The 57671-nt window shown below is 44.7% G+C and carries 59 protein-coding genes, 1 riboswitch and 1 other annotated feature (1 of these 61 running past the window's edge); of the genes, 20 read left to right on the forward strand and 39 right to left on the reverse strand.

What is annotated here, in order from left to right:
• Positions 1-155: 155 nt before the first annotated feature.
• Together V6B33_RS19415 and trmB are read right to left on the reverse strand one after the other, a co-directional pair.
• Positions 156-1019 (reverse strand): YtnP family quorum-quenching lactonase, encoded by an 864-nt coding sequence (locus V6B33_RS19415; protein ID WP_334219331.1) that lies wholly within the window; start codon positions 1017-1019, stop codon positions 156-158.
• A gap of 470 nt (positions 1020-1489) precedes the next feature.
• Entirely contained in the window at positions 1490-2134 is a 645-nt protein-coding gene (gene trmB / locus V6B33_RS19420) for a tRNA (guanosine(46)-N7)-methyltransferase TrmB (RefSeq protein ID WP_334219332.1), read from the reverse strand.
• 322 nt (positions 2135-2456) lie between these two features.
• On the opposite strand from trmB, the gene V6B33_RS19425 reads away from it, so the two are divergent.
• Positions 2457-2735: a YtzH-like family protein gene (locus tag V6B33_RS19425; RefSeq protein ID WP_334219333.1), complete on the forward strand. Its 279-nt coding sequence runs from the start codon at positions 2457-2459 to the stop codon at positions 2733-2735.
• Here V6B33_RS19425 and V6B33_RS19430 read toward each other — a convergent pair whose 3' ends face one another.
• The 4 genes from V6B33_RS19430 to thpR all read right to left on the reverse strand — a co-directional run bounded on the left by V6B33_RS19430 (position 2736) and on the right by thpR (position 7609).
• Positions 2736-3509, reverse strand: a complete 774-nt coding sequence (locus V6B33_RS19430) for a phosphotransferase family protein (RefSeq protein ID WP_334219334.1) — start codon at positions 3507-3509, stop codon at positions 2736-2738.
• 208 nt (positions 3510-3717) lie between these two features.
• Positions 3718-5868 carry a type I pullulanase gene (gene pulA, locus V6B33_RS19435; RefSeq protein ID WP_334219335.1) on the reverse strand — a complete coding sequence of 717 codons (2151 nt, stop codon included), beginning with the start codon at positions 5866-5868 and terminating at the stop codon, positions 3718-3720.
• Between the two features lie 172 nt (positions 5869-6040).
• A complete protein-coding gene (locus V6B33_RS19440) occupies positions 6041-7018 on the reverse strand; it encodes an NERD domain-containing protein (RefSeq protein ID WP_334219336.1) in 978 nt (325 codons plus the stop codon).
• Positions 7019-7042: 24 nt separating this feature from the next.
• Entirely contained in the window at positions 7043-7609 is a 567-nt protein-coding gene (gene thpR, locus V6B33_RS19445) for an RNA 2',3'-cyclic phosphodiesterase (RefSeq protein ID WP_334219337.1), read from the reverse strand.
• A gap of 166 nt (positions 7610-7775) precedes the next feature.
• Between thpR and cysK the strand changes: the two genes are divergently transcribed.
• A complete protein-coding gene (cysK, locus tag V6B33_RS19450) occupies positions 7776-8705 on the forward strand; it encodes a cysteine synthase A (protein WP_334219338.1) in 930 nt (309 codons plus the stop codon).
• A gap of 50 nt (positions 8706-8755) precedes the next feature.
• On the opposite strand, the gene V6B33_RS19455 is transcribed toward cysK, so the two are convergent.
• Genes V6B33_RS19455 through pepV form a run of 3 tightly spaced genes read right to left on the reverse strand, consistent with a single transcriptional unit; the run spans position 8756 to position 11344 of the window.
• Positions 8756-9043 (reverse strand): hypothetical protein, encoded by a 288-nt coding sequence (locus V6B33_RS19455; protein WP_334219339.1) that lies wholly within the window; start codon positions 9041-9043, stop codon positions 8756-8758.
• Between the two features lie 13 nt (positions 9044-9056).
• Positions 9057-9923, reverse strand: a complete 867-nt coding sequence (dat, locus tag V6B33_RS19460; RefSeq protein ID WP_334219340.1) for a D-amino-acid transaminase — start codon at positions 9921-9923, stop codon at positions 9057-9059.
• A gap of 20 nt (positions 9924-9943) precedes the next feature.
• Positions 9944-11344 (reverse strand): dipeptidase PepV, encoded by a 1401-nt coding sequence (gene pepV, locus V6B33_RS19465; RefSeq protein ID WP_442915563.1) that lies wholly within the window; start codon positions 11342-11344, stop codon positions 9944-9946.
• A 373-nt stretch (positions 11345-11717) separates the two neighbouring features.
• Here pepV and V6B33_RS19470 point away from each other — a divergent pair, with 373 nt between their 5' ends.
• A complete protein-coding gene (locus V6B33_RS19470) occupies positions 11718-11939 on the forward strand; it encodes a DeoR family transcriptional regulator (protein WP_334219342.1) in 222 nt (73 codons plus the stop codon).
• 445 nt (positions 11940-12384) lie between these two features.
• Here the strand turns inward: V6B33_RS19470 and V6B33_RS19475 are convergent, their stop codons facing one another.
• Positions 12385-13101: a pseudouridine synthase gene (locus V6B33_RS19475; protein WP_334219343.1), complete on the reverse strand. Its 717-nt coding sequence runs from the start codon at positions 13099-13101 to the stop codon at positions 12385-12387.
• 125 nt (positions 13102-13226) lie between these two features.
• Here V6B33_RS19475 and V6B33_RS19480 point away from each other — a divergent pair, with 125 nt between their 5' ends.
• Positions 13227-13460, forward strand: a complete 234-nt coding sequence (locus V6B33_RS19480; protein WP_334219344.1) for a hypothetical protein — start codon at positions 13227-13229, stop codon at positions 13458-13460.
• A 45-nt stretch (positions 13461-13505) separates the two neighbouring features.
• On the opposite strand, the gene V6B33_RS19485 is transcribed toward V6B33_RS19480, so the two are convergent.
• On the reverse strand, positions 13506-15125 hold the full coding sequence (locus tag V6B33_RS19485; protein WP_334219345.1) for a putative polysaccharide biosynthesis protein: 1620 nt from the start codon (positions 15123-15125) through the stop codon (positions 13506-13508).
• A gap of 317 nt (positions 15126-15442) precedes the next feature.
• Here V6B33_RS19485 and V6B33_RS19490 point away from each other — a divergent pair, with 317 nt between their 5' ends.
• A complete protein-coding gene (locus tag V6B33_RS19490; RefSeq protein WP_442915571.1) occupies positions 15443-16654 on the forward strand; it encodes an NAD(P)/FAD-dependent oxidoreductase in 1212 nt (403 codons plus the stop codon).
• Positions 16655-16705: 51 nt separating this feature from the next.
• Here V6B33_RS19490 and V6B33_RS19495 read toward each other — a convergent pair whose 3' ends face one another.
• The 6 genes from V6B33_RS19495 to V6B33_RS19520 form a co-directional block, all read right to left on the reverse strand.
• Positions 16706-16888, reverse strand: a complete 183-nt coding sequence (locus tag V6B33_RS19495) for a sporulation protein Cse60 (protein ID WP_334219347.1) — start codon at positions 16886-16888, stop codon at positions 16706-16708.
• Between the two features lie 120 nt (positions 16889-17008).
• Complete coding sequence (locus V6B33_RS19500) at positions 17009-17323, reverse strand: rhodanese-like domain-containing protein (protein ID WP_334219348.1); 315 nt, start codon at positions 17321-17323, stop codon at positions 17009-17011.
• 309 nt (positions 17324-17632) lie between these two features.
• Positions 17633-20047, reverse strand: a complete 2415-nt coding sequence (gene leuS / locus V6B33_RS19505; protein WP_334219349.1) for a leucine--tRNA ligase — start codon at positions 20045-20047, stop codon at positions 17633-17635.
• 93 nt (positions 20048-20140) lie between these two features.
• Positions 20141-20363 (reverse strand) — a binding site (T-box leader).
• A gap of 514 nt (positions 20364-20877) precedes the next feature.
• Positions 20878-21654 (reverse strand): 3-hydroxybutyrate dehydrogenase, encoded by a 777-nt coding sequence (locus tag V6B33_RS19510; RefSeq protein ID WP_334219350.1) that lies wholly within the window; start codon positions 21652-21654, stop codon positions 20878-20880.
• A gap of 15 nt (positions 21655-21669) precedes the next feature.
• Entirely contained in the window at positions 21670-22992 is a 1323-nt protein-coding gene (locus tag V6B33_RS19515; protein WP_334219351.1) for a GntP family permease, read from the reverse strand.
• Between the two features lie 262 nt (positions 22993-23254).
• Positions 23255-24628, reverse strand: a complete 1374-nt coding sequence (locus V6B33_RS19520) for a sigma-54 interaction domain-containing protein (protein WP_334219352.1) — start codon at positions 24626-24628, stop codon at positions 23255-23257.
• Positions 24629-24797: 169 nt separating this feature from the next.
• Here V6B33_RS19520 and V6B33_RS19525 point away from each other — a divergent pair, with 169 nt between their 5' ends.
• A complete protein-coding gene (locus tag V6B33_RS19525; protein WP_334219353.1) occupies positions 24798-25319 on the forward strand; it encodes a cupin domain-containing protein in 522 nt (173 codons plus the stop codon).
• Between the two features lie 251 nt (positions 25320-25570).
• Here the strand turns inward: V6B33_RS19525 and V6B33_RS19530 are convergent, their stop codons facing one another.
• From V6B33_RS19530 to V6B33_RS19540, 3 genes are all read right to left on the reverse strand, one after another.
• The gene (locus tag V6B33_RS19530) at positions 25571-26770 is read right to left on the reverse strand and encodes an MDR family MFS transporter (RefSeq protein ID WP_334219354.1); all 1200 of its coding nucleotides are present in this window, start codon (positions 26768-26770) and stop codon (positions 25571-25573) included.
• A gap of 341 nt (positions 26771-27111) precedes the next feature.
• A complete protein-coding gene (locus V6B33_RS19535) occupies positions 27112-27276 on the reverse strand; it encodes a glycogen biosynthesis protein GlgD (protein ID WP_334219355.1) in 165 nt (54 codons plus the stop codon).
• Positions 27273-27566: a YtzC family protein gene (locus V6B33_RS19540; RefSeq protein ID WP_334219356.1), complete on the reverse strand. Its 294-nt coding sequence runs from the start codon at positions 27564-27566 to the stop codon at positions 27273-27275. The genes V6B33_RS19535 and V6B33_RS19540 overlap by 4 nt, the downstream gene beginning before the upstream one ends.
• A gap of 260 nt (positions 27567-27826) precedes the next feature.
• On the opposite strand from V6B33_RS19540, the gene V6B33_RS19545 reads away from it, so the two are divergent.
• Together V6B33_RS19545 and V6B33_RS19550 are read left to right on the forward strand one after the other, a co-directional pair.
• Complete coding sequence (locus tag V6B33_RS19545; RefSeq protein ID WP_334219357.1) at positions 27827-28792, forward strand: TIGR01212 family radical SAM protein; 966 nt, start codon at positions 27827-27829, stop codon at positions 28790-28792.
• Positions 28789-29361, forward strand: coding sequence for a class I SAM-dependent methyltransferase (locus tag V6B33_RS19550; RefSeq protein ID WP_334219358.1), 573 nt, complete (start codon positions 28789-28791; stop codon positions 29359-29361). Before V6B33_RS19545 ends, V6B33_RS19550 begins: the two co-directional genes overlap by 4 nt.
• A gap of 47 nt (positions 29362-29408) precedes the next feature.
• On the opposite strand, the gene V6B33_RS19555 is transcribed toward V6B33_RS19550, so the two are convergent.
• The 4 genes from V6B33_RS19555 to V6B33_RS19570 all read right to left on the reverse strand — a co-directional run bounded on the left by V6B33_RS19555 (position 29409) and on the right by V6B33_RS19570 (position 35048).
• Complete coding sequence (locus V6B33_RS19555) at positions 29409-30410, reverse strand: LLM class flavin-dependent oxidoreductase (protein ID WP_334219359.1); 1002 nt, start codon at positions 30408-30410, stop codon at positions 29409-29411.
• Between the two features lie 116 nt (positions 30411-30526).
• Positions 30527-32926 (reverse strand): immune inhibitor A domain-containing protein, encoded by a 2400-nt coding sequence (locus V6B33_RS19560; RefSeq protein ID WP_442915567.1) that lies wholly within the window; start codon positions 32924-32926, stop codon positions 30527-30529.
• Between the two features lie 239 nt (positions 32927-33165).
• Positions 33166-34230: a tetraprenyl-beta-curcumene synthase family protein gene (locus tag V6B33_RS19565; RefSeq protein ID WP_334219360.1), complete on the reverse strand. Its 1065-nt coding sequence runs from the start codon at positions 34228-34230 to the stop codon at positions 33166-33168.
• A gap of 14 nt (positions 34231-34244) precedes the next feature.
• On the reverse strand, positions 34245-35048 hold the full coding sequence (locus V6B33_RS19570) for an alpha/beta hydrolase (protein WP_334219361.1): 804 nt from the start codon (positions 35046-35048) through the stop codon (positions 34245-34247).
• 84 nt (positions 35049-35132) lie between these two features.
• On the opposite strand from V6B33_RS19570, the gene V6B33_RS19575 reads away from it, so the two are divergent.
• The gene (locus V6B33_RS19575; protein ID WP_334219362.1) at positions 35133-35648 is read left to right on the forward strand and encodes a gamma carbonic anhydrase; all 516 of its coding nucleotides are present in this window, start codon (positions 35133-35135) and stop codon (positions 35646-35648) included.
• 262 nt (positions 35649-35910) lie between these two features.
• On the opposite strand, the gene metK is transcribed toward V6B33_RS19575, so the two are convergent.
• Entirely contained in the window at positions 35911-37110 is a 1200-nt protein-coding gene (gene metK / locus V6B33_RS19580; RefSeq protein ID WP_334219363.1) for a methionine adenosyltransferase, read from the reverse strand.
• Positions 37111-37340: 230 nt separating this feature from the next.
• Positions 37341-37484: riboswitch (SAM riboswitch) on the reverse strand.
• A gap of 358 nt (positions 37485-37842) precedes the next feature.
• Between metK and pckA the strand changes: the two genes are divergently transcribed.
• Positions 37843-39432 (forward strand): phosphoenolpyruvate carboxykinase (ATP), encoded by a 1590-nt coding sequence (gene pckA / locus V6B33_RS19585; RefSeq protein ID WP_334219364.1) that lies wholly within the window; start codon positions 37843-37845, stop codon positions 39430-39432.
• A gap of 147 nt (positions 39433-39579) precedes the next feature.
• Here pckA and V6B33_RS19590 read toward each other — a convergent pair whose 3' ends face one another.
• Complete coding sequence (locus V6B33_RS19590; protein WP_334219365.1) at positions 39580-39729, reverse strand: lmo0937 family membrane protein; 150 nt, start codon at positions 39727-39729, stop codon at positions 39580-39582.
• 151 nt (positions 39730-39880) lie between these two features.
• Between V6B33_RS19590 and V6B33_RS19595 the strand changes: the two genes are divergently transcribed.
• Positions 39881-40669, forward strand: coding sequence for a GNAT family N-acetyltransferase (locus V6B33_RS19595; protein ID WP_334219366.1), 789 nt, complete (start codon positions 39881-39883; stop codon positions 40667-40669).
• A gap of 57 nt (positions 40670-40726) precedes the next feature.
• Here V6B33_RS19595 and V6B33_RS19600 read toward each other — a convergent pair whose 3' ends face one another.
• The 4 genes from V6B33_RS19600 to V6B33_RS19615 all read right to left on the reverse strand — a co-directional run bounded on the left by V6B33_RS19600 (position 40727) and on the right by V6B33_RS19615 (position 43015).
• Positions 40727-41290: a biotin transporter BioY gene (locus V6B33_RS19600; protein WP_334219367.1), complete on the reverse strand. Its 564-nt coding sequence runs from the start codon at positions 41288-41290 to the stop codon at positions 40727-40729.
• 54 nt (positions 41291-41344) lie between these two features.
• Positions 41345-41890: a CBO0543 family protein gene (locus V6B33_RS19605; RefSeq protein WP_334219368.1), complete on the reverse strand. Its 546-nt coding sequence runs from the start codon at positions 41888-41890 to the stop codon at positions 41345-41347.
• An 84-nt stretch (positions 41891-41974) separates the two neighbouring features.
• Positions 41975-42217, reverse strand: coding sequence for a DUF2584 domain-containing protein (locus V6B33_RS19610; RefSeq protein WP_334219396.1), 243 nt, complete (start codon positions 42215-42217; stop codon positions 41975-41977).
• 12 nt (positions 42218-42229) lie between these two features.
• A complete protein-coding gene (locus tag V6B33_RS19615; RefSeq protein WP_334219369.1) occupies positions 42230-43015 on the reverse strand; it encodes an alpha/beta hydrolase family protein in 786 nt (261 codons plus the stop codon).
• Between the two features lie 190 nt (positions 43016-43205).
• On the opposite strand from V6B33_RS19615, the gene V6B33_RS19620 reads away from it, so the two are divergent.
• The 3 genes from V6B33_RS19620 (at position 43206) to V6B33_RS19630 (ending at position 45976) form a co-directional block, all read left to right on the forward strand.
• The gene (locus V6B33_RS19620) at positions 43206-44207 is read left to right on the forward strand and encodes an ABC transporter substrate-binding protein (RefSeq protein WP_334219370.1); all 1002 of its coding nucleotides are present in this window, start codon (positions 43206-43208) and stop codon (positions 44205-44207) included.
• A 211-nt stretch (positions 44208-44418) separates the two neighbouring features.
• Positions 44419-45195 carry an ABC transporter ATP-binding protein gene (locus V6B33_RS19625; RefSeq protein ID WP_334219371.1) on the forward strand — a complete coding sequence of 259 codons (777 nt, stop codon included), beginning with the start codon at positions 44419-44421 and terminating at the stop codon, positions 45193-45195.
• Positions 45176-45976, forward strand: a complete 801-nt coding sequence (locus V6B33_RS19630) for an ABC transporter permease (protein WP_334219372.1) — start codon at positions 45176-45178, stop codon at positions 45974-45976. Before V6B33_RS19625 ends, V6B33_RS19630 begins: the two co-directional genes overlap by 20 nt.
• Here V6B33_RS19630 and ytkD read toward each other — a convergent pair.
• Entirely contained in the window at positions 45966-46430 is a 465-nt protein-coding gene (ytkD, locus tag V6B33_RS19635) for an RNA deprotection pyrophosphohydrolase (protein WP_334219373.1), read from the reverse strand. The two genes, V6B33_RS19630 and ytkD, sit on opposite strands and share 11 nt — an antisense overlap.
• A 78-nt stretch (positions 46431-46508) precedes the next feature.
• Entirely contained in the window at positions 46509-46835 is a 327-nt protein-coding gene (locus V6B33_RS19640; RefSeq protein WP_442915569.1) for a hydrolase, read from the reverse strand.
• 370 nt (positions 46836-47205) lie between these two features.
• Between V6B33_RS19640 and V6B33_RS19645 the strand changes: the two genes are divergently transcribed.
• A complete protein-coding gene (locus V6B33_RS19645; RefSeq protein ID WP_172253957.1) occupies positions 47206-47451 on the forward strand; it encodes a DUF6154 family protein in 246 nt (81 codons plus the stop codon).
• Between the two features lie 61 nt (positions 47452-47512).
• Here V6B33_RS19645 and V6B33_RS19650 read toward each other — a convergent pair whose 3' ends face one another.
• Positions 47513-47731, reverse strand: coding sequence for a polyribonucleotide nucleotidyltransferase (locus V6B33_RS19650; RefSeq protein WP_334219375.1), 219 nt, complete (start codon positions 47729-47731; stop codon positions 47513-47515).
• 147 nt (positions 47732-47878) lie between these two features.
• Here V6B33_RS19650 and ytzI point away from each other — a divergent pair, with 147 nt between their 5' ends.
• On the forward strand, positions 47879-48064 hold the full coding sequence (ytzI, locus tag V6B33_RS19655) for a YtzI protein (RefSeq protein ID WP_334219376.1): 186 nt from the start codon (positions 47879-47881) through the stop codon (positions 48062-48064).
• Between the two features lie 109 nt (positions 48065-48173).
• Here ytzI and V6B33_RS19660 read toward each other — a convergent pair whose 3' ends face one another.
• A complete protein-coding gene (locus V6B33_RS19660; protein WP_334219377.1) occupies positions 48174-48647 on the reverse strand; it encodes an S-ribosylhomocysteine lyase in 474 nt (157 codons plus the stop codon).
• Between the two features lie 226 nt (positions 48648-48873).
• Here V6B33_RS19660 and yidD point away from each other — a divergent pair, with 226 nt between their 5' ends.
• From yidD to V6B33_RS19680, 4 genes are all read left to right on the forward strand, one after another.
• Complete coding sequence (gene yidD, locus V6B33_RS19665; RefSeq protein ID WP_334219378.1) at positions 48874-49119, forward strand: membrane protein insertion efficiency factor YidD; 246 nt, start codon at positions 48874-48876, stop codon at positions 49117-49119.
• Between the two features lie 150 nt (positions 49120-49269).
• Positions 49270-50214: a metal ABC transporter solute-binding protein, Zn/Mn family gene (locus V6B33_RS19670; RefSeq protein ID WP_334219379.1), complete on the forward strand. Its 945-nt coding sequence runs from the start codon at positions 49270-49272 to the stop codon at positions 50212-50214.
• Between the two features lie 306 nt (positions 50215-50520).
• Positions 50521-51873 (forward strand): cytochrome ubiquinol oxidase subunit I, encoded by a 1353-nt coding sequence (locus V6B33_RS19675; protein WP_334219380.1) that lies wholly within the window; start codon positions 50521-50523, stop codon positions 51871-51873.
• A gap of 19 nt (positions 51874-51892) precedes the next feature.
• A complete protein-coding gene (locus V6B33_RS19680) occupies positions 51893-52921 on the forward strand; it encodes a cytochrome d ubiquinol oxidase subunit II (protein ID WP_334219381.1) in 1029 nt (342 codons plus the stop codon).
• A 132-nt stretch (positions 52922-53053) separates the two neighbouring features.
• On the opposite strand, the gene menC is transcribed toward V6B33_RS19680, so the two are convergent.
• The 5 genes from menC to menD all read right to left on the reverse strand — a co-directional run.
• Positions 53054-54160: an o-succinylbenzoate synthase gene (gene menC / locus V6B33_RS19685; RefSeq protein WP_334219382.1), complete on the reverse strand. Its 1107-nt coding sequence runs from the start codon at positions 54158-54160 to the stop codon at positions 53054-53056.
• Entirely contained in the window at positions 54150-55643 is a 1494-nt protein-coding gene (locus V6B33_RS19690; protein WP_334219383.1) for an o-succinylbenzoate--CoA ligase, read from the reverse strand. Before V6B33_RS19690 ends, menC begins: the two co-directional genes overlap by 11 nt.
• Before the next feature lie 84 nt (positions 55644-55727).
• A complete protein-coding gene (menB, locus tag V6B33_RS19695; RefSeq protein ID WP_334219384.1) occupies positions 55728-56546 on the reverse strand; it encodes a 1,4-dihydroxy-2-naphthoyl-CoA synthase in 819 nt (272 codons plus the stop codon).
• Between the two features lies 1 nt (position 56547).
• Complete coding sequence (menH, locus tag V6B33_RS19700; RefSeq protein ID WP_334219385.1) at positions 56548-57372, reverse strand: 2-succinyl-6-hydroxy-2,4-cyclohexadiene-1-carboxylate synthase; 825 nt, start codon at positions 57370-57372, stop codon at positions 56548-56550.
• Positions 57369-57671: the end of a 2-succinyl-5-enolpyruvyl-6-hydroxy-3-cyclohexene-1-carboxylic-acid synthase gene (gene menD / locus V6B33_RS19705; RefSeq protein WP_334219386.1), read on the reverse strand. It continues 1434 nt past the right edge of the window; the window shows 303 of its 1737 coding nt (coding positions 1435-1737); its start codon lies off the right edge, out of view; the stop codon is at positions 57369-57371. Before menD ends, menH begins: the two co-directional genes overlap by 4 nt.

Below are 57671 nucleotides of genomic sequence, written 5' to 3' on the forward strand. Positions count from 1 at the left end.
ATCGCGACGAGGAGGCTCACCGGCCGCCCGCGGAAAGCGGAGTCTTGCACGGAAATCAAAAGCGGTGTAAACAGCTACAAATAAAGTTTTAACCTGATATTATTCGTCTTTAGAATATAGTATTTTAGTTTTGTACCAGCTTTTTTTCATTCAGGTTACAGGTGCTTACCTTCTGAAGGCACCCTTCTAGGCACCTCTTCAATGATTTCCCCTTGCTTGTTCCACTTCAAGGCTCTGTAGACGGCATCGTGATAGAACAGGAACCAATATTCATTTTCTATCGCCTGATTGATCCACTTATCTTTCGCCTGGATGGACGTCATCGGATAATCGTCATAAGCAAGAACCCAGAGCGGGTTTTTATGAGCATGGGTCGGCATGATGTCCGCCATATGAATGAACGTTTCGCCTTCATGCTCAAGAACAATGATCGAGTGCCCATCGCTGTGACCGCCTGTATGAATCATCCGAAGTCCGGGGAGCACTTCCAATTCCTCGTCAAACGTCTGGACCTGATGACCGATGCTTTCCCAATTCTCTTTCCAGTATGTATTCCGGGAGCGGATATTCGGTTCTCTCATTTCGTCCCATTCAATTTTTGACGTGTAGATCGATGCATTCGGGAATACCGGTACGAGCTTTTCACCTTTATATTGGGTCAAGCCGCACGCATGATCGAAATGCATATGAGTCATCAGGATAATATCGATATCTGATGTGGTCATCCCGAGCTTCTCCAGAGAAGCTTCTATGGTGGATTCTTCGTGAACACCGTAATTTCGTTTCTGTTTTTCATTTAATTTGCCTTTTCCCATACCGGATTCGATTAAGACATTTTTCCCTTGATACTGAAAAAAGAGGGGATCAGTTCTCAATTCAATCTGATTCAGTTCATTGACTGCGTATTTTTTTGACCAAAGAGGTTTCGGAACCACTCCGAACATTGCTCCCCCATCCATGTGGGTGACGCCCCCATTCAGCCAATGGATCGTTAACTCTCCTACTTTCAATGATTCCATTCTCCTTGATTCCTCCTTTGTTCGTACATTTTAATTTTATCAGAATTTCGAGACAACTTATATAAATAAGCATGAGGTGCTGCTGAGAGTAGATTTGTTAACGATGTATCGAGGCAGTGATAACCCGGGGTTTATTACTAAATCAAGTTGCCGGTCACCGGTCAAAATCCAAAGAAAATTCGACAAGTGGCTCAATTAATAGTATTCTGGCGCAATTATTATGAATGCGGCACGATTATTTAAAAAGTAGATCAATTAATTGGAAACAGGCTCAATTATTGTTGAATGATCGAAGGAGGGAGGCATTTAAGCATGAAACTGACCATTCCCCCTTACTAAACATGAATGCAAAGTGTTATATTTTCAAAAACCATCCACTTTTTTCAAAAATCCAATATTTTTAATAACCCTTTCCTCACTACCCAACAAAAAAAGCATCCCAAAAAACTTATCGGGATGCTTTCCAATCACTATCCATTCTGAAACTGCGCTTCCACACGGTAGATCCGCTGACCCTTCGCTGAAAATTTTTCTTCGTATTCGGTCCTGATATTACCTTCGAATTCGCTGTTGTGTAGATCCAGGCTCAGGAACTTCAAGTGCAGGCCGTACCATGAAAAGCTTTGCAGGGAATACTCGAACAAACCTTGGTTGTCGGTTTTAAAATGGATTTCTCCGCGTTTGATCAAGATATCTTCATAAAGCTTGAGGAAGCTTTTGAATGTCAGGCGGCGCTTTTCGTGACGGTTCTTCGGCCACGGGTCTGAGAAGTTAAGGTACACTCTTCCTACTTCGCCTTCAGCAAAGTATTCCGTCAAATTTCCGGCATCCACATTCAACAGTTTAACATTCGGCAGCCCGGCTTCGATCAATCTGTCCAAAGCCGTTACAATGACACTTTCATACAATTCAATTCCGATATAATTGACGTCCGGATTCGCTCTTGCCATTTCCGTGACGAATTGACCTTTTCCAGTTCCAACTTCTATATGAATCGGATTGTCATTTCCAAATTCCTTATTCCATTTCCCTTTTTTCTCTTCTGGCTGGGCAACCACATATTGGGGGTATTCCCCGATTTTTTCAGAAGCCCATGGTTTATATCTTAAACGCATGCTGTGACACCTCATTTATTAATTTGGCCCATTCAATACCGCTATTGATTAACGTTAAAAAAACAAAATAACAAAGCCACATATTTTTATTGAAAAGCGGTTTTTATTTAGGACGTTTCCTCATAAAAGTAATTCAAGAACAGCTCTACCGAAAAAAACAATAACAGATGTAGGAACTCTCTGCAACAACAAATTAATGAAGTACGGTTTCCGATGAAAAACCACGAATAAATAAAAAAGGAATTCACACACTAAAAGTGAATTCCTTTTTTGTTTTCAACAAAGAAAACAATGAACGATTCTATATGAAAGGGTGTACGGTATGCCTTTAGATTCTCATTATCAATTGCAGTTGTTGAAAGATATTTTATCAAATCATCAAACAGATTGCTGCGGGTCAGTATCTGAATGTGAGCAAGTTGAACGATTGGTTAAATCATTGATGGTCAATGCAGATATTAATGAAAATATGAAACCGGTCCTGCAGGAAATTTATCAATACAGCCAAAACGGTGCAGGAAGTCCTGACCTCGGCGCCCATATTACGAGCCATAAACAAAACCTGTCCCAATGGGTGACAGATATGGATCAGTTCTCCTGATTAAACGACCTTGTGTAAATATTCAATCCAGTGGTTCATCTCATGAAAACGTCCTTTTCCTTTATGCCATTGGATGGAAAGGATCGTTTGAGCCACTACATACCACTTCATTCTCAGTCTTAAATTTTCTGTTAATCCGACCCCGTATTGGGTGAGCCATGCAGGCCACTCTTCTTCGGGAATGTACCAGTATAACAGCATGCCGACATCGAATGCAGGATCGGCTATCATTGCTCCGTCCCAATCAATTAAATACAGCTGGTTGTCATCCGACAGCAGCCAGTTGTTATGATTGACATCCCCGTGGCAGACCACGTACTCATCCTGCTGAACCTCTTCCAGTTCTTTCTGCAGAAACAATAACGCCTGCCTGACCACCGGAAGGGATAGAAGATCAAATTCCAGCCCGGTTTCTACATCCGTCAGCATATGCTCAGGCAAAAAAGGCTCCTGCCCCAATCTCTCCAGCATCGTGGACAAGGGCTTTGAAGAGTGAATTTTCTTGAGCAGCCTGGCTACCCGTTCATTTTTCATTTCTTCTGGATCTAGTTCTCTTCCATTTAACCAGTGTTGTGCAGTAATCACGTCCCCATTTTCCATTCGCTTTGTCCATACCAGCTTCGGTACGATGCCTTCTGCTGATAACACGGCTACAAATGGAGAAGAGTTTCGTTTAAGAAACAGCCTCTGCTCTTGATACTGAGCAAAAAAAGCTTCTCCGGTTGCACCGCCTGCGGGGACTATTTCCCAATCTTGGTCAAATAAGTGTTCCAATATATTCACCTTCTATTGGTCCTTAGTCATGTTCATTTCTATCATACGTCTTTTCGATACATAATCATTATCTTCTTTAAAAAATCATTTTAGTCGGTTAAAACTCTTCATAAAACAAAAAAGACAGCTATTGGGCAGATCAATCAATAGCCATCTGTTTTTGATTTTATCGTCATCTTCTCAATTCGTCAAGCATTGGAACGATGTGTCAGCGAACAAACAAATAGGATGATAGTCCTTCTACGTCGATTGAACCGCCCTTTAATTCACCTAATCCGTTCATATTCGCCCTGTTTCCGTCTGCAAGGAGTGTCCATACTTTTCCTTTTGGTAAGGCAAATTGCATGAGATTGCTGCTGCCGGAATGGAAGAGCAGCAATAACTCATTCCAGGGGCCATAGGGATGGACGTCGCGATAATGGACCGTTACCAGATTTTCTGCCGGATAGGAGACCGAAGCATACTTTCTGATAAGGTCCGATCGCCGGAACCGGAATGCCCCGTGACTTTTCCTAATGGCGATCAAGCCCCTGACATATGCGATATCCCGATCATGACGTTCCCTTTCCAGCCAATCAAGCCGGTTTATCTCCACAGGTGATCGATAGCTGTTTTCGATCCCCTGTTTTGTCCGGAAAAATTCCTGTCCCGCATGGATGAACGGGATTCCTTGGGAAAGCAGCACCATCGAAGTGGCAAGCTTCTGCCTTCTCTTCAGGATTACTTCCTCTTCTTCAAGACATGCTTTCATCTTATCCCACAGAGTATGATTGTCATGCGATTCTACATAGTTGACGGATTGTGCCGGCTCTTTAAAGATACCCTTTTCGCTGTCAGGAATGCCGATACTGCCTGTCAGAACCTGTGCCACTTTTCCTTCCAGCTTTCCGTGCCCGAGGGCAAATCCTTTATCATGCAGATTAAACGTACTCCCTTTGATCGTATCCCTGAAACCATCATTAAATTGGCCGATTCCCTTAAGGCTGTTTGCATTTCTGAGATTGGCTTTCCTGCCCGCGGGAAGAGGGGTGTTCAGATCCCACCCTTCACCGATCAAGATGGCATCGGGAAGGATTCGGTCTGCTTCCTGGCGGATTTCGTTCATCGTCGTGACATCAAGGATCCCCATCAGGTCGAATCTGAATCCATCCACCCCGTATGTTTTCATCCAATACCGGATCGAATCCTTAATGAATTTTCTTGCCATGGAGCGCTCTGAAGCAAAATCATTCCCGACTCCCGTCCCATTGGAAGGAAGTCCGTTTTCGTCATGCCGGAAAAAATAACCCGGAACGAGTTTCTCAAAGGATGAAGTCTCTTTAACATATACATGATTGTACACAACATCAAGAATGACCCGGATATTCTCTTCATGCATTGAATGGATCGCAGACTTCAGTTCGCGTATCCTTTCTGCCGGGTCATCCGGTTTCATGCTGTAGCTCCCTTCAGGAGCGTTAAAGAAAAGCGGGTTGTATCCCCAATTATAACGTTTGTCTTCGGGGTCATCCGATACACCATCGAAGTCGTTAACCGGTAGCAATTCAATATGTGTGATCCCCAATTCCTTTAAGTACTGTATGCCGCTTGAAAACCCATTCGGAGTACGGGCATCTTTCTCGGTAAACGCAAGATATTTGCCTTTGAACTTCATTCCGCTCTCTTTTGCGCTTGAAAAATCCCTTACGTTCAATTCATAGATGACTGCATCCACTGGGGATGGCAACGGTTCGAGTGAAGTACAGCTCGGTCCGATCCGGTCCGGATCCACCGCACACCCCCATTCACTGTTATAGGAAACGGCTTTCGCGTAAGGATCGATAAGCTCATTCCAGACTAAATTAATACAGGTCATAAATGTATAATAATACCCTTCGATATTCTCCCTGATTGTCAGCTCCCAGACACCGTTTTCCTTTCGATCAAGGGGATACTGAACGGCTTCTTCTTCTTGTGGCGCCTTTAATTTCAGCTTTACTTCCGTAGAAGTGGGGGACCACACTTTGAAAACAGCAGTTCCCTCATGAAATGTGACCCCCAGGTCATCCCCATCATAAAAAAAATGACGGTCGAACTCTTCCGTACGAATGACTGCACCGATTTGAAGATCGGTTTCCGTCTTATGTTCATCCACGATTTTATAGGTTTTCCCGAGTTCCAGTTCCTCGGTCAGTGATGCAGTATATTTCATCGCATCCCCCAAAGGAATCTTCTCCTTTATTTGAAGCGGGTTTTCATTTCCGTCTTTTAAGAGTGAAAAACATTCAGATTGTCCTCCGTGATACGAATAAGGGAGAATGAATGTAATCGTTTGGAATGTATCCAGGAATGCTTCGTACTGCCGACTAATGACTAACACTTCTGCCACCTGCTTCTATTTAACATTTTCCAACTGTCATGAAATAAAGTCATACAATCCTACTCCTATACTATTCACGTGTTACCTTTTGGTCTCCCGCCAATCGGGTAATGTTCCAGGATGACAGGAAATGGTCATTCCCGGGTGGAAGGATTGACGATGAATATCGTCTTCACTGTGTATCCTCTTTCGCTGCTGAATTCCAATCCTTCAATGTCTCCTGTTGATAATGCATCCGTTTAAAGGATGTCGTCTGACAATAGTCCAAAATGGCTTTCGCTGCTTTCAATTGCGCACTTTTAATCGGTGAACGGCTCGACCGCTGCTGATTGAACCAGCTGTCATGATCCCGCTTGTCAATGAATCGATAACCTGAAGGTGCCTGGGGATAATCAATATACCCGTTTCTGCTGATAACACCTTTAAGTACCGGTATTTCGATTCCGGCATAATCAATGATTTGTTCGATGATTCGTTCCATCCTTTTTAACGATATCAGCGGGTTCAGCACTCTTGTTTCGGTATCTCCCCATTTCTTCAGCCAGAATCGCTCACCTGATCCGATATAAGCTGTCCCGTCCTCGAATTCAAGGAAGGAAAGGCACCACACAGCCGTCGGCGTGATCAGGATCACTTCCAACTCCACAGGGGCATTCTTAATCTTGAGAACGGGGAAATATAATACAAGGGTATTATCCGGAAACCTCTGGAGCAAGTATTTCAGTCGCTCATCATAGCAGTAGCTGTTATCCACATAGGATTTTTCCGATATCGTTGAGCTTGCCCATCTCAACTGAAAGTCAAAGATGGAATCCAGGAAGTGTTTCTTCAACTCATCCTCAGTGGATATATCAGAGTGAGAGCTCATTTCCAGTTCGATTTCATCATCAGCCTGCTGCTTGAAGATTTCAATTTCTTCAGGTTCATCCTCTTCCTTTTTCTTAAAGAAAGACATGAATTTCCTGGCTGTGGACGGCCTCTCTTTCTCCATTTCTTCTTGATCAATAGAAGAAAACACCGCTCCGCTTTCCCAGTGAAATTTCATTTTTTCCCATTGCTGCTTTTTTAATCGTACAAATTGGGAAGGATATCTATATAAATCGGTTTCATACCTTGAAACATAATCTTGGAGTTTAATCAGCTGCGCCATCAGGAGTCCTTCCTTTCAAGTGTTTTAGGACGGGTCTTTCAATTGGATTGCATGCACCGCTTCATATTTCGGTGTACGATCCATATGCGTCTTATATAAAACCACTTCTTTGATATGATGGAAACCCGTGTCTTCTGTGTTGAATCCACTCAGCCATTCCTTTAAAAAGGAAGTTGGCAGATTCCACTTGCGCCCGATGGTGATGTGAGGAGCAAACGGTCTCGTATCCAATTGAAATCCGGCTTCTTCGCAGGCACCGTATACTTCTTCGCGAATTTGATGAAGACCTGAACAAGGATTCACACCCATCCACAGGATCCTCGGCTGATCTTCCTTGCCGAACGTCCCAAATCTATTGCAGGATAAAGTAAAACCTTCCCGGTTACATAAAGTACTCTCTGCCTTATCAATTGCCGATTCCAGATCATCCTGCGGGGCATTCCCTAAAAAAGCAAGAGTAATATGGTAATCATCGGGATGAACCCATTTTTTAAATGCTTCCCTCTTCCTCATCGGGGCCGTCATTTCATGAATGACTTCTTTCATATCGTCCGGTAATGATAATGCAAAAAAGTAGTGGGTATCTAACATAACATTCCATCCTTATTGTTTATTATCTCTATTTTAGCAAAATGTGCTAAGAGAAAGAATCTCCTAAGGAAAATGCAACAAAAATGAAATACAAAGCCTATTTAGTTGATAAGATTTATATGAATGAGTACCATAGAAATAGATTGTGAAGGAAAGGAAGTTGACAATGAAAGTAGTACAGAATATTGCTGAATTGATCGGGGATACGCCCCTTGTTAAATTAAATCGTCTGAATCCTTCTGATGGTGCGGATGTATATGTTAAACTCGAATTTTATAATCCGAGCAAGAGTGTAAAAGACCGTGCAGCTTTCCAGATGCTCCTCGAAGCTGAAAAAGAGGGCTTGCTGAAGGAAGGTTCCACGATCATAGAGCCGACGAGCGGTAATACCGGTATCGGACTTGCCATGAACGCTGCAGCAAGAGGGTACCGCTCCATTCTGGTCATGCCTGACACAATGACACAGGAACGGATTAACCTTCTAAAGGCTTACGGGGCAGAAGTCGTCTTGACGCCGGGGGATGAAAAGATGCCTGGAGCGATCGAGAAAGCGAAAGAGCTCACTGGGCAAATCCCAAACAGCTTCATGCCGATGCAATTTGAAAATGAAGCCAATCCGAATGCCCATCGTAAAACAACGGCACCAGAAATCATGGAGGCCATGGAGCAGATCGGCAAGCCCCTTTCAGCGTTCGTCGCAACTGCCGGAACAGGCGGCACGATTACAGGGACCGGCGAAATCCTGAAGGAGCATTATCCCGATATCCAGGTGCATGTCGTAGAACCTGCAGGGTCCGCTGTCCTTTCTGGCGGAAAACCAGGAAAGCATAAGCTGGTCGGAACCAGCCCGGGATTCGTCCCAGACACACTGAACACAGAAGTGTACGATAAAATCCATAAAATCGAAGACGAACAGGCATATGATATTGCAAGAAGAATGGCAAGCGAAGAAGGAATCCTTGTCGGACCCTCTTCAGGAGCCGCTTGCTACGCAGCCATCGAGGTTGCCAAGACACTTTCCCCCGATGATGTTGTTGTCTGCATCGCTTGTGACACGGGAGAAAGATACCTCTCAAGTGACCTGTTCCGATTCTAACCAATGAAGGCCCTTCCCGCAGTGCATTAAAGCATTGCAGGACGGGCCTTCTATCTGTCTTCCTTGATTTTGCGGTAGTGGGAGATGAAATGATCCGGTGAAGACTTCACTACGAACGTCAGCACGCCTTCAATGGTGTGAAGGTAAAGGAATATATACCGTGCGGAAAGATGCTTTTTCGTGACATCCATCACCTGATGCAGTGAAAAGCTTCGTTTAGGCGTCACGATTTTATCACGATACAAATACAGAAATTCTTCCGTTTCGACCGTAAACTGCTGGTTGTCTTCAATCATCCGTTCTTTCTTCATATAAGCTTGAGAACAAATCAACTCCATCCGCGTGCCTCCATTAAACAACCTGGACCTTACAATCTTCCTTGATTCTTCCGGTAAATAACGCTTGCAGTTTCGACGTTATCGGTCCCGGAACCCCTTGCCCGATCGTCACATCGTCAACCTTCACGACAGGCATCACTTCTGAGGTCGTACTCGCAATGAAGATTTCTTCTGCCGAAAGCAGCTCATCCACCGTGAACGTCTTTTCGACAAAGGGCATCCCGTTCTGATCGGCCAACTCTTTGATGACCCTTCTCGTAATCCCGTTTAGAATAAGGTTCGTAGCGGGATGTGTCAGGATCGTACCGTCTTTTACGATAAATGCATTTGAAGATGAACCTTCCGTCACTGTCTCACCGCGATGCTGGATCGCTTCGAAATGCCCTCTCGAAGCTGCTTCTTCTTTTGCTAGCAGATTTCCTAAGAGGTTCAGACTCTTGATATCACATCGGAGCCATCTGATATCCTCACAAAGCATGGCTGTCACGCCTTCTTTCATTTGTTTCTCCGGACGGGGTACCTCTTTAGTATAAGCAACTAAACTCGCAGGTACCTCTTCAGCCGGAAAGTGATGCTGTCTTTGTGAAATCCCCCTTGAAACCTGCATATAGACGATTCCATCTTTCAAGTGATTGTCTTTCATCAACTTGAAGACAATGGAAGAAATCTCTTTTAATTCATAAGGAATGGTGATCTTCATCTTTTCCGCACTCTGATACAGCCTCTCCATATGTTCATCCATTGTGAACACTTCGCCGTTGTAGACCCTGATGACTTCATAAATACCGTCCCCGAATTGATAGCCCCTGTCTTCGATATCGACTTTTGCATCGCTTCTCTTTACATATTCCCCATTAAGAAAAACCGTTTCAACACACATATTCCACTCTCCTCCCGATCTTATGATTTACAAGCTAATTCATAAATTGCCTGAGCATAAATGGCTGTCGCCTTGAGGAGATCCTCAATATACATATACTCATCTTTCTGGTGGGCGATATCCTCTCTCCCCGGGAATAATGGACCGAATGCCACGCCCGCTTCAAGACTCCTTGCATACGTTCCGCCGCCGATCGTGATGAGCTCTCCCTTTTCCCCGGTCTGCTCCTCATACACTTTCTTCAGTGTCTGTACAAGTTCATCATCCGCTGAAACATGATGCGGCTTGCTGTCTGTGAACTTCTCGACCGTGTAGCCTTCAATGCCGTGAAGAATCTCTTTCGCACGTTCCATGTCGTAATCGACTCCGTAGCGCATATTCAGCCCCAGCCTGCCGCCTTTCTCTTGGGAATATCGGAGCGTACCGACGTTGATGGTCAAGTCCCCCGTGATTTCATCCCGGTGGCTCACCCCAAGCTTAACACCTCTTGATTCTTTAAAGAAGTTCTCTTTTGTAAAAGCAAAGAAGGTTTCCGCATGGGAGTCAAGCGGCAGTTCAGTAAGAAACGCAGCAAGGAAAAGGCCAGCATTCTTCCCGTTATCCGGTTCCATACCGTGCGCGGACACGCCTTCGATTTCAAAGACCACCTCCCCGTTCTCAATATAGTAATTCCCTTTGATCTCCTCTTTTTTCGAGAAAATTTCAAACTGCTGCACCCATTTCGTGTGATCATCATCCAGATGGACGACAGCCTTGGCATAGTCAGGTACCATATTGTAGCGGCGGCCAGATTCGAATGAAACCACTTTGTTGACTGATCCGTTATCTTCCATGTCCATTTTTTGAACGAGATCGTAATCTGCAATTCCCTTTTCAGCATAGATGATCGGGAAGTCGGCATCAGGTGCAAAGCCCATTGAAGGCATCTCTTCCTCCTTGAAATAGTGATCTACACATCTCCAATCACTCTCTTCATCCGTGCCGATGATCATCCGGACACGCTTTGTAAAATCGGGCTTCAATTCCTTAACGATTTTCATGGCATAATAGGCTGCCATCGTCGGACCTTTATCATCGATCGCTCCGCGTGCGAAGATCTTCCCATCCTTGATCTCCCCTCCGAATGGATCCACGCTCCAGCCATCGCCCTCAGGAACGACATCGACATGACAGAGAATGCCGAGCAGTTCCTCTCCTTCACCGAACTCAAGGTGTCCGGCAAGATTACCGGAATTCTTAGGGGTGAAGCCGTCCTTTTCACCGAGCATCAATAGATAATCAAGCGCTTCCTTCACCCCTTTTCCGAGCGGGGCTTCCTCCGTGGCATTCTCTTCATCTAAAACACTTTTAATTTGTAAGAAGTTTTGTAAATCTTTCAGTAAATCATCTTTTCGTTTCTCTACTTCCTGCGTCCAGTTCATCTTTAACACCTGCTCATTATGTATTTAAACGATTCACCTCCCATTTTATACTGTTTGAGCCCGAAATCCAAACAGGGAGAAATGCCCATAAGAAAAAGATTGCAAGGTTAATTTTCAGAATTATTCATCTTTTAAAGATAAACCTCATAAGATGGGGATAACAACGGTACTCATCGTTAATTGTTTGTAAATTTGGACAATATTTATAGAATTTTTCTAGATTTAGGGGTACAATATAATTGTCAGACATCTTATGAGTACACTATAAAAGGAAAAGGGGTTGTCTAAAGCGCATAGTACATAGGTAGCACTTTGAGGTGCACAAATGACGATGTAGTCTTTGACTTTGGAAAACTGATGAGGGAGTGGTTCTTTGAAACCTTCAACCAATCGTATGCTAACAAGAATTAAGGCTGTATACATGTACATCAACAAGAAAGGTACTGTAACAACTCAAGATCTCGTTGACGAATTTGGCATTACTCCTCGCACCATTCAAAGAGATCTCAATGTGTTAGCGTATAACGACTTGGTACAAAGCCCAAGTCGAGGCCAATGGACAACAACACAGAAGAAAGTAAAGATGTCTTCATAGAAAGCGGAAGGGCTTTGCCCAGAGGCGACAAGCATAAGACGAAAACCCCAGAAAGGCGCTTTTTGCCTTTTTGGGGTTTTTGACTTATGACCTCGAGCCTCTAAGCCCTGGAGCTGGACAATAGAGAAAAGCGGAAGGGCTTTGCCCAGAGGCGACAAGCATAAGACGAAAACCCCAGAAAGGCGTTTTTTGCCTTTTTGGGGTTTTTGACTTATGACCTCGAGCCTCTAAGCCCTGGAGCTGGACAATAGAGAAAAGCGGAAGGGCTTTGCTCAGAGGCGACAAGCATAAGACGAAAACCCCAGAAAGGCGTTTTTTGCCTTTTTGGGGTTTTTGACTTATGACCTCGAGCCTCTAAGCCCTGGAGCTGGACAATAGAGAAAAACCCAGCCCCTGAAGCGTATACCACTTGAGGGGCTGGACTTTTTTCATATTCAGGGTCAAATCATGGACGAAACTCTTTCAGCATCTCCACTTCTTCATCAGTCAGCTCACGATATTCACCAAGCTCGAGGTCCTCATCCAGCTTCAATGGCCCCATGGACAGACGCTTCAAGTAAACAACGCGTTTCCCAACGCTTTCAAACATCCGCTTCACCTGATGGAACTTGCCTTCCGTGATCGTCAATTCGATATCCGAAGTGAGACCTGATTTTAAAATTACAAGGTCTCCAGGCTTCGTATGATAACCGTCCTCCAGTGTCACACCCTCTTTGAATGCTTCCACATCCCGGTCAGCGACTTCTCCTTCAATCACGGCGAAATACGTTTTCGGTACATGCCGTTTTGGAGAGAGAAGCTGATGGGATAATTGTCCGTCATTCGTGATGAGGAGCAGGCCTTCCGTATCCTTATCAAGTCTTCCAACCGGAAAAGGATTAAAGATCTGGTCATCCATCTGCAGTATATCTATGACGGTTTCTTCATTGGCATCCTCTGTGGCAGAAATCAATCCAGGCGGCTTGTTCATCAATAAGTAGATGAATTCACGATATTCGACCTTATCCCCGTACAGCATGACGGTATCCTTTTCCGCATCAACGTGTACTTTCCCGTCCTTGATGACCTCACCGTTCACCTGGAGACCGCCATCCTTCAACAGCTTCTTCACTTCTTTGCGGCTTCCATAACCCATGTTGGCAAGCAATTTATCGATTCTCATATTGACACTCCTACTCTATTTAATAAACATTCATTTCCAGTTAGTCAAAAGCCCATTCATAATCCTATTTTACACATAGGCTATTAACGATAAGCATAAGACCCAAATTAATCGAGGTGACAAGTATGCATCCTTTTCGACAACAAGGAACCGGTGGTATTTTGATTCCGATCCCGCTGCCGGGCGGCGGTCAGCAGTTTCCAAGTTATCCTGGTTATCCTGGAGGCGGTGGCGGAGGAAACTTCAATGAGCGTCTCGATCGTTTAGAAAGACAATATCAGAGACTGGACCGCAGAGTGGACCGCCTTGAAAGGCAAGTGGAAAGACTTGAACGTCAGCTGGGCTATTACAATCAATAACAGACGGCTATGTAAAAAGGGGATGAATTTCATCCCCTTTTTATTTTATCCGATCCGCAGACGGCTCCTGATTCTGCTGATTCGATCTCCGAACAGTTTATCTGCAAGCTTGCTTCTGAGGCTCAAGTAGAAATAGACAAGAGCCCCTGCCCCTCCGCAGATGACAACCAGGATGACCGCCTGAAATCCGGATGCCGGGTTGAGGAATTGTTTTAAAATTCCATACAAAATCAGCACAACCACGGCCATGACCGCATTTATAATGCCAATGGCCACCGATCTTCTGATAATGAGCTCGAATTTGTAACGTGCATATTTTTTAATGACATATAAATTAATCACGATCGCAACTGCGTAACCGATCGTTGTCGCGATAACAGCTCCTTGTGTTTCAAACAGTTTGATCAGCGGAATGTTCAGTACCAGCTTGATAAGAAGCCCCACCAGCAAACTGAATATCGTAAACTTCTGTTCGTCAATCCCCTGAAGGATTGCTGCCGTTACGGCATATAGAGCAAACAGTATCGCAACCGGCGCATACGTCCTTAATATGGAAGTCCCCAATACATCACTGTGGTAAAACAATGTATAAGTGGGTTCCGCCAATAAAGCGATGCCGATAGATGCCGGCACGGTCAAGAACAAGAGAATTTGGAATGTCTGGTCAATATTCCGGCGCATCGTTTTGCGGTCACCGCTCGTATATGACGTTGTAATCAACGGAATCAAAGTCATAGAAAAGGCTGTCGCCAGTGACACTGGAATAATCACGAGCTTATGAGTATAAAAGTTCAATACCGCGAATGCATGGTCGGATACTTTGGCATTACCGATATCCGCCATGGCTGTATTGAACGTAATCTGATCAACAAGCTGAAACAATGGATTCGCCAGTCCCACGAATATAAATGGAATCGAGTAAGCAATAATCTCTTTGTACATCTTTGAAAGAGAAACCTCTGCTTGTCCCCTGTCTTCGTCAAGCAGTTCATCCAAGTGAGGCTTCCGTTTAAACCAATACCAGATGAGCACACCGAGACTTGCAAGTCCTCCCACAAATGCAGCAAATGTCGCGACACTGATTGCAGTAGTCACCGATCCGTCCATTAGATGAAGAACCACATAAATACCGCCAAGTAAGAAAACGATCCGGACGATCTGCTCAATTACCTGCGACACTGCCGTCGGGCCCATTGACTGATGGCCTTGGAAAAATCCCCGTATAAGACTCATGAACGGGATGATGATCAAGGCAAAACTGACCGCACGGATCACCGTCGTTACCTGGTCAACCGAGATGACCTGTTCATTACTTTTAATGGTCATTTCTGCAAAAATCGGTGCAAATGCATACATGATAAGGAATGAAAGAATCCCCGTAATCGTCATGAGCAGCAAACCTGATTTAAACAACTTACGCCCGACCGCATATTCCCCGATTGCATTATATTTTGAAACAAATTTGGAAACAGCCAGCGGCACCCCGGCAGTGGCAACGGTTAAGAAAATCGTATAAGGAACATACCCATATTGATACAGCGACGCCCCTTCTTCATGACCCTTCAACAACTCATCAAACGGTATAACATAAAAAAGACCCAGAAATTTAGAAATAAAGGTCCCTAACGTTAAAATAAACGTTCCTTTTATTAATTTAGATGACATAGTATCCCTCTCTAGAAAAGCATGTTCTCATTATTAGAAGCATGCGTAAGTACATCTCGTAAATTTTCACACTATCAGTAGTTTACTACTGTATGTATCGAATGACAATTTTTTTCGGACATAGTATGTGAACTACCCGATGGCCGGGATCCACTAACATGTTTTTTGACTGCAGCTTCCGGTGGTGACAATTATCTGAAACTTTTTTAGTGTACCTGTTTTTGATAATATTAATTGTTGAGAACGTAAACTATAAAGTTGGTGAAAAGATGTCAGCATATGACGTGATTGTTATAGGAGGGGGACCTTCCGGATTGATGGCGAGCATTGCAGCCGCCGAAAACGGAGCAAAGGTCCTCCTTGTAGATAAAGGAACGAAACTTGGGAAAAAACTTGCGATTTCAGGCGGCGGCCGCTGTAATGTGACCAATCGCCTGCCGATCGATGAAATCATCAGGCATATCCCCGGAAACGGCCGCTTCCTGTACAGCGCTTTTTCCGAGTTCAATAATGAAGATATCATCTCTTTCTTTGAAAATCTTGGGATTCAATTAAAGGAAGAAGATCATGGACGGATGTTCCCGGTATCAAACAGGGCACTTGATGTCGTGGAAGCCCTCTTAAACAGAATGAAAGAACTGAAGGTCGAGACCAGAACGAATATCGCAGTCGAAGAAGTGATCTTCGAAGATGGAGAAACGAAAGGGATCCGGCTGATGAACGGCGAGGTCATCCCGGCCAAAGCCGCCGTCATTGCAGTCGGTGGAAAATCAGTCCCCCACACAGGCTCAACTGGTGACGGATACCCCTGGGCAAGAAAAGCAGGCCATACGATCACTGATCTGTTCCCGACAGAGGTTCCATTGACCTCGGATGAACCGTTCATCAAACATAAAGAATTGCAGGGTCTATCGCTCCGTGATATTGAATTGAGCGTATTGAACCCAAAAGGAAAGAAACTGATCACACATAAGATGGATATGATTTTCACCCACTTAGGGATTTCCGGTCCTGCTGTCCTCCGCTGCAGTCAATATGTTGTAAAGGCAATGAAAAAGTGGAACCTGACCCAGGTCACGATGGTCATCGACTCCATTCCCGATACGAACGAAGAGCAGTTGTTCCAAACCTTATTTAAACAAGTGAAAGAGGAAGGAAAGAAAGCAGCGAAAAATATTTACAAAGGCCTGGTGCCTGAAAGGTATTTGTTATTTTTACTCGAAAAAGCCGAAATAGACTCCGATGAAAAGGGCGATCATATTTCCTCGGAGAAAATACGGCATTTCACAAAGCTGTTAAAGCAATTCACCTTCACAGTAAACGGTACCCTTTCAATCGAAAAAGCCTTCGTTACGGGGGGCGGGGTTTCGGTAAAGGAAATCGAACCGAAAACGATGGCTTCCAAGAAAATGGACGGGCTGTTCTTCTGCGGTGAAATACTGGACATTCACGGATACACTGGCGGCTATAACATCACAAGTGCACTGGTGACCGGCCGTCTTGCCGGTTTGAATGCCGCTAAGGTTTAGGCAAAAAAAAGAAAGGTTGATCGTCTTCATTCACCAGACGCATCAACCTTTTTATTTTCGATAAATCACCATGGCCGAGAAGCAATAAATCTGTTCTTCCACCTCTTCTGACAAAGCAGCGATATGGTATTTGATATCGACGATCTTCTTCTCATCTACCTTACTAAGAAAATGATTCATATCCTGCTCCAAATCCTTCTCATGTTCATAATCGAACACTTTCACCTGAATCATTTCTCCCCCCACCTTTACTTAAATTATCATCAGTATTGTCAGATTTTTTAATTTTCAAACAATTATCATAAAAAAAAGCACATCCCCCCTTAAAGGAAAGGAATATGCCGGATTGAACCATTATTTCTTAGGAACCGTTTCACCCGCCCAGTTCATCATACCGCCTTCCATATTTACCACTTTGTATCCCTGCTCCTGCAGATAGTGGGCAACATTTCCGCTGCGGTTGCCAGAACGGCAGATAAAGATATACTCTTTATCTTTATCGAATTCGTCAAGCGATTCTGGGATTTCCCCCATCTTGATATGACGTGCTCCGGGGATCATTCCTTCTGCTACTTCTTCATCCTCCCGCACGTCAACCAATAATAGATTCTCACCATTTTTAAGCTTCGTGTTCAGTTCATCTGTCGTGATCGTTTTGATTTCAGTCATTACTCCTCACCCTTTCACGGTAATCAATTTTGATTATATCAGAGGAATTCCCATTCACAAAAAAATTAAACTCACCGGGGTATACCGTGTAAAATCCTAAAAAATCAGGTGCCGATCAGTCAATCCAGTATCGATAATTCTGTACCTGGTACAAACACCCCGAATTTTATCAGGTACAAAACAACCCGTTTGTGCCTGGCACCGCTACCCTGAGCCTCAGCCAAGCGACAGTCATTCCCGGCACAAAATTCGTAATCCGGTCTATTAAAAAAGGAACAGACCTCAGAAAGGTCCGTTCCTACAAGTAGATTAATTCGCCACGATATTCACGAGCTTGCCAGGTACGGCTATCACTTTGCGAATGGTTTTCCCTTCAATTTGACTCTTGATGTCGTCGTTTTCCATAGCGGTTTTTTCAAGATCATCTTTGTTCATGTCGCGTGGGATCATGACTTTCGCCTTCACTTTACCGTTCACTTGAAGAACGATTTCCACTTCGTTGTCTACAAGTTTTGATTCGTCAAATGCCGGCCACTGGACATAACTAATGGAATCTTCATGACCAAGTTTCCCCCAAAGTTCTTCGGTGATATGAGGCGCGATTGGAGCAAGGAGCTGAACGAAACCTTCCACGTATGCTTTCGGAAGTGTTTCTGCTTTATAAGCTTCATTGATGAAGACCATAAGCTGGGATATGCCTGTATTGAAGCGAAGACCTTCAAAGTCTTCTGTCACTTTTTTGACTGTCTGGTTATAAATTTTATCAAGCTTGCTGTTCTGAGAATCCGTTACTTTGCTTGAAATGGTTCCATCTTCTTCAACAAGAAGGCGCCAGACGCGGTCCAGGAAGCGTCGCGCCCCGTCAAGTCCGTTCGTGCTCCAGGCAACGGATGCTTCAAGCGGCCCCATGAACATCTCATACATGCGAAGCGTATCCGCTCCGTGTGACTCAACGATTTCATCCGGATTTACAACATTTCCTTTTGATTTACTCATCTTTTCATTATTTTCACCCAGGATCATTCCTTGGTTGAAAAGCTTTTGGAATGGTTCTTTCGTTGGAACTACCCCGATATCATAAAGGAATTTGTGCCAGAACCGGGCGTACAGGAGGTGAAGTACCGCGTGCTCTGCTCCACCGATATACATATCGACCGGAAGCCAGTCATCCATCTTCTTCGCATCGACAAGTGCTTCCTCGTTATGAGGATCGATATAGCGAAGGTAATACCAGCAGCTTCCCGCCCATTGCGGCATCGTGTTTGTTTCACGACGTCCCTTCCTGCCTGTTTCAGGGTCTTCTACGTTTACCCAGTCGCTGATGTTGGCAAGTGGAGATTCACCTGTACCAGACGGTTTGATTTCCGTTGTTTTCGGAAGAACAAGCGGAAGGTCGCTTTCAGGAACCCCTGATGTTGTACCGTCTTCCCAATGAATGACCGGAATCGGCTCACCCCAGTAGCGCTGACGGCTGAACAGCCAGTCGCGAAGGCGGTATGTGACTTTTTTCGTACCGATTTCTTTTTCTTCAAGCCAGGCGATCGCTTTTGTAATTGCCTCTTCTTTACCAAGTCCATTCAGGAAATCAGAGTTAACGTGCTCACCGTCACCAGTGTATGCTTCTTTTTCAACTTCTCCTCCGGCAACCACTTCAACGATTGGAAGTTCGAATTGTTTAGCAAATTCATAGTCTCTTTCGTCATGTGCAGGTACAGCCATGATGGCTCCTGAACCGTAGCTTACCAGCACGTAATCAGCAATCCAGATCGGCATTTTGCTGCCGTTTGCCGGGTTGATAGCGTAAGCCCCTGTGAACACACCTGTTTTCTCTTTTGCAAGATCGGTACGTTCAAGGTCACTTTTCGTCTTCACTTTATCAAGGTACGCCTCTACTTTTTCTTTCTGCTCCGTTGTTGTAATTGTTTCAACAAGGTGATGTTCCGGAGCAAGAACGGCATAGGTTGCACCGAAAATCGTGTCAGGACGAGTCGTGAACACATCGAATGACGCGTCATGTCCGTCAATGTTGAAGACGACTTCTGCTCCTTCAGAACGGCCGATCCAGTTACGCTGCATATCCTTGATGCTCTCCGGCCAATCAACATCTTCCAGATCGTCAAGAAGACGATCGGCATATGCGGTAATCTTCAGTATCCACTGCTTCATCGGGCGGCGTTCAACCGGGTGGCCCCCGCGTTCGCTCTTCCCGTCGATGACCTCTTCATTGGCAAGTACCGTTCCAAGTGCCGGACACCAGTTCACCGCTACTTCATCCACGTAAGCTAAGCCTTTTTCATAAAGCTTAAGGAAGATCCACTGCGTCCATTTGTAGTAGCCAGGATCCGTTGTGTTCACTTCGCGGTCCCAGTCATAAGAAAAACCAAGCGCCTTGATCTGACGGCGGAAGTTATCGATGTTCTGTTTTGTGAATTCGGCAGGGTCGTTACCTGTATCCAGTGCATACTGCTCGGCAGGAAGACCGAATGCATCCCACCCCATCGGATGAAGGACATTATAGCCCTGCATGCGTTTCATTCTGGAAAGGATATCGGTTGCCGTGTATCCTTCCGGGTGACCGACGTGAAGTCCGGCGCCTGATGGATACGGGAACATATCCAGCGCATAGAAATTCTTTTTTGACTCGTCTTCCGTCGTTTTAAACGTTTTGTTTTCTTCCCAATACTTTTGCCATTTCGTCTCAACACTTTTATGATCAAAACTCATATTGAGATCCTCCTTTAACTTAATGGTAGAAAAGGTACCGTTACAGACGCTTTTCTTTTTTAAAAAATAAAAAAACTCTCATCCCAAATAAATATTTGGGACGAGAGTTGTGTTTACATACTCCCGCGGTACCACCCACATTAGTGTACGCGCACTCAGCTTCATTCATCCTTAACGCGGAAAACGGCAAGTCTTACTGTGATGTTCACACTTGCAACTCAGCAGGCGAGTTCATGATGATTCCGGTTGACTTTCACCGTCCGTCAACTCTCTAAGACAGAATACATTCACTACTACTCCCGATCAACGTCTACAATTATAGAATCTTTATATGTATTCACTATTTTAGGAGAAAATATTCAGAAGCGCAAGCCTAATGTTGGGGAAATTGGTGAAATAAAGCCCGTTTTTCCGGAGCCAGCGGTATGGTGATGGGATATTTGCTTGTACGTCGGTAAAAAGAAGGTTGAAATCATGTCGAAATCCTGATCTATGGGAATAATCTTTCCATTCAGCAAGTTATTCTTGCTGTAATGGCCATTAATCTTGTCACTTTTGATCCATAATTTGGCGAGAAAACCCACTGATTTTACCAAAATCAACATTAATTTTGCTGTTTAACAATTCATTCCATATCATTCATACAGACCCGTAAACACTTTATTCAAATACAAAAGAATGAACTCTTTTTTCAGTCAGAATTCCCCTCTTCCACTAGTGCACTCTTCTCCCCAGTCCGAATCCCCACACAAAATTCTAATCCTCAAGGCTGAGCCTCCAAGCAGAAAAAAGAAATGACCCTTCACAAAAAGGCCATTCCTCTTCAATCACTATTGAACTGTATATCCTCCATCCAGCACCACTGCCTGGCCGGTGATGCCTTTTGCTGCGTCACTGCACAGAAACATTGTGTAGTCAGCGATTTCTTTGACTTCCAGAAGCCTCTGTTGCGGAACGAGCGGGTAGATGACTTCTTCCAACACTTTCTCGAGAGGTACATTACGTGTTTCGGCCAGATCGCCCAGCTGATTCTGCACCAGCGGGGTATCGACATATCCCGGGCAGACAGCATTTACGGTGACACCATGCGCAGCCGCTTCAAGAGCTGCCACCTTCGTGAGACCGATCACACCATGTTTTGCAGAGTTATATGCAGCCTTGCCTGCAAAACCTACTAATCCATTAATCGATGCCATATTGATGATCCGTCCGAATCCCTGCTCTTTCATGATGGGCAAAGCATGTTTAATCGCGACGAATGGAGCGGTAAGCATGACTTTTAGTAATAACTCAAATTTCTCGGTCGGGAAATCTTCTATCGGCGAAACGTGCTGAAGACCTGCATTATTGATCAGGACATCCAGTCTTCCATAGTGATTCACCGCAGTGGCGATCGCTTCTTTCAAGTCCTTTTCCGAGGTCACATCACAGCGGATGCCGAGTGCTTCATAGCCTTGTTTTTTTAAAGAGAGTGCAGCATCCCCTACACCATCTTCTTTCAAATCTGTCAGTACAACTTTTGCACCGCTCTCAGCAAATTCTTTCCCAATTTCATAACCGATTCCCTGTGCTGCTCCAGTGACAAATACAACTTTATTTTCCACCATGATGAAACTCCTTTCCTAAATGCCTAATCCTAAGCTGAATAAGATGATGGCTATGGCGAGCCCGAGCAATGGCACGATGACCGTAACTGCTCCGACAGCTCCATATGCTTCTCCGTGTGACTCATTACAAATCGAGCGGATGGTGGTCACCACGTAGCCATTATGAGGCAGTGAATCCAGTGCACCGGAAGAAATCGCAACAACCCTGTGCAGCGCTTCCGGATTCACTCCCATATCCATATAATGCGGAGCGATCAGCGGAAGTGCGATTGCCTGGCCACCCGATGCAGATCCTGTCATACCGGCAATGACGCTGACCGCGATTGCGCCTCCGATAAGCGGTGAACCGGGAATGCTGGTCATTACATTGACAGCGGTTTCAAATGCAGGAACGGCTTTTGCCACTCCTCCAAAGCCCACTACAGCGGCTGTGTTACCGATCGCGATCAGCGCTCCGATTGTTCCTTCTGAAACAGCCGGCCAGAAGCCTTTGAAGAACTTTCTATTCAATACATACGTGGAGATGACCCCGCCAAGCAAGGCAATGATCAAGGCTGACTGTTTCATCGAATCGTGGAAAATGAATGAAAGAATCAATACTATCAGAAGCGGGATCAATCCCATCAACGGATTCGGCAGCGGACGGCCTTCGTCGATTACCGGATCTTCTTCGCGGGATTGGAATCTTTCCCCTTTACCTATCGCCTTCTTGATCATACGCTTTAACCACCAATATCCGAAGACCGCCATGAAGACGGCTACAATCAAGCTGACTTCCCAGCCTGCATATGGGGTCGTCCCCAGGTATTCGATCGGGATCCAGTTTTGGATCTCCGGTGAGCCTGCTGATGTCATGGTGAATGTAACAGACCCGAGTGCCAGCGCTGCCGGAATGAATCGGCGCGGCAAGTCTGCCTGTTTAAATAAACTCAAGGCCATTGGATAAACGGAAAACGCCACAACGAAAAGGCTTACTCCCCCGTATGTCAGTACCGCACATGCCGCGACGATGGCCAAAACGGCATATTTCATCCCCAGTTTATCAACGACGAAACGCGATACACTGTCCGCCGCTCCGCTGTCTTCCATCACCTTCCCGAATATTGCACCAAGTAAGAACATTAAATACCAGGCAGCGACAAAGCTCGTGAAGCCGGACATATAGTTCGTGACGAGATCCGCCTGCCCTTCAGATGCAAGCTGTGGAAACAGCGGCATGCCGCTCAATACGGCAACAAACAATGCGGAGATAGGTCCGACAATCAGAATGTTCATCCCGCGCATTGTTAAAAAGATTAATAATATAAGTCCACCAATGAGACCAATCATACTTAACAATTTGTTTTCCCCCTTTTATCAACGATGTTTCTCTCATACCCATTTTGGAATCGTTTACATTTCTGTTCACTCTGTCTCCTTTCTGAAACGATTCATTCACATTCTACTCTTGCAATAATTGTGCCAACTTTCAGAATTGGTGAAATCAGCTTTCTATAAATATTTTTGTCCGGATATCCGGACAAACGGAATATTCATTCACAAGATGTACACACTTACAGGCAAAAAAATAAACAGTCCGGAAAACCGGACTGTTTTCCGATTATCTGGACTGTTCCAGAAGATCATATTTTTTTAATTTTTCATACATCGTCGACTTGCTGATACCAAGCGCCGATGCCATCTTCCTCTTATCTTCTTGAAACTTTTTCATGCTCTGTTCCAACACTTTCTTCTCGGTATCTTCGATGATTTCTTTCAATGTATTTGATTCTACATTGTAAAGATTGCCGGACTTCATGTATTGAGGTAAGGAACTCAGTGAAATCTGATGTTCATTTGATAGGTAGGTGGAGGCATTGATCACATTTTCAAGCTCCCTTAAATTTCCCGGCCAGCTGTAAGAAGTAAAGATATCCAAGACTTCCTGCTGAAATCCCTGTATCCTTTTTCCGGATGATTTCATGGATTTTGCCAGGAAGAAATCCGCCAGCACCTTGATATCGTCTTTCCTTTCACGCAGCGGCGGGATGACGAAGGGAACGACATTGATCCTGTAATAGAGATCACTCCTGAATCTTTTTTCCTCCATCATTTTTTCAAGGGGACGGTTGGTGGCTGCAATGATCCTGACGTTCACATGGTGCACACGCGAAGCGCCGACCGCTTCCACTTCGCCTTCCTGCAGGACCCTGAGGAGTTTTGCCTGCATATTCAAGGGCATATCCCCGATTTCATCGAGAAACAATGTCCCTTTATGCGCAAGCTGGAATTTTCCTTTTTTTCCTCCCTTTTTCGCGCCTGTAAAGGCTCCTTCTTCATATCCGAATAATTCCGACTCTAGCAGTTGTTCAGGAATGGCAGCACAATTCACTTTAATAAAAGGCTGTCCGCTCCTTTCACTGAGCTGATGAATGCTATGCGCAAATAATTCCTTACCTGTACCGCTTTCCCCTCTGATGAGGATCGAGATATCACTCGGGGCGATCATTTGGGCTTTACCCTTTAGTTCCTGGATCAATTCTGATGTACCAATAATGTCATTCAGATTGTACTTGACCCCTGTATTGATATCCTGGATATAGCTTTGAATCTTCGACATCATGTTCTTCACGTGGGAACTCATCTGCATCCATTCACTGGTATCCCGGAAGATTACACTGCCGAATGCACCAATCACTTCTCCGTCCACAACGATCGGTATACGATTTGCAATCATATAATTTCCTTTTATATACTGCAGATCCGCCACTTCTTCGTTCCCGCTGTCCACGACTTTGTGCATCCTTGTATTCTCTATAACATTCGTCACGTGCGTTCCGATCGCTTTGTCCCGGTCGACTTCAAGAAACTTGCAATAATTTTCATTGATGTAGATGATCCTGCCGTCGTTGTCGACCACAACCAGCCATTCAAAGGCATTTTCCAGAATGATTTCAATCATCTCAGCAGAAACTTTCTTCAACAGACTACTCATCTAAAATCCCCTACCCTCGCAAAACCTCGTTTTAACAATATTCTCACTATTATAGTAGCATATCACTTCAAGAAAAACAGAGGATTCCGTAATATTAAAAACGGCTGGAACGGGTTTAGCAAATGCTCTTTGCGGGAACTTTTTATATAAAATATAAGGAGGAGTCCCCATGGAAGTTGATCGATTAAAGATCTATTTTTTGGAAGATGACGGAAACATCCCTAACAACCCGGATTTACCTGTTCTCATCTATAGAGAAGCAGTGGACCATACAGAAAATATCGAGAATGTCTTTCATCAAAATCAATGGCTGAACAGCTGGGTGAACGGCATTCATGATTTTCACCATTATCACAGCAATGCACATGAGGTGCTTGGCGTCAAAGAAGGCGAAGCATCCGTCCAGCTTGGCGGCGACAAAGGGGTGAAAGTCAACGTTCGAAAAGGTGACGTTGTAATCCTTCCCGCGGGAACCGGACACAAAAAGCTGAACTCGAGCCATGATTTTCAAGTGGTCGGCGCCTACCCTGACGGAACTGATTATAATATGAAGGAAGGTACACTGACGGAACGGCCGCAGGTATTGATCGACATCAAACAGGTGCCTCTTCCCAAGCTCGATCCTGTGTATGGTGACAGGGGTCCCGTCATCAAATACTGGCTGCAAAATAAACAAAGAGTGAAAGAATGAGGGAACGTGACATGCACTTCAAGAGGTAAGAATCCCTTATAACCGAACCATTTTAAAAAATATTATTGTATTTGGAGTCATTCCATGTTATTCTATACAAGCGATGAGCTGAATTGTGTAAGTCGGTGATCACGCCTTAACGGCAACAGACTATGTGGAGTTTGCTGATTATCCGCCTCAATTTTTTGCAAGTGGGCTTCCATAGGAAATGGGAGCCCTTTTTATATGCACTGAAAAAGCCAATGAGCAACTCATTGGCTTTTTATTTGTATAGGGTATGATTGTGTTGAGATCTTTCTTAATGGACGGTCATATACACTCGACAGCACTAGAGATACAATGAAAAACCCGATCAGTGTCATGAAGAGTACCTGCATGCTGAACAAGTCAACCAACAGCCCGCCGATGAATGGGCCGATCATGCGTCCCCCCGTTGCCGTACTGTTGACAATCCCCTGATAGAATCCTTCACGGCCTTTCGGTGCGAGTGAATTGGCGATTGTCGGCACGGCCGGCCATATCAGCATTTCCCCGATAGTCAGGATGATCATCGCAATGGCGAACCATTCAAATGTATCCGATACGGAAGCGACACCGAAAGAAACCATGAAGATAACCGTTCCGAGCATGATCTGCAGCTTCAGATTATCTTCGAACCGCTTTATCATTTTAGATAAAAGGGGCTGGGCAAGAACAATCAAGGCACCATTGATGGTCCAAAGCAGACTGTACTGTTTCAAACTGATATTGATTTCCTGTGTATAGGTGGCAATGGTAGACTGCCACTGAACATAACCGACCCAGCACAACAAATATGCTGCACAAATAATCAGTAGTGCGGTCAGCTTCGCTTTGTTTCTGATCACTTTCTTCTCGCTCAGAACGGATGACTGCATTGACGAATCAGCTGAAATGTTACGATAGCCAAAAATGGCGATCAAAAAGAATGCGACATACATCAGTAAGTTAGCAAGGAATATATAACTAAAGGAGAAAGATGCCACCAATCCGCCTAAGGCAGCTCCCACTGCCACCCCGATATTTTGAGCGACATAGACAGAATTGAACGCCTTCCTGCCGCCTTCCGGCCAGACAGATCCAGCCATGGCATACATGGAAGGGAACACAATCCCTGAACCAAATCCAACAAGAGTCAAGAATACAACATAATAAGGCCAGCCCTGCCACAGATTCATACCCACCAGAGCAGTGAGCGTAATGATAATACCCAGTAAAATCGAACGATAGCCCCCTAATTTATCAAAAAGACTTCCCCCGATCAAATTGCCGATGACACTTGCACCAGCATTGACCATCAGCACCAGACCCGCAACGGACAGCGACTTACCGAGGTGTTCATGAAGATAGATCGTATTGAGCGGCCACAAGAAGGAAGAACCAGTGACATTCACCATCATCCCGATGACAAGCAACCATAGTGATTTAGGCATTTCCAGCTTCCCTTTCCACCATTTATTTCGAGTCCCAAAAGAATTTTACTCCTTTTAAAGTGGAGGGGCAAGAACTATTTTTGAAAATTTTTTGGAGGGGATTTAAACGGCAGGGGAACGCCTGGAGCCGGGGGTGCCAGGCACAATTCCATCGTTTTGTGCCTGGCTCAAATACACCGTTCTGTGCCTGGCACCACTCGTCACATGCCATGCCACTTACCACCCGCCACTCCAACCGCCCAACAACCAATCCCTCTCACTAGAGGGATTCCCATTTCTGCACATCACCCGGAAAAAGTGAAAATCCAGGCACCCAAAAGGCGCCTGGATTTCTACAATTGTCATTTCCCGTTATTCTGATTGGCTTTTACAGGCTGTCCCTGCTTTTCGTACCTTTTCTTGGCTGTTTTTACAGGGTTTTGCTCAGCTCCGAATTCTGTATCTAATTGACGAAAATCGCTTCTTGTTTTCTGTTCGGGATTGTTTTGTTTAGAACGTTTTTTCAATGTAATTTGCCTCCCACTACATTCGGGTCGTGTTCCAATAGGATCATCTCATTTTGAAGGCTTTGCAATTGAAGTCTCATTCTGTGCAGCTGTTCACGCTGCTGGGCATTGGCGCTGTGTGCCAGATCAGCGACATCATTGACCGCTTCTTCGATCTGCTGCATCGCTTTCGTATATTCCTGGTCATGATAGTGCTCCTGCTCCATACCTGATTTGTATTGTTCTTGAGCGTAACGAATGGCATCCTCGCATTTCTGGATACAGCCTTCAACCGATTGTCTTGTTGCCATGTCGACTACCTCCTGCTCTCTTTTGAGTCTAAAGAAGAGATTTTGCCCCCTCTTCTTCTTTATTAGTTTTCACCTGTGGGACGCTTTCAAAAGTGGTAATCTTCGCCTATTTAAACAGTGAGGATACATTCACAATCCCATTCATGTTAAAATCTTTTTGATAGTCTATGTTACATTCGATGGGATTTATAACATTGAGCTTATCACTGTTTTTGCTAAAGGTGACTAGATTATACATAATCATTCAAAGATAACAGGAGGTGTTTGTCATCGGGACAAACCCGTTTCCGTTCGCTTCCGATAATAAGCGGTATCATACATGGAATTATCAATTACGGAATCATTTCGGTCATAAAGTGTTCAAAGTGGCACTCGACGGCGGTTTCGACTGCCCGAATCGTGACGGCACTGTCGCACACGGCGGATGTACGTTTTGCAGCGCGGCCGGTTCTGGCGATTTTGCAGGCGACCGTGTCGATCCGCTTGAAAAACAATTTCTTGATACGAAAGAGAAGATGCACAAAAAGTGGAAAGACGGCAAATATATGGCCTATTTCCAGGCATTCACGAATACCCATGCACCCGTTGAGGTTTTGCGTGAGAAATATGAGACGGTCCTGAAACAGGAAGATGTGGTGGGACTTTCCATCGCCACCCGGCCGGACTGCCTGCCTGATGAAGTTATCGAGTATCTTGCAGAGCTCAATGAGCGTACCTATCTGTGGGTGGAACTCGGACTCCAGACCGTCCACGAAAAGACGGCGAATGTAATCAATCGCGCACATGACTATCAATGTTATGTCGATGGCGTGAATAAGCTTCGAAAACACGGGATCCGCGTATGCTCTCATATTATTAACGGACTTCCGCAGGAAAATTCCGAAATGATGATGGAAACTGCACGTGAAGTAGCAAGACTGGATGTACAGGGGATTAAGATCCATCTTCTTCATTTGTTGAAAGGAACGCCCATGGTCAAGCAATATGAAAAGGGGTTGCTTGAATTCCTGGACTTTGATCAATATGTAAAACTTGTTTGTGATCAATTGGAAATCATCCCGCCGGAAATGATTGTCCACCGGATCACAGGGGACGGGCCGATTGAATTAATGATCGGACCTATGTGGAGTGTGAATAAGTGGAATGTACTCAATGCGATTGATGATGAATTGAAGAGACGAAACAGCTGGCAAGGAAAATATTTTAATGTGGATGTGAAAGCATGAAACTGGAACGAATCTTACCTTTTGCCCGAAAACTTTTGGATAATGCAGTAAATCCGGGCGATATCACGATCGATGCAACTCTTGGAAACGGGCATGATACCTTGTATCTTGCTCAGCTCGTCGGTGATAATGGACGGGTATATGGCTTTGATATCCAAGAAGAGGCCGTACAGAATACAAGAGATCAGCTCACCACCCATGAACTCGATCATCGCGTGACCTTGTTTCAGCAAGGGCATGAGACGGTGATGAATGTCATCCCGCCCGTTCATCACGGGAAGGTAACAGGGGCGGTCTTTAATCTTGGTTATCTGCCCGGCGGTGACAAAACGATTGTCACCCGGCCTCGGACGACCATCTCGGCAGTCAATCAAATTCTTGAGATGATGGCGCCGGAAGGGATCATGATCCTCGTCATTTACCATGGTCATCATGAAGGAGCGGTTGAAAGGGACTACCTGCTGCGTTATGTAGAAAAATTGGACCAGAATTATGTTCATGTATTACGCTATCAATACGTGAACCAACTGAATAACCCTCCATTCATTCTTGCATTGGAGAAAAGATAAGAACAGGGACGGTCCTTTATCATACTAAAGGACCGTCCCTCACTGCTTTAAAGCAGTTCATCAGCGATGAGCTGTAATGATTTGAGTTTGTCTTTAAAATCATAGGTGATACTGACAAGCATGATTTCGTCGGTTTGATATTCTTCGCTGAGCTGAAGGATCCCTTTTTTCACTTTCTCGGGGTTACCGACGATCATTCTTTTTCGGTTTTCTCTTACCCGCGCCATTTCAAATGGACTGTATGGATAGGCTGCTGCTTTTTCAGGGCTAGGTGTTCCACTGGATTGCATACCCTGTTCCAGCATAATCAGCGATAGATCGATACTGGAAGCGACTCTTTCCGCTTCTTCATCCGTTTCTGCACAAATCGTGAACACCGCAACTGTATTATTCGGTTTGTCCAGATAATCGGATGGAACAAAGTTATTGCGGTATGCCTGTGTATACTGCGGGCCGCCTTCACCATTGATAAATTGAGCAAACGTATAAGGCAGCCCTTTTTGAGCAGCCAGCATTGCACTTGAAGGACTTGACCCGAGCATCCATACTTCAGGCATCGTCCGGATTTTCGGCGCTGCGGTCAATCCCTGATAAGGATGGGAATCCGGAAGTGAATCTGTCAAATATCCCAGTAACTCATCAATCTGGGCAGGGTAACGGTTAACATCGCGGTGTTTTCCTTCACTGAGGGCCATCGAAGCCATCGGCATCCCTCCCGGCGCCCGTCCAAGACCCAAGTCGATGCGATCCGGGTTCAATCCTTCCAGCAGCCTGAAGTTTTCTGCTACTTTGTATGAACTGTAATGAGGGAGCATGACCCCGCCTGATCCGACACGGATACTCGAGGTGTTTTGCGCCAAGTGGGCAATCAATACCTCCGGGGATGATCCCGCGAGGCTTGGTGAATCATGATGCTCTGATACCCAAAAGCGGGTGAAACCCAGCTTCTCTGCAAACCGGGCAAGTTCTACTGTATGTTGTAAAGCCTCTTGAGGGCTCATTCCTTCTGAAATCGGTGACTGATCCAGGACACTTAATTTAATAGTCAAGATTGGACATCTCCTTTATGTGATGTGAGTATTATTATCAATTCACCTGTGAAAAATGTCCAATAACATGCTTAAAGGGTGACGGCAGAAAGCCGTCACCCTTTACTCACTCATTCTTACTTGTGAATCAATACCTTACCAACTGTTCCGTCTGCACTTTCACCAATCACTCGGAATTTCAAGCCGTAATCAGGTACGTTACGTCCAGCATCTACAAGACCCTTATTGCTGTAGTCTGCACTGTCATCGAACAGAGGATTACGCTTAGTATGATTGTCTTTCATTGTAACACCTAGTAAATCAGTATAATCAACAAACATTTTCTCTGATTTTTTCAGGCTGAATGCCGCATCATGTAATTGATAACGAGTAGCTCCAGGTGCACCGTCACTCCACGATACTGTCTTCTGATCCGCATCTACTACACCAAGGAATCCATCTCCAGGGTGAACACCGGTCCAGTTGTTATCGTAGCTCTCATCCACGTACCATACCACTAAACCTGAATCGTAAGACATTAAGCTGTCTCCACGGCGGATATGTGCCAACCCTTCATCTACTCCATTATGTGATCTCCACTCAAGGAGGTAGTAATGAGGTGTTGTCGTTGTACCATCTGATGTCTCGAAGCCATTGAACACGAAACTACTATCGCCTTCAGCACCTTCAGAAAGAACTTCTTGATTATCTGCAGTCACTTTCACATTATCTACAAACATTCCAGTAAGGTTTGTGCCCCAGTCAGTCATATAACGGAATTGCAATTGAATTTCCTGGCCAGCATAATCGCTTAAATCAATTGACTCGTGAAGCCATCCTTCACTATTTCCAGTATAACCAGGGACATTTTCTTTAATTGCAGGATATCCATCTGCTACAATATCATCCCGAGTATGTGGAGTGGATAATGAGTTCCAGGTCTCACCATTGTCAGTTGAAACCTGAACCATACCGAAATCCCATTGCTCTTCGATATCATACCAGACATCGTAATCAAGTGTCGCGCTTGCTGCATTTGTTAGATCTACACTGGTCACCATCTTATGATCAATTTCATCACCGCTGCCGCTGTAGAATTCTGATTCCCCTTCAGCCGGTTTATTTATTTCTTTTATTTTGTCAGGAAGATTCACTCTGACAGCATCATTGTTCGTACCTTTTGTAACACCTTCATCTAAAAGAAGTTCTGTTCCGCTGCTTGTAATATCATTTGCATGCACCGTATCACCGCTTAACCACTTGCCGCCGTGATTTGCCTGCAGCATTTCTTTAGCGTATGCACTCATTCCAGGTGGCTCTGTACCAGGAATATCACCAGCCCAACTTCCGCTTGCCATCAGCGACCAGTAAGCAACAGCTTCACCTTGTCCAGTGTATTGGGTGTCATACTCATCAGGGAGACCCAAGTCATGACCATATTCATGAGCAAATACACCAGCAGCGCCGTCTTCAGGTTCAATTGTATAGTCGTAAGCTCCTAATAGGCCTCCAAAACGATCACTATTCGACTCGCCGCCCGGGACTGCTAACAATTGGCCGAGATTCCATCGGTGAGACCAAATCGCATCTGAGCCAAGTGATCCCCCGCCTGCTTCCTCACCGACACCTGCGTGGATAACCATCAAGTGATCGATGATTCCATCAGGCTCATTGTATACACCATCTCCATCATAGTCATCTCGATCCCAGACATCGTATTCAGATAAATCCACATTTGGATCCTCTCCGGCTTTCTCTAATGCTTCGTAAACAAGTTCACGTGGTCTTGCATCACTGCCGTCATCATCAGGATAGTTACCACCGTAATAATCAGCAGGGTGATCCGCAGTATACCAGCCTGCAACTGTTCCATCTACCGTGTAACTTCCGCCGGATTGCTCTTCATAATATTGCTTCATGGAAACAAGATCTTCTCCATTTGGACCTTCATACCCATTTTCTCCGAAAATCATGTCCTGGAAATGTTCATGAGTATAATCTTCATAGAACATATCTGTTTCTTCTTTTGTTATTGAACCTTTTTCGTAATCAGGAAAGTCAATCGCAAGCACTAAAACTTTGTCTTCCCGGACTTCACCATCATAATTTTCTTTTTCAACCCCGTCAGGCTGATTCTTTTTGGCTTGTCCTAATTTGTTTCCTTTCCCTTTAGTCAAGCTGTCACCAATTGATTTATCATTATCTTTCTTCAAATTTGCATTTAGACCTTTAGGAAGCTTGTCCTTTGTTTTTCCGGGACTTTCCGCTTTTGCTGACAGATAAGACTTCAATGCTTTTTGAGCTTGAACAGGCGTTGCATCATTTGAAAGTTTTCCTTCCTTTTTCAACATTTCAATAATACGCTCGTCATTAGCAATTCCTGCATCAAATGCTCCTCCATGACTAGGATCAACTTTCACCGTCGGCTTCGCCAGCACATTCTCTGGTACTACAGTCCCCGCTGATGCCGGTACCGCAAATGCTCCGATACCCAAGGCGGCAGTTAGAGCCATAGATAATACTTTACGTGTTTTCAACACGCCATTCCCCCTTAATATGTACTATATTTTTACAACTAATTACAATATACTAGATTTTTCAGAAAAATCCATATATTCTGACATAAAACAGTTATTTACTACTATGATAAAATTTTACAAGGGAATATTTTACCATTAAAATCGGGATATAACGCTAAAAAAACTAGTCCTATATTACTAGGACTAGTTTTTAGTTTGGGACTATTTTATTTCATAGTTCGGAATAACTATGGCGGTTATTTGGCTTTTTTCAATTTTCGATACATTTTTCCATTCCAAAAAAAGAATTTTGTCACCCATCCGGCTTGCCCGAGGAATTCTCTGGAAAAACTTTGTACTCGTTTTTGACGGCGGGCTTTTTCATCAGACAGGTACACCCCGATCAATCCCTTATTGATTAATCGGTGAAAGCTTGAGTGCGGCAATTGATTAGTATGTTCATCCGCCTTTCGCAAAAAATGAATCAATCTCTCTCTTAAGTGCTCATCATTTTCATAGTAAAAGCAGAAATTAAGGTCTCCCCCCTCCTGATCTTCTTCCTGATCGATGAAATAATCCAGCAGGATATGAAGCCCTTGTATATAAGGAAAATAGCCCTCTTTTATTTTTTCAGTATAGGAAGGGTGAAAGTCCGGTCTGCTTGCATAGGAAACGAGGCAAAAGATGCCTAATGTGGAGCCTGAGCATGCAGAAAACTCATACCAGTCCATCTCCGGAAGGTTTGAACGATGGCTCTCGAACCATTTCTGCAGCCTCCCTTCCCTTTCTTCCGCTTTCACGTGTTTATGTATTTGCAGGTCGCAATAATACTCACAGAGTTCGAGAAGTTCTGTTTTTATACTATAATAGTGAGGAATTTCAGCCAGTGACTCCTGACAAGCCATCACCAGATCACGCAAATAACCTCCATCATCCTGATCTTCCCTGAGCGAATAGTAGTTCACAGGCTCAGCCCCGACCGTCAGCGAATCTTTCATGGACTGATGGAGAAGTTCAAAATCATTCGGGTCGAGCGAGGTGCTCCGGTCACAAAGATTATCCAGGTAATCGCTGATCGTTTGATATGCGACGGTGAAGCGGATCGTCTCCTTTTTCTTTTTCAACGATAAAATCGACAGGATTGATCCGCCTTCGCAATGGAATGTCTTATGTTTAATGCTTGCCAATGCCTGTTTTCTTAATTCTTCATTCGGAATGGCATCAGCTTTGTTTTTCCAATAATCCAGCTCCGCGTGGACAAGCGGGAAAATATCCCGATATACTTTTCTCATTAATGTAAAGGGACTTGCAGGTACAGACAAGCTTATCACCTCATTTATATAATATACCCCAGCGCTTTCAAGCGGCTTTCAATAAATATCTTGGAATATTCGAAGATCTCTTCCCGTTCCGGTTCATTATAAATCTCATGATAGCATTTCGGCCATTCTTTATAGTGCATCTCCGATAAAGAGAGCTCATTGAACCATTTCTTTACCGCTTTTTTATCGACGATTTTATCATCACCGGCCTGCAGCACGAGAAGCGGCACATCGGGCAATTTATTTAAATTGACCGTGGCAAGCTTGATGGCTTGTGCGAGCTCCCTGTACCAGCGCACGGATACCTTTGTGATATAAAGCGTATCGTTGCTGTCAATTTCCCTCACATCTGCATTTCTGGTCGCCATCTCAACCGTCAGGCCGGATGGGAACTTGACCATCGGGGCAATCTTATTCAATCCGTAAGAAAGAAGTTCGATCGGTTTTGAAGGACCATCCACCAGCCCCAGACAAGGAGATGACAGAATGACTCCGGCAATGTTCACATGAGATTCCTGCAGCATGCGAACGGTAATCAGGCCGCCCATGCTGTGACCAAGGACGAAGACAGGCAGTTCAAACTGATAGGCGGCCTGAACCCAATCTTTTACCTCGATTATATATTCGTCAAACGAATCGATATGTCCTCTTTGTCTCCTGGACGTCATCCCCTGTCCCGGCAGGTCACCCATGATGACATGGAAACCTGATGAGCGCCACATTTCAATGAGCCAGCCGTATCGGCCATGATGCTCCATTGCTCCATGAATGATGACGATGACTGCCTTTGCCTCTTGATCTGTTTCCCATTTCCACATGGCAAATCCTCCTTAAATGTTTCTCAAATTGTTCGTATCTGCTACCATTATTATAGTAAATATTATTGAAAGGGGTAGTGAAAAATGCTCTATCCATATAAAGATAATAAACCAACGATAGCTGAATCTGCTTTTATCGCCGATTATGTAACAATTTCCGGGGACGTCGAAATCGGGGAAGAATCCAGCATCTGGTTCAATTCCGTCATCAGAGGGGATGTGGCAGCAACCAGAATCGGACGAAGAGTAAATGTTCAGGACAACTCCATTCTTCACCAGAGTCCCAATAATCCGCTGATCCTCGAAGACGAAGTAACAGTCGGCCACGGAGTCATTCTACATAGTTGTAAAATCAGAAAAAAGGCCTTGATCGGGATGGGATCGATCATCCTCGATAATGCCGAAATCGGCGAAGGTGCCTTCATCGGTGCCGGCAGCCTGGTTCCTCAAGGAAAGGTCATCCCGCCAAATACTCTTGCCTTTGGACGTCCGGCAAAAGTGGTGCGTGAATTGAACGATCATGACATCAGTGAAATGAAGCGGATTTCCAGGGAATACGCCGAGAAAGGTCAATATTATAAAAGCATCAAACCCTTTTAAGTCTTATACTTGTGATACCCAAACCACCTGCTGATTACTCGTGTTAAATTACGGGATGACTCCGTTAATTAGAAAAGCGGAAGGGCTTTGCTCAGAGGCGTGTGGCATAAGACGGACCGGCCAGGAAGGCGCGGACGGTTTGGCTTATGACATGTGCCTCTAAGCCCTGGAGCTGGACAATTCTCGAGTTAAATTTACTCTTTCTTATCAATTCAAAAAAACCAACACCCATTTCAAGTGTTGGTTTTTCTCATACCTGTTATTACTTTAGAGCCTCAGCCTTCAATACATCAGCTTTGTTTGTACGCTCCCATGGAAGATCAAGATCGTTGCGGCCAAAGTGTCCGTAAGCAGCTGTCTGCTTGTAAATCGGACGGCGAAGGTCGAGCATTCTGATGATTCCTGCAGGGCGCAAGTCAAAGTTGCTGCTTACGACATCAACCAATACATCTTCAGAAACTTTGCCTGTTCCGAATGTATCCACTGAGATCGATACCGGTTGTGCTACACCGATCGCATATGCCAATTGAACTTCACATTTTTCAGCGAGTCCGGCTGCTACGATATTTTTCGCTACATAACGAGCAGCATAAGCTGCTGAACGGTCAACTTTCGTTGCATCCTTACCAGAGAAAGCACCGCCGCCGTGGCGTGCATAACCGCCGTACGTGTCAACAATGATTTTACGGCCAGTAAGTCCTGCATCCCCTTGAGGTCCGCCAATAACGAAACGGCCAGTCGGGTTGATGAAGTACTTTGTTTTTTCATCAATCAGTTCTTTTGGAACAACCGGCTCGATGACATATTCTTTCAGGTTACGCTGGATTTGCTCCAGTGAAACTTCCGGATGGTGTTGAGTTGAGATAACGATTGTATCGATGCGGACTGGCTTATCGTTCTCATCATATTCAACCGTTACCTGCGTTTTACCGTCCGGACGAAGGTAAGGAAGAACTTCTTCTTTACGTACTTCGGTCAGCTGGCGTGAAAGTTTGTGTGCCAGTGAAATCGGAAGAGGCATAAGCTCTTTCGTTTCATTGCAGGCAAATCCGAACATCAGGCCCTGATCACCGGCGCCGATTGCGTCGATTTCAGCATCAGACATTTGTCCTTCGCGTGCTTCAAGCGCTTGATCTACACCTAGTGCGATATCAGCAGACTGCTCATCGATCGATGTAAGTACGGCACATGTTTCTGCATCGAAACCATATTTCGCACGGGTATATCCGATTCCGCGGATTGTTTCCCGAACGATTTTTGGGATATCGACATACGTATTTGTAGTGATTTCACCTGCAACAAGTACAAGACCTGTCGTGACAGATGTTTCACATGCTACACGGGCATTCGGATCATTCGTGAGAATAGCATCAAGAATGGAATCGGAAATTTGATCACAAATTTTATCTGGATGTCCTTCCGTTACGGACTCAGATGTAAACAGACGACGTTTCGTTGACATTAAGGTTCCTCCTTAAGCATATTTGCCGGTCTTCACCGACAAAACATTCAAACAGATACGGTACTCATTTCCCTAAGTAGTATGAAGTAAACATGGTTTTTTTATAAGGAAAACGCCATGATATAAAAACATGACATTTAATCACTTGTGCTCCACTATAAAACAGAAAAAACCCTTCCTCTCGAAAAGCATAAAGAGGAAAGGTTTCACATCATAGCCGCGCCTTTTCTCTCTTATCGTTCAAGGTTATCCACCTTGCCTCAGTTTAGCACCTTCGCTTCATGGGACCTTCCCCATTCGGAAAGATCAAGAATCTATTTAGCAGGTTGCTGGGTTTCATAGGGTCTGCTCCCTCCACCAGCTCAGGATAAGAGTATCCGTTCAAGGTACAATAATAACGTTAACAATACAGGGTGTCAAACACTTTTTTATAAGAAAAGATTAACAGCAGGCATCCCTATAATCTCTTAATCCATTGAACCAGATCATGAGTGACATTTATATAAGAAGAAAGGAAGAAACGTGGGTAAATGTATGAAGAAATTTTCATGGATAAGCATAAACTGCTTAGATAGGATGAAATCCGTTATATTTTTTAAGAAAATTGTTACAAATTTAAGTCACATAATAAAAAACATCTAAATAGTATAGACTAATAAATTGATTGTGTTATACTATTTTTGAAAAGAAACAATAAAGGGGTATTTAAATTTATATAAAGGAAGGGTTCTAATGAATTCAGTGAGCATGTCTAATGAGTTAACAGAATTACTTAACGGTCAAAACATCAAAAATCAACTATCTGTTTCACAATTAGTGGAAAAAGTTCTTCATAGAAATGAAGGCGCTTTAACTTCTTCAGGTGCGGTCAGAGCTGAAACCGGTAAATATACAGGGCGCTCTCCTAAAGATAAGTTCATTGTCGAGGAGCCTTCAACCAAAGATAAAATCGATTGGGGATCTGTAAATCAGCCGATCTCCGCTGAATCATTCGATAAATTATATCATAAAGTTCTTGAATACTTAAAAGAAAAAGAAGAAGTATTCGTATTTAACGGATTTGCCGGTGCAGATCCAAAACATAGACTTCCAATCCAGGTCATCAATGAATTTGCATGGCATAATCTCTTTGCCCATCAACTGTTCATCCGACCGGCTGCGGAAGAGCTAAATTCACATAAATCTGAGTTCACAATCGTTTCAGCACCTAACTTTAAGGCAGACCCAGCTGTAGACGGCACCAACTCTGAAACTTTCATCATCGTTTCATTCGAGAAGCGGGTCGTACTGATTGGCGGGACTGAATATGCAGGAGAAATGAAGAAATCCATTTTCTCTGTCATGAATTACATGCTTCCTGAATCCGACATCCTTTCCATGCACTGTTCTGCAAACGTAGGGCGTGAAGGTGATGTAGCGTTATTCTTCGGCCTTTCCGGTACCGGGAAAACGACTTTATCAGCCGACCCCAACCGCCGTCTGATCGGGGATGACGAACACGGCTGGTCCCCGAACGGCGTATTCAATATCGAAGGCGGATGCTACGCGAAATGCATTGGTCTGACACGTGAGAAAGAACCTCAAATCTATGACGCCATCCGCTTCGGATCCGTGTTGGAAAACGTAGTGCTCGATGAAGACTCGCGCATTCCTGATTATGAGGATAACACATTGACTGAAAATACACGTGCTGCCTACCCGCTGCAGGCAATGGATAACATAGTGGAGCCAAGCATCGCAGGACACCCAAATACAATCGTATTCCTGACTGCGGATGCATTCGGGGTATTGCCTCCGATCAGCAAGCTGACGAAAGAGCAGGCAATGTATCACTTCCTTAGCGGCTATACATCCAAACTGGCAGGAACCGAGCGCGGCATCACTTCGCCGCAGGCAACTTTCTCAACATGCTTCGGTTCTCCGTTTCTTCCGCTTGCTGCGACCCGTTACGCAGAAATGCTCGGAAAGAAAATCGATGAGCACAATGCTGAAGTGTATCTCGTCAACACCGGCTGGACTGGTGGAGAATATGGTGCAGGCAGCCGCATGAAGCTCTCCTACACACGCGCGATGGTGCAGGCAGCACTTGAAGGCGAACTGACAAACGTTGAAACCGAAACAGACGAAATCTTCGGCCTGAACATTCCAGTCCATGTACCGGGAGTACCTGATGAAGTCCTCCTTCCGATCAGAACATGGTCAAATGAAAAAGCGTACAAAGTAAAGGCAGCCGAACTTGCACGCCAATTCAACAACAACTTCAAGAAGTTCACAAACGTACCAGCTGAAATCGAAGCCAAAGGCGGACCGGCAGTAAAATAACGATGATCAACCGCAACTGATCAGTCAAACACTTTCCAAGTGTCTGGCTGGTCGGTTTTTTTGTTTGGAATAGGAGATAAATTCAATTTTCCTGCTTTCCGGCCTGTTTCTAAATAAAAAAGAGGATTTCTCCTCTTTTCCCTCAGGTTATAAGCCTTTCTTCCTGCCCGTTATCAGATTCCATAAAAACACGACCAGGGCAACGACCAATAATATATGGATGATGGCTCCGCCAATCTTAAAGATCAACCCTAACAGCCACAGGACTACCAGTATTCCAATGATGGTCCACAACATGTTTACCGCCTCCTTCATCATGTATTGATGCTAACTTTCCCTATATTTCATTTTTTAAAACAAACTTAAAACTTTAATTCACATAACACTTTACTAAATATTAGAAATTTTGGTAATATATCAATTAAAACTTATAAAAGGGGACAGGAAAATGATTAGGGTGTTAACACAGGTAGATGACGAACAATGCCAGAAGTTAATCCAGGAACAGCCTGCTGAAAATTTGTTCATCATCGGTGATATCGAAGCATTTGGATACGAGCAGGAATTCCAAACCATCTGGGGGGATTTTGACGAAAAGGGAAATCTAAGGGGAATTCTTTTGAAATATAGGGAAAACTTCATTCCTTACTCATCGGGAGAATTTGATGCAGAAGGATTTGCGGATATCATGAATGAATACGAAGACTTTAAGATCTTGTCCGGTTTAAAGGAGCTCACTTCGAAGATTGAACCTTTTTTAACAAGGGAGTTCCATTCGAGAAGGCAGATGTATTATGCAAAACTGGATAACACCGATTCACTGTCAAATGAGGATCTGACACAGATTAAAAAGACAACAATTGAGGACCTTCCCAAACTGGTGGATCTACTCAACAACATCCCAGAGTTCAGCGGAGGAAATTTTTCAGTCGAGAATAAAAGGCACGGTATGGAAAAAGGGGTATCGCGCAGTTATTTCATTAAAGACGGGGGTATATTGGTTTCCTCTGCTTCCACCACTGCCGAAAATACAAAGTCAGCCATGATCGTCGGTGTTTGCACTCACCCCGGACATAAGAAAAAAGGCTATGCTACCGGGTGCATGACCAAACTGTGCCGTGATGTCCTTGAGGAAGGAAAAGAGCTTTGTTTATTTTATGACAACCCCGAAGCTGGGAAGATTTATAAGAATATCGGATTTGAGGACATTGGGTATTGGATGATGTATAAATTTTAACGAAGGATCACATGAGAAACGGGCAGGATTTCCTCAGAGGAGATCCTGCCCGTTTTCTCATGCGGCAGCTTTCGTACTGCCCTGTATTAATCTTGCCTGTACCAGGCGGTTTCGGACGGTGATGCCGATCCAGCTTGCCAGGAATGCTTTAATGAGACCGACCACAATGAAAGGATACACTCCCGCTGCCATTGCCTGTGCCCAGCTCAGTTCCGCAACAAACTTCAATTGGATCGTACCGATGATCAGAATGACGACCATGCCGACTGTGTTCGCAATCATCGCCATTGTGAGATTGAATTTGGTTTTTTCAAGGATGGCCCCTGTGATGAAGGCAGCTGCGATGAACCCGAAGATATAGCCGCCAGTGGGACCGGCCAGGACCTGCATCCCTCCACTGAATCCTGCAAATACCGGGACGCCTACAGCTCCGAGAGCCGCATATCCGACCATCGAAAATGCCCCGTATCTGCTTCCGAGTATCGTAGCCGTCAGCCCTACCGCCAATGTCTGCCCGCTGATCGGAACAAGCGGAAGAGGGATCTCAATCTGCGCGAAAATCCCCGTAATGGCAGCAAAGATGCTGCATTGTATGATCATCCTTAATTTTTCCCCGTTCATTCTTCGTTCTCCCCTTTTGTGTAAACTACTATAAGATTAAAGTTAACACACTTTTCAACGTTCGGGAAGTACATTAAATACTTTTTCAACAAACCAGCGGATCACATAGGATAGGGGCAAATAAATCACGAACGACCACCATGACTGCCAATGATAGGCTTTATAGTAATCCAGCCACCTGAAGAATGGCTCGCTGATGAAGGAAGCTCCTGCAGCTAAAACCACATTAGCGATAAAGAACGCCTTCCCTTTTGGAAAGTAATAATAGATGAGCATATAGGTGACAGGAACCAGTGCATAATCAAACAAATAGGCTTTTGGATATATGGGGAATAGTTCAGACGGATACCCCCAGAATCCCAATTCAAACCCCAAACCGTCCAGATTCGCTGCAGCTATGATCCAAACCATTCCCAGAAACAATATTTTCGGCAGCTGTTGCCGATCCACCACCTTTAAGATGAATACCCAGAGGATGATCATTAAAATAATGATGACCCACCACTTCAGGGTTAGAAAATTATATTCCAGCCAATAATCGATATTTAATTCAGCCGCTTTCATTAATTCTCTATGAACGTTGTCATATTTTTCAATCATCACTGTACCTCAGTTTTTTTACTAGTATGAGGTTTTTGCCATGGGATTATTATCTCAACAAAAAAGAACCTGAAAATCAGGCTCTCAATTGATGGAATTCAGCGAAATCAGCTTATAGAAAATCGTCGTCTCTTCTTCATGCCATTGTACTTTCTCGATAAGCGCAAAACCCCTTGAGTGGCTCCCTTTCGTTGTCCGAACTTCAATCGGGGTGTGCATCGGGTATAAGCGGTATCCTTGTTTTTGCAATTGAAACAGATTGTCTTTCATCCTGACTTCTTTCCCCTTCGTGATAAGCATGGTATTAAGCTCAAGACCCATCCCCATAGTCATTCCCCTTTACTCCTGGTTTTTCATCCAGCTGCAGAGCATACTGACGATCTCACGGTTCATCAAAGGGGGAAAATAATGCGTGAATTCCGTGAAATAATAGGAGTCCACTTTTTTCCCTGCCTCTTTCAGCCGTTTTTCTAATCTATATGCATGATCGATTGAAACGTTGTGATCTTTTTCACCGTGAATAATCAGTACAGGTGCTGCAATCTCCTCCACTTGGGATAGCGGGGTCCTCCACTCATAGCGTTCGGGGTATTTATTCGGGCTCCCGCCGATTACCCTTTTCATCATCCTGCGAAGGTCTTTTCGTTCTTCATAGGTGAGGAACATATCCGACACTCCTCCCCAGGTAACGATCGATGTGACCCCCTTCTCTTTTATGGCAGTGAGCAGCGCCATCACCCCGCCGCGTGAAAAACCGAATAAGTGGATTCTATCTCTATGTACTCTTTCATACTGCTTCAGCAACTGATAAGCCGAAAGTGCATCTTCGCGGTCAACTCCCGCAAAGTCTTCATTTCCTTCCCCGCCTCGGTTCCCCCGGTAATACGGGGCAAACACAATGAACCCCTCCTGTGCAAATTGGGCGATGCGTGCGGGTCTCACCATCCCCACTCCTTTGATTCCCCCCCTTAAATAAAGAAATCCATCATACTCCCCGGGCCATACGGGTTGTGCAAGCAGCCCTTTCACTCGCAGTCCCCCGGAAAAATAAATGATCTCATAAAGCTCAACATGGGGATTCGGGGACGGGAATAAAGTCTTCTTTACAATGGTTCCATTTCTCATATTCTCTTCCTTTCAAAAATGGGCTCTGGGTATTCACACATTTTTTATCCTTCACATAAACTATCTTATCAAATCAAACATCAAATTTGTCACGATTACCCATAGGAGCAACCTACCCCTCTACCACTTGGAAAAAACATATAGAGGGTCTTACATGCGCCCATGGTTCATTAAAAGGAGGGAAAGATCAATGAAAAAATGGACTCGATTCGTCTTCACGCTTCTCTTAACCGCAGTGATGACCATCGGTTTAGCTGCTTGCGGCAGTGGAGGGGATGAAGACCAAAAAGTACGTGTGGCCGAGGTGACACGCTCCATCTTCTATGCTCCCCAGTATGTGGCCATTGAAAAAGGATTTTTTAAAGAAGAAGGGCTGGATATCGAACTCACCACCACCTGGGGCGGAGATAAGACGATGACGACTTTACTTTCTGACGGGGCGGACATCGCACTGGTCGGATCGGAAACATCCATTTACGTTCATGCACAGGGGTCTGATGATCCCGTCATCAACTTTGCCCAGCTGACACAGACAGACGGCACCTTCCTTGTGTCACGTGAAAAGGTAGAAAATTTCGAGTGGGATCAGCTTAAAGGCTCTACCTTCCTTGGCCAGCGGAAAGGCGGCATGCCTCAAATGGTCGGAGAATTTGTGCTTAAACAGCATGGCATCGACCCTCATAATGATTTGAATCTGATCCAGAACATCGACTTCGCCAACATCGCCAATGCCTTTGCATCCGGTACAGGTGATTTCGTCCAATTGTTCGAACCCACCGCATCCATCTTTGAAAAAGAAGGGAAAGGTCATATCATCGCTTCCTTTGGTACAGAATCCGGCCACGTCCCGTACACCACCTTCATGGCGAAGGACAGTTATATGAAAGAAAACAAGGAAGCCATCGAAAAATTCACCAAGGCTCTGTACAAAGCACAGAAATGGGTGGATGAAAATTCCCCGAAAGAGATCGCTGAAGTAATCGAACCGTATTTCGAAGACACGGAATTAGACATCATCGAAACCGTGGTGGACCGGTATAAATCTCAAGGTTCCTTCGCAACAGATCCGATTCTGGATGTCGAAGAATGGAATAACCTGCAGAACATCATGGAAGAAGCAGGAGAACTTCCGGAGCAAATCGACCATGAAACACTTGTAAACACGTCGGTCGCTGAAAAAGTGAGTGAATAGGTGAATGTGAGGTGCGAAGTGGGGTAATCGGTGAACCGGCGATGAGTGGTTGAGACCGTTACCTGGTACAATTCAACCGATTTGTGCCAGGCACAAATACCCCGTTCTGTGCCTGGCACCCGAATCTATACGCTCCCGTACCGGAATCACCAAATAGGGCTGACCCCGCGTCAGCCCTTCATTAATAGAGAAAGACTGGAGGCGCATTACCGTGAATTTTCTGTCACTGGACACGATTCATCACACTTATTTCTCACCTAAGACGGCGACAAATGCCCTTTCCAATATTTCATTGCATGTGAATGAAGGAGAGTTCATATCCTTTATCGGGCCGAGCGGATGTGGGAAAACCACACTTCTTTCCATCATCGCCGGACTCATCAGACCGACTGAGGGGAGCGTCTTGCTGCACGGCAAACCGGTCAGTTCTGAAAGGAACCAGATGGGATATATGCTTCAGCAGGATTATCTGTTTCCATGGAAAACGATTGAGGAGAATATTTTCTTAGGGTTGAAGATTATGGAGAATCTAACAGAAGAGAAGAAACGTGAAGCTTCTGACCTGCTGGAGGAGTTTGGTCTGTCGGGAGTCGCAGCCTCTTATCCGAGAGAGCTGTCCGGCGGTATGCGGCAGCGGGTCGCCCTGATCCGGACGCTGATCACTGAACCGAAGATCCTGCTTTTGGATGAGCCGTTTTCAGCACTCGATTACCAAACGAAATTAAAGCTCGAGGATCTTATTTTTTCCACGCTGAAGTCATTGAACAAAACAGCCGTGCTTGTGACCCATGATATCGGTGAGGCCATCGCGATGAGTGACAGGATCATCCTGTTCGCTTCAAAGCCTGGCAGGGTGCATAAGATGTTTGAAGTACCTCTGGAGTTAAAGGCACTAAAGCCGTTCACCGTCCGTAATCACGCAGCATATCCGCCGTTTTTTCAAAGCATATGGAAGGAGCTTGAGAATCTTGAGTCAGCTAACCCTTAAACAGAAACATGCCGAGTATATTCAATCCCTGAAGAAAGAACAGCGCTGGGTGTGGTTCTATCAGGCTCTTATCTTCCTTATCTTTTTCAGCTTATGGGAAATCTCTAGCCGCAACGGCTGGATCGATCCGCTGATTTTCAGTTCCCCTTCGAAGATCTGGGCACTTTTTTTGGATAAGGCTGCAGATGGGAGTCTCCTTGCAAATCTATCCGTGACATTGGGAGAAACGATTCTCGGTTTCATCCTTGGGACGCTGCTTGGAACTTTGTTGGCGGCCCTTCTATGGTGGTCATCTTTTCTATCAAGGGTATTGGATCCCTATCTGGTGATCCTGAATGCGATGCCGAAAGTGGCACTCGGCCCGATCCTCATCGTCGGTCTTGGTCCGGGGTTCACTTCAATCATTGCGATGGGTACGATCATATCCGTCATCATCACCACAATCGTCGTATACACCTCCTTTAAAGAGGTCGATCCCAACTATTTGAAAGTCATGATGACGTTCGGGGCAAAAAGGGGTCAAATGTTCAAAGAGGTCGTCCTGCCCTCATCCTTCCCGACCATCATCTCCACTTTGAAAGTGAACGTGGGCTTGTCATGGGTGGGAGTCATTGTCGGTGAGTTCCTTGTGTCTGCAAAGGGACTCGGTTACATGATCATCTACGGGTTCCAGGTCTTCAATTTCACCCTGGTCATGCTGTCCCTGCTTGTGATCGCCGTATTTGCCACAATTATGTATAAAGTAGTCGAGCAGCTTGAAAAGAAGTGGATCAAGTCATAAGCTTCAAGTGTTTAAGAGCCAATTCCACCACTTTATCCTTCATGATAAAACTGAATTCAGGGTGTGTCTGCATATCGGCCGGCTCACCCTCCCACAGTTTGCATCCATCGGTTTCCAAATAATCCTCTTTCATTACCAGTTCTTCCGCTTCTGCAAAGAAAATCGTCTTCACGAAAGGCGGTCGATCATACACTTTATATTCCCCCACAAAAATAGGATTTTTGATTACTCCCCCTGTTTCTTCAAAGGTTTCGCGGATAGCCGTTTCCTCAAGCGATTCCCCTGTTTCACGCTTGCCGCCCGGGAATTCTAGACCGCGTTTTTTATGCTGCGTCAATAACCATTTATTTTTATAACGGCAAATGACCAATACGTGATGTGATTCTTGCTGAAAAGATTTTTTCTTAAATCCCAGCTCCACCTTCAAGCCGTTCGCATCGATAAATTGTTCCATCTAATTCACCCCACTCTTATCTAATCACAAATAAAAAGCATTGGTCCACCGATAAATTCGGAACCAACACTTTTATTTTCAGCGGGGAGATTGATCGTCCAGGATTCCCATGCTTTCAATATGCTTTTTAGCATCCTCATCCCCGAGTTCATGGATCATGGCATACACCTGGTGAAGATTTTCATCGTACGCATCATTCTCGCGATCAAAGTGATACTGAACATATGGAACATGTGAACGGTAGAAGTTTTGCCAATCGATCGAATGGCTGGAATCAAAGATCTCCCTCAACTTTGTGATTTCTTCGTCCGTAGCCGAAACCTTAAAATTCCATGGTGAATCCGTCGAACTTCTTGAAATCTCACCTTGAGCTATTTCAATATAATAATCATGACGTTCGTCCAAGCTTTCCACCCCTTTGTTTTACTTATCCTTCTTTTTCCTCAATTCAACGAATTCTATTCATGTTGAAATTGTCTCCTTTCAACACATTCCTACATATTGGTTGCAGCCGGGGGTGGTCAATTATTGAAGGACCTCACGGTGTAAGGAAAGCGAGTATGTGGAGGCAAATCTCCAATCCTTTTTAACAAAGCGAAAATAATTGGCACTCTCACGCATAAAGTCTCTATTCTTTAGTATAGTATCAATAAGAAAGACAATTGATTTTATAAGCAAAAATGCTTATGATGATAAATTTCGGGTATATACAAAATAAATTGTAGAGTAATTCGATCCTAATTCTGTTAAAATTGATAAAAGGGAGGTGAAGTGCATGAAGTTGATTGAAGAAATTTATGAAATGTACCGAGGCAGGATCAAAGGTACAGATGAAGACTTAGACCTCATTGCCCTTACGATTTTAGAAGATACTTCCAGGAATGAAATCATTGAATTGATTCAAGAAATGGAAACAGAAGAACTGGAATATTTCCTTCGACTATACATATTTGAGACGTTAAAAGAAAAATGGTCCAATAGTGAAGAACGGGTGCGATTGGAACGTAAAAGTCTTCACTGATTTTTCGAAAATCCATAGAATAAATGAAGCCTTAAACAGAAGTCTGTTTAAGGCTGTTTTCTTACCCTTTCACGTCAACATTGAGTCCCTTGCTTGGATGCGGTGCAGCATTTGCGGAATGCATATCTTGAAGCATGACTGTCACATGAGCAGCCTGGGTGGACATATGACTCTTCAATAGATTCATACTGAGCGTCCGCTGAAGCTCAGCTACCTGTTTCCCCATAATGGAGGATACGTTCATTGAAATTCCTCCCCCTCTCCCTGTTTCTTTCATCATACCAAAATCATCCAAGGTTGAGACTTACAATTTCCTAAATAAGAGGAGGTCTTTTCTCCTATATAGTGCATTCAACAAATTGTGCGATTTTTGAACTGACAATTCTTTTTTCTGTGATAGAATAGGAAGAAAAAAGGAGGTTGAACTGTGTCATTAACTCTTGTAATGATCATCGCTGTCGCGATATGCATTCTCGTGATATTTGTTAGTGCCTTGACAACATCCAAAGCATATACGACAGTTAAACACACTGTCGATCCGCTCGAAAATAATCCGCATCTACAGAATATGGGAGAAAACAAGCATAATTCTGATGAGGAAACAAAGCAATAGGAATCATAAATTGAAAACCGGGTGGAAATGAACCCGGTTTTTTGTTCATTATCCGGGCTCATAGAAAATCCACCGGCTCACTTAAGTGACCGGTGGATTTATATAAATATTAAGCAAATACCTGCTTTAAGTCTTCTTTACTCTGGCTCAGCCAGTACTTCATTAATTTCTTTGCACCTTCTAAATCATGAAGTTTTGCCTGGCCGCACTGTTTCTCGTTGGCTGCCGGGATTTCTTCAATTTCGACTGCTTCTTTCATCGTCGCTTCGAGCAGGTCGATAATTTCCTCCACTGCAGGTTCACCGCTGACGACCAGATAATAGCCGGTCTGGCATCCCATCGGAGAAATATCAATGATATCAAAGTGTTCATAAGGCTCTGCATATTTACGGATTGTAAACGCAAGTAAATGTTCAAGCGTGTGAATCGAGTCAGGCTTCATTGCCTGCTTGTTTGGCTGACTGAAACGGATATCGAATTTATTGACAAGGCCGTCACTTCCTACCTTATGCACTCCACAATGTCTTACATACGGCGCTTTTACCGCATTATGATCTAATTCAAAGCTTTCTACTGATGGCATTCATAATCACTCCCATTAGTTTCTGATACTAGTATAACGTAAATTCATAGTAATTTCATCAACTTAATCTGCTTTAAGTGAAATTTATAATTTCCCTTTTCCTCAACCTTCGCCATAGAGGCAGACGAACCCTCTTTACAATTTCATTTCATTTCCAGATCCGTCTCCTTTCATGGAAAGTACGATTTTGATATAGTAAGAAGAAAAGACTCTAGGAGATCATTGAATGAAACGCGCATTACTTTTACTGTTTCGATTTTATCAAATCGTGATTTCGCCGATAAAACCTCCGACATGTCGATTCTACCCCACCTGTTCACATTACGGCATGCAGGCAGTCGGCAGATTCGGCGCACTGCGCGGAGGATTCCTGACGATTAAGCGAATTCTCAAATGTCACCCATTCCACCCCGGCGGGATCGATCATGTACCGGAAGAGTGGCCGTCTAAGAAGAGGGAAAACATAGACTAATTCTCATTTTACGGGAGTTGGTCTTTTTATTGTGTACGCGTCTTAAACTTTTGTCTTGCTTATTGCGCTCCAGGATAGTAAAATAACCATTGTGCTAAATCGTAATCATTACAATTTGTTATTTTCACAACAATTAAAGGAGGATTCCTCTTGAACTATATTCGGAAAAGCTGGTTTTTATTAATCGTTCTATTCCTGTCGGCTTGCGGGGCCGCTTCCGATGAGAAGAGAGAAAAGGACGGTAAACTCGATGTGTATACAACTGTATATCCAATCGAGGATTTCACAAAGAAAATCGGCGGGGAGCATGTCGACGTTCACAGCATTTACCCGCCGGGTGCCGATGAGCATACCTTTGAGCCATCACAAAAAGATATGATCAAGATGGCGGATGGAGATGCGTTCTTTTATGTCGGGATGGGTCTTGAAGGGTTTGTCGAGAAGTCCAAATCCATTCTGAAAAATGAGGATGTTAAAGTGGTGCCAGTAAGCGAAGGCATTGAAGTTGAACATGAGGAAGATGGTCATGATGATGAGGAGGAGCATGCAGAAGACGGGCACGGACATCAACATGAGACCGATCCGCATATTTGGCTGAATCCCGAATACTCCAAACATATGGCAGAAGTAATCGCGGAAACCTTATCGGAAGAAATGCCGGAACATAAAGAAGAATTCCAATCGAATCTGAAAGATTTAACCGGTGAACTCGATGCACTGGATGCTGAATTCAAGCAAATGGCAGAATCCGCACCGCATAAAACCTTCTATGTTTCACACGCTGCATACAGCTATTGGGAAGAGCGATACGGCTTACATCAGGAAGCCATCGCAGGATTGAACACATCGGATGAACCATCACAGCAGGAATTGAAAAAAATCATCGATCAAGCGAAAAAGGACGATGTTCAATACATTCTGTTTGAGCAAAATGTCTCCTCCCGTCTGACGGAAGTCGTCCAAAAGGAACTGGGGGCTGAATCCCTCAATCTTCATAATTTATCTGTTCTGACTGAAAAAGACCGGGATGAAAATGAAGATTATTTCTCATTGATGAGGCAGAATATCGTCACATTGGAAAAGGCGCTGCAATAGCAGCGGTGAGCATCACTCTTTTTATGTAGTGGTGCTTTTTTGTGTTTTTGTGTGGCTGTGTGATGTGAATTGATGTACCAGGTACAATTTTCGTTTATTGTACCTGGTACATTTCAAACTCTATGTACCTGGTACAATCACTTTGATTTGTTCCTGGCACATTCACACCTTTTGTTCCTGGCAAAAAGAAACAAACTACCAGTATCCTCTAAGCCATAACATCAAGTCCCCCTCCATTCCCATGCATATTATTTTCCATTAAGTGGACAATAAGGAAAGCGAATGATATGTAAGGGAGAATTTGAAATGGATGAATTGGTACTTGCTAGATCTTTATTTGGGACGACGATGGCTTTTCATATTATTTTTGCGACGCTTGGAGTCGGGATTCCATTGATGATCCTTGTGGCGGAAATCATGTATCAGCGTACGAATGACCTTGATTATTCAGTGATGGCCAAGCGGTGGACGAAGGCGTTCGCCGTGCTTCTGGGTGTCGGGATTCCGACCGGGACGATTGCCGGTGTGCAATTATCCCTGCTTTGGCCTGGTTTCATGGAAGTCATCGGACGGGTGATGGCCCTGCCATTTCAGATTGAAATCTATGCTTTCTTCATCGAGGCTCTTTTTATGTCCATTTATGTGTATGCAGCCAATCGGATCGCTCCCTGGATGCGGATCGTGAGCTTGATCCTTGTAGCCGTGGGAGGACTTGCCTCGGCAGTTCTGATTACGAATGTCCACGCCTTTGAAGGAACACCGGCGGGATTCAATATTGTCGATGGAGAAATCACGGACGTGGATCCGTGGAAGGCATTTTTCAATCCAAGCTTCTTTGTAACTGCCGGGCATGTCGCTCTTTCAGCTTACGTCGTCGGTTCATTCACGATAGCTTCTGTGGCTGCATTCAAAATGCTCCGTACACCTTTTGGATCGAGAGTTTATAAGTTTCACGGCAAAGCATTGATGATCTGTCTTGCCGTCGGGGGTGTCTTCTCATTCCTGACTGCGATCAACGGACATGAATCGGCACAAATGCTCCACGAGTATCAGCCTGAGAAACTGGCCGCTGCGGAAGGTCTGTTCGAAACGCAGACACATGCGCCGCTCGCAATCGGAGGATTCACAGACAGTGAAGAACAGGAAGTCAAATGGGGAATCGAAATCCCCTGGGCACTGAGCTTCCTTGCAGGGAACAGTTTTGACACAGAAGTCATCGGGTTGAATGATTTTCCTGAAGAATACTGGCCGCCGCTCTTCGTACATACCTTGTTCAACGGGATGGTCGCCATCGGTTCATTACTGATCTTACTTGCACTGACTGCGTTTGTGTGGAAGAAGATATTGAAAAAGGACCGATATCCGAAATGGTTGATGTGGCTGTTTACAGCAGGGGGGCCCCTTTCCATCCTTGCAATCGAATTTGGGTGGATTTTTGCCTGCACGGGCCGTCAGCCCTGGACCATTTACCGGATCTTAAGTACAGAGGATTCGGTTACCTCGACCGGGAATATTGCCATTCTCTTCATTCTGTTTGTCTCTGTTTATGCCATATTAGCGGTAGCGGTCGTACTGGTTCTTCTGTATTACTTCAGACGAAACCCGCCGCAAAAAGATATTGATAAAGCAGAAGGCAAGGAAATTCCACTGTCTACTTAACTGATTAGGAGGAATGATCATGACTCAGATGTTGATAGCGATTACGATCCTTTGGGGCTTTGTATTCATTTATGCCGTGATGGCGACGATGGATTTCGGGGCAGGTTTCTGGTCGATGCTTTACATCAATCATGACAAGACGAAAGCAACCAATATCGCGAACCGATATCTGTCCCCGACGTGGGAAGTGACGAATACATTCATTGTGGCACTGGTCGTGGCGGTTTACAGCCTGTTTCCCGGAGCTGCCTATTCTCTCGGCACCGTCCTATTGGTACCGGGAAGTTTAATCCTCCTCCTGCTTGCGATTCGAAGTGCATTTCTCGTCTTTTCTCATGTGGCCGACGATTACCGGAAACCGCTGACTTACATCACAGGCATTACAGGTCTCTTGATACCAGGACTATTGATCAGCGTGCTGCCGATTTCGCATGGTCCTTATATTGACTTTGAAGACGGTCAGACGCTGCTATTGGGAAAACTTTTTACAAGCCCTCATGAATATGCATTCTTTGGGTTTGCCGTGGCAAGTACATTATTTCTTTCTTCGCTCCTATTAGCTGATTACTCAAAGGCGTCCCGTGAATTTGAGGCGTATAAAATGTACAGGCGTGATGCGATGATCATTGGACCGATTTCTGTCGTGATGGCTTTCCTTATCATGATGACGATGAATAATGAAGCAAACTGGATTTATGAACGAATGATGGAGGATTTTAACATCCTTCTTATTTCCCTGCTCGGTTTTCTTGTTGCAGGGGGGGCACTGTTCCTTCCCACCAATAAGGAAGGCATGAAAGGCATGCCTCGATTGGCAGTGGTGGCTGTTACATTTCAATACGTACTGGCAAGCTATGTCTACGGAAAGGCACATCTACCGTATATCATTTATCCTGAGGTGACGATTCAATCGGGATTTACAGACCCGAATTCGTTCAAGGCCGTCTTCATTACGTATATAGTCGGGTTTATCATCCTCTTCCCCGGCTTTGTGTACTTCTGGAGTTTATTCATGAACGACAAACGGTATTTAAGGCAAAAAAGTTAGGGTCTTTCCTATTGAATGCCGCAGCGAATTTCCATGCACCAACTGGTCATACTCAATTCTTATTTTAAATTTTTTCATAGAACCACAAAAAAGGACATGAACCTCTCTCTGGGAATTCATGTCCTTTCCTTTTTACAACAAATACTCTTCCGTGTTTTCACACACTTCCTTAAGGCGCTTTTGATTCAGATCAACTCCGATGCCAGACTTGTCAAACCTCTTTACATACCCGCTGGAGGCTATGATCGGAGTGTCTATGATGTCTTCATCCCAATACTTCAATGATGAAGAGATGTCTCCGGGTATCGAAAATCCTTCAAGGGTGGCAAGGCTGATGTTATGCGCCCTGGATACCCCGAATTCTATCATCCCCCCGCACCACAATCTAATCCCGTTCTCCTGACAAAGACGATAGATATCCAGTGCAGCATTGTACCCGCCTACTCTGCCCAGCTTTATGTTGACGACGCCGCAGCTGCCCAGATGGATGGCACTCTTCATATCATGAGGCGTCACGATGCTTTCATCCAGGCAAATCGGGGTTTGCAGCTCTTTTTGCAAAATGGCGTGTTCCACCAGGTCGTCCACTCCCAGGGGCTGTTCGATCATTTCCAGGCGGAATTCATCAAGATTTCTGAGATGTTCCGTATCCTTCAATGTATAGGCTGAATTCGCATCTGCCAAAAGCTGGAGATGAGGAAATTCATTTCTTAATGCACGGATCACTTCAATATCCGAGCCCTTGGAAATTTTAATCTTTATTCGTTCGTATCCCTCATCGACAAGTTCTTGGGTATGAGCAATCATTCCTTCCACCGTGGCATTCCCGACGACCGCGCCTGCGAGCACTTTCTCCCGGGTTCCTCCAATCACGCTCCAAAGTGGTTTTTCTTTCTGCCTCGCGTACAGATCCCAGACCGCCATTTCCATCGAAGCCTTTGCCATTGCATTTCCTCTGACGGTATCGAATACTTTTTGCAGTTCCTCAGGATGTGAAACAGGACGGCGGCGCAATAATGGAATCAGTACATCTTTCAGCATATGAAAGCAGGTTCTCACCGTTTCTTCCGTATACCATGGCGTAGAGAACGCGACAACCTCACCTAAGCCGATAATCCCTTCCCGGTCCTCGACTTCGATGATCATCCCTTCCCTGTTTTCTACCTTTTGCAGATGAGTGACAAATGGTTTCTTCAACGGCATCGAAATTGTGTGAATCCTGATTTTTTTAATGTTCATCGCGATCCATCCCCTGCTCCCATTGTTCTCGAAGTACTCTTCTCAATATCTTGTTGGATGCATTCCTTGGGATTTCATCTACAAATATTACTTTTTTCGGCTGCTTATAGGGTGCCAGTTTATTTTTACAGAATGAGATGACATCTTCTTCTCCAATGAGACTTCCGCTTCTCTTTACGATAAAAGCACATGGGACCTGTCCCCACTCATCATGTGGGATTCCAGCGGTGCCGACGTCTTCGATTTCTTTATGGGAAGTGAGCACACTTTCGATTTCAGCGGGATACACATTTTCACCGCCTGAAATAATCAAATCGGAACGCCTGTCCAATACGAATAAAAAGCCATCTTCATCCAAGTATCCGATATCCCCGGTCGCCAGCCAGCCATTGTCAAAGCTTTTGCTGTTCGATTCTTCCCGGTTGTAATAACCGATCGTCACATTGGGACCTTTCACCACTATTTCTCCTTCTTCATTTGATGAAGCGGTGACTCCCTCCTTCGTCTTTATCTTCAATTCGGAAGGAAACAGAGGTTTCCCTGCAGAACCCAGCTTAGACAAGCTGTATTCAGGAGAAAGCGTCACAATCTGAGAAGAGGTTTCCGTCATGCCATACGTTTGAAAAACAGGGATTTTCTTATCTCTGCAGATTTCAAGCAACGGCAGCGGGGCGGGACCTCCGCCGAGCAGCATGCAGCGGAAATTCTCATGATAAGATCCACCGCCAAGCTCTCCAATCATCCGCTGCAGCATATTGCTGACTGCCGACATGATCGTGATCGAACCGTTTTTGAGCTCTCCGGTGATCCTTTCAGCATCAAACTGTTCAAACAGGCGTACGCCCATACCGTAAATGACGCTCCTCATCAAAATCGAGTAACCGCTGATATGAAAAAGCGGAACGGAGCAGAGCCAGGTATCATTTTCACTTATACCGAGATTCAGAGACGAACCAATAGCACTCCACCAGTGATTTCCGTATGTCTGAAGGACGCCTTTGGGTGCTCCCGTCGTCCCCGAGGTGTACATCACGGAACAGACTTGGTCTAACTGAAAATGATCCTTCATTTCAAAGCCAGAAGGAGTTGTTTTCTGCAGTTCTGAGAGTTTCACCTTATGAATAGTACGGCTTTGCAGTTTTTCATTAAATTGATCATCCAAAAGAACGGCAGAAAGATTCATATCCTCGATTTGAAAGGCTAATTCAGCAGGACTTAATCGATGATTCAGAAGTACGGCTGTTAATCCGAGCTGCTGCACGGCATGAATGACGATGACCGATTCAATCGAATTTTTGATCATTAATCCAATGAATTCAGCTTGAGAATCATGGACATGACGGTGTATCTTCCCAGCCGTGTCAATCGTCAATTCCCACAGTTCTTTAAACGTATACTGGCAATCATCACTTTTCAAAGCAATGCGGTCGGGAGTCAAATAGGTTCTCTGCTTTAGCCAATTCGGCAGCTGTTGGGTTGTCATAGCTTTTCTACTCCAATTCTTAAAGGTTTATACTCAATATAAAAAGCCTGATGAATCTGTCGAGATCCATCAGGCTGCCCTCTATTAAGGGAAACGAGGGAATTGTCCGAAGTCAGGTTTGCGTTTTTCTTTGAACGCATCTCGACCCTCTTTTGCTTCTTCGGTTGTGTAGTAAAGTAGGGTAGCATCTCCTGCAAGCTGCTGAAGTCCTGCTAAACCGTCTGTGTCTGCATTGAACGCAGCTTTCAGGAAGCGCAGGGCAGTCGGGCTCTTCTCAAGCATTTCAGAAGCCCATTGTACGGTTTCCTCTTCAAGCTTTTCATAAGGTACAACCGTGTTTACAAGTCCCATATCAAGTGCTTCCTCGGCATTGTATTGACGGCACAGGTACCAGATTTCTTTCGCTTTCTTATGTCCGATGATGCGTGCTAAATAGCCTGCACCGTAACCGGCGTCAAAGCTTCCCACTTTAGGGCCAGTTTGGCCGAATACCGCGTTATCTGCTGCGATTGTGATATCACATACGACATGAAGCACGTGACCTCCGCCGACTGCGTATCCTGCCACCATCGCGATGACCGGTTTAGGGATGACGCGGATCAGTCGCTGTAAGTCCAATACGTTCAGACGGGGAATTTCATCCTCTCCTACGTAACCGCCGTGGCCGCGTACACTTTGGTCCCCGCCGGAACAGAATGCCTTTTCACCTGCACCTGTCAGGACGATTATGCCTACACTGGAATCGTCGCGTGCATAGGCAAACGCATCGATCAGTTCCATTACCGTCTTTGGACGGAATGCATTGCGTACTTCCGGCCGGTTGATGGTAATCTTGGCAATCCCATTATATGTTTCATATAAGATATCTTCGTAGTTTCTTTCTGAAACCCATTCAAAAGCCATGTTAAACATCCTCCTTTATGTACTTCAAAAATACTTCCTCTATTATTGTACCAAACTTTCGGGGTTCTTCCACATGAATTGCATGACCGGTGTCGAAAAAAGTAATAATTTCAAAGTCCCGATTCAGATCGATCATATCTTTAGCAATCCCGACGAATTTATGATCCAGTTCACCCACCAATAAAATCACTGGGAACATAAGATCTTCCAGGGTCTCCCACCAGGAGGGCTGTGCACCGGTCCCCATCCCTTTCAGGCTGTTGGAGAGGCCGGCCGGTGATTGCTGAAGCCGCTGTTCACGAATCTTCTCCTGTTTAACAAGAGGCAGCCTTTTCTGTGTGGAGAACAGGGGGACCTCTTCCCATAAATCCACAAATGACCGGATTCCTTCATCCAGGATCTTATCTGCGAGTGCTTGATCTCTCTCCCTTCTTTCTGCCTGCTCCTCATCCGTCCTCAGACCCGGGGAGGCACTTTCCAGTATAAGAGCGCTGACGAAATCAGGGTAGAGGTTGGAAAAGTGAAGAGCCAGCCTTCCTCCCATCGAATATCCGATGATGACAGCTTTCTTTACACCCAGTTGACTCAATACACTGTGGATATCATGTGAAACTGCGTCCATGGAATAACGGGCAGCATCCGACGGGGAATCACTCTTCCCATGGCCAATGATATCGATTGAAATGCACTGACAGCCCTTCTTAAGCTGTTCGGTTATTTCTTCCCACGTCCGGGAATCTCCTGTAAATCCGTGAAGAAACACAAAAGGAAATCCTTCTCCTTTAACATCTACAAAATAATCAATCTCATTCGCCTTAAGAATCATAAGCTGTTCCCCTTCAATTTCCCTGCTATTTCCTGGGAAACAAAATTCCACAAATTACGATGTATTGCAACATTTTCTTCGCGATTCGTCAGTACTTCAATGATCTTGATACCGCGATTCCCTTCAGTACTTTGAAGTGCTGAAGGGAACTCACTTTCCTGTTTCACCAGCGAGTACTCGGCACCATAAAATGCTGCCGCAGAGGCAAAGTCAAGATCCATCGGGGTACCAAAGAGCTCTTCAAAGTAAGACCCTTCACTTGCCTGGGGCAGGAATGAGAATATGCCTCCACCATTGTT

The sequence above is a fragment of the Mangrovibacillus sp. Mu-81 genome (assembly GCF_036867415.1).
GTDB lineage: Bacteria > Bacillota > Bacilli > Bacillales > Bacillaceae_B > Rossellomorea.

Bases quoted from the DNA above. Each gene is read 5' to 3' on its own strand.
- V6B33_RS19415 (WP_334219331.1), bottom strand. From the start codon at position 1,019: ATGGAATCATTGAAAGTAGGAGAGTTAACGATCCATTGGCTGAATGGG.
- trmB (WP_334219332.1), bottom strand. From the start codon at position 2,134: ATGCGTTTAAGATATAAACCATGGGCTTCTGAAAAAATCGGGGAATAC.
- V6B33_RS19425 (WP_334219333.1), top strand. From the start codon at position 2,457: ATGCCTTTAGATTCTCATTATCAATTGCAGTTGTTGAAAGATATTTTA.
- V6B33_RS19440 (WP_334219336.1), bottom strand. From the start codon at position 7,018: ATGGCGCAGCTGATTAAACTCCAAGATTATGTTTCAAGGTATGAAACC.
- thpR (WP_334219337.1), bottom strand. From the start codon at position 7,609: ATGTTAGATACCCACTACTTTTTTGCATTATCATTACCGGACGATATG.
- cysK (WP_334219338.1), top strand. From the start codon at position 7,776: ATGAAAGTAGTACAGAATATTGCTGAATTGATCGGGGATACGCCCCTT.
- V6B33_RS19455 (WP_334219339.1), bottom strand. From the start codon at position 9,043: ATGGAGTTGATTTGTTCTCAAGCTTATATGAAGAAAGAACGGATGATT.
- dat (WP_334219340.1), bottom strand. From the start codon at position 9,923: ATGTGTGTTGAAACGGTTTTTCTTAATGGGGAATATGTAAAGAGAAGC.
- pepV (WP_442915563.1), bottom strand. From the start codon at position 11,344: ATGAACTGGACGCAGGAAGTAGAGAAACGAAAAGATGATTTACTGAAA.
- V6B33_RS19475 (WP_334219343.1), bottom strand. From the start codon at position 13,101: ATGAGAATCGATAAATTGCTTGCCAACATGGGTTATGGAAGCCGCAAA.
- V6B33_RS19480 (WP_334219344.1), top strand. From the start codon at position 13,227: ATGCATCCTTTTCGACAACAAGGAACCGGTGGTATTTTGATTCCGATC.
- V6B33_RS19485 (WP_334219345.1), bottom strand. From the start codon at position 15,125: ATGTCATCTAAATTAATAAAAGGAACGTTTATTTTAACGTTAGGGACC.
- V6B33_RS19490 (WP_442915571.1), top strand. From the start codon at position 15,443: ATGGCGAGCATTGCAGCCGCCGAAAACGGAGCAAAGGTCCTCCTTGTA.
- V6B33_RS19495 (WP_334219347.1), bottom strand. From the start codon at position 16,888: ATGATTCAGGTGAAAGTGTTCGATTATGAACATGAGAAGGATTTGGAG.
- V6B33_RS19500 (WP_334219348.1), bottom strand. From the start codon at position 17,323: ATGACTGAAATCAAAACGATCACGACAGATGAACTGAACACGAAGCTT.
- leuS (WP_334219349.1), bottom strand. From the start codon at position 20,047: ATGAGTTTTGATCATAAAAGTGTTGAGACGAAATGGCAAAAGTATTGG.
- V6B33_RS19510 (WP_334219350.1), bottom strand. From the start codon at position 21,654: ATGGTGGAAAATAAAGTTGTATTTGTCACTGGAGCAGCACAGGGAATC.
- V6B33_RS19520 (WP_334219352.1), bottom strand. From the start codon at position 24,628: ATGAGTAGTCTGTTGAAGAAAGTTTCTGCTGAGATGATTGAAATCATT.
- V6B33_RS19525 (WP_334219353.1), top strand. From the start codon at position 24,798: ATGGAAGTTGATCGATTAAAGATCTATTTTTTGGAAGATGACGGAAAC.
- V6B33_RS19530 (WP_334219354.1), bottom strand. From the start codon at position 26,770: ATGCCTAAATCACTATGGTTGCTTGTCATCGGGATGATGGTGAATGTC.
- V6B33_RS19540 (WP_334219356.1), bottom strand. From the start codon at position 27,566: ATGGCAACAAGACAATCGGTTGAAGGCTGTATCCAGAAATGCGAGGAT.
- V6B33_RS19550 (WP_334219358.1), top strand. From the start codon at position 28,789: ATGAAACTGGAACGAATCTTACCTTTTGCCCGAAAACTTTTGGATAAT.
- V6B33_RS19570 (WP_334219361.1), bottom strand. From the start codon at position 35,048: ATGTGGAAATGGGAAACAGATCAAGAGGCAAAGGCAGTCATCGTCATC.
- V6B33_RS19575 (WP_334219362.1), top strand. From the start codon at position 35,133: ATGCTCTATCCATATAAAGATAATAAACCAACGATAGCTGAATCTGCT.
- metK (WP_334219363.1), bottom strand. From the start codon at position 37,110: ATGTCAACGAAACGTCGTCTGTTTACATCTGAGTCCGTAACGGAAGGA.
- pckA (WP_334219364.1), top strand. From the start codon at position 37,843: ATGAATTCAGTGAGCATGTCTAATGAGTTAACAGAATTACTTAACGGT.
- V6B33_RS19590 (WP_334219365.1), bottom strand. From the start codon at position 39,729: ATGTTGTGGACCATCATTGGAATACTGGTAGTCCTGTGGCTGTTAGGG.
- V6B33_RS19595 (WP_334219366.1), top strand. From the start codon at position 39,881: ATGATTAGGGTGTTAACACAGGTAGATGACGAACAATGCCAGAAGTTA.
- V6B33_RS19600 (WP_334219367.1), bottom strand. From the start codon at position 41,290: ATGAACGGGGAAAAATTAAGGATGATCATACAATGCAGCATCTTTGCT.
- V6B33_RS19605 (WP_334219368.1), bottom strand. From the start codon at position 41,890: ATGATTGAAAAATATGACAACGTTCATAGAGAATTAATGAAAGCGGCT.
- V6B33_RS19610 (WP_334219396.1), bottom strand. From the start codon at position 42,217: ATGGGGATGGGTCTTGAGCTTAATACCATGCTTATCACGAAGGGGAAA.
- V6B33_RS19615 (WP_334219369.1), bottom strand. From the start codon at position 43,015: ATGAGAAATGGAACCATTGTAAAGAAGACTTTATTCCCGTCCCCGAAT.
- V6B33_RS19620 (WP_334219370.1), top strand. From the start codon at position 43,206: ATGAAAAAATGGACTCGATTCGTCTTCACGCTTCTCTTAACCGCAGTG.
- ytkD (WP_334219373.1), bottom strand. From the start codon at position 46,430: ATGGAACAATTTATCGATGCGAACGGCTTGAAGGTGGAGCTGGGATTT.
- V6B33_RS19645 (WP_172253957.1), top strand. From the start codon at position 47,206: ATGAAGTTGATTGAAGAAATTTATGAAATGTACCGAGGCAGGATCAAA.
- V6B33_RS19650 (WP_334219375.1), bottom strand. From the start codon at position 47,731: ATGATGAAAGAAACAGGGAGAGGGGGAGGAATTTCAATGAACGTATCC.
- V6B33_RS19660 (WP_334219377.1), bottom strand. From the start codon at position 48,647: ATGCCATCAGTAGAAAGCTTTGAATTAGATCATAATGCGGTAAAAGCG.
- yidD (WP_334219378.1), top strand. From the start codon at position 48,874: ATGAAACGCGCATTACTTTTACTGTTTCGATTTTATCAAATCGTGATT.
- V6B33_RS19675 (WP_334219380.1), top strand. From the start codon at position 50,521: ATGGATGAATTGGTACTTGCTAGATCTTTATTTGGGACGACGATGGCT.
- V6B33_RS19680 (WP_334219381.1), top strand. From the start codon at position 51,893: ATGACTCAGATGTTGATAGCGATTACGATCCTTTGGGGCTTTGTATTC.
- menC (WP_334219382.1), bottom strand. From the start codon at position 54,160: ATGAACATTAAAAAAATCAGGATTCACACAATTTCGATGCCGTTGAAG.
- V6B33_RS19690 (WP_334219383.1), bottom strand. From the start codon at position 55,643: ATGACAACCCAACAGCTGCCGAATTGGCTAAAGCAGAGAACCTATTTG.
- menB (WP_334219384.1), bottom strand. From the start codon at position 56,546: ATGGCTTTTGAATGGGTTTCAGAAAGAAACTACGAAGATATCTTATAT.
- menH (WP_334219385.1), bottom strand. From the start codon at position 57,372: ATGATTCTTAAGGCGAATGAGATTGATTATTTTGTAGATGTTAAAGGA.